Here is a 56660-nt window from a genome sequence, read left to right on the forward strand (position 1 = left end):
CTGGTCAACGGTACCTGGGACGTGAAGTCCAGGCACGGCAAAATCGAGCGGGTTCGCCCCGAAGACATCACCACCACGGCCCACTTCACGGTGGAAGGCGAGCTTGACGACATTTCCGGCTCGGGCCAGACCGAAGCCGCCCACGGTCTTTGCTACAACGTACCCAAGTCACGCCAGAAGCACCTGGAAGTCAAGGGTGCCGGCCACTACGGCATTTTCAGCGGACGCCGCTGGCGCGACATCGTGTATCCGCAGGTCAAGGCTTTCATTCTTGAGCACAACCAGGGGCCTTCCCTTTCTGCCAATGGCAAGGCGGCTCCAAAGAAGACAACAAAGCCCGCTGTGAAACCCGCACTCCAGGCGGTACCCAGGCCCGCCACCCGCAGCGTCGCTAAAAAGAGTGCCGCCAGGAAATAGAGCGCATCAATTGTGGGGGCGGCGTCGTGAACCTGCTTGCCGAGCGGCTCAATGCCGCACTGCCGCAAACGCAGTGCACGCGCTGCGGCTACCCTAACTGCGCAGCCTACGCGCAGGCCCTGGCCGACGACCAGGCAGGGATCAACCAGTGCCCGCCGGGCGGTGCCGAAGGCGTCACGCGACTGGCCCTGATCACCGGCCGCCCCGCCCTTCCCCTCAACCCCGACAACGGCAACGAAGGCCCGCGCCAGATGGCCGTGATCGACGAGGCCTGGTGCATCGGCTGCACGCTGTGCCTCGACGCCTGCCCGGTAGACGCCATCCTGGGCAGCAACAAGCAGATGCACACCGTGATCGAGTCCTGCTGCACCGGCTGCGAACTCTGCCTTCCGGTGTGCCCGGTGGACTGCATCAGCCTGGAAAACGTCACGGGCGAGCGCACCGGCTGGGCCGCCTGGTCGGAAGCCGAAGCCGGGCTGGCCCGAAAGCGCTATGAAATTCATAGCTACCGGCGCTTGCTGGACGAGGGAAAAAACCAGAAAAGACTTGAAGAAAAAGCCGAAGCCGCGCTGGCAGACCTGCCCGGGCATTCCCGACACACGGACCCTGTGGTGCTGGACCAGAAACGGACCATCATTGAAGCAGCGTTGGCACGCTCACGCGCCAGGCGCGACGCAGGCAACAGCTAGGGTCCTTCTCAGCCCAGCGCGTCATTGACCGAGTCGCGGAACTCGGCCAGGCTCACCGCGCTGTCGATCTCCCGTGGCAAGGCATCACGAATCGAGAACACCCCCAGGATTTTTCCGACCGACGAAACAATCGGCAAATGCCGGAAGCCGCGCTCAAGCAGGATCAGCACGGCATCCGACACGGCCAACTCGGGCACCACACACAGGGGGTTCTGCGTCATCACCTGGGACACCGGGGTTTTTTTGGCATTCAGGGCCTTGGCCAGCACACGGGTCATCAGGTCACGCTCGGTCAGGATGCCCTGCATGACGCCGGCTGCGTCGATGACCAGCACACTGCCGCAGTTGGCCCGGGTCATCAGACAGGCGGCCTGCCAGACGCTGGCCTGCGGCGGGCAACTCACCACATGCCGGTGCGGGATGGATTGAAACACGGTACGTTCAGACATGAGGTTCCTCCTGTCCAGCGGGCATCGGTTAACGCAGGGATGAATTGACCTTGTCCAGCGTGCGCGCGCCCGGGCACAGCGCCGCGGCATCGAGCTGGTTCAGCGGTGTAGCGCTGGTGTTGAGCGCCACGTGCAGGTCGGTCGCCAGCGGGTCGACATAAAGCAGACCGGTGACCACTTCGCCCCGCGCCTGGTGCGTATTCATGTAACTCAGGGCCGCATAACGGTCGGTGGGGTCGTAATCGGCCTGCAGCTTGCGAAACCGCAGGCTGGTGCCGTCGTGCTGCACCACCTCGATCACCTCGCCCGGCGCATAGCTGGCGGTGATTTCCTCGCGCGCGCTGATGAAGTCGATCCGGTTGACCGCCTCGTTGTGTTCGCGCACATAGTCGTAACTCTTGGTGCTGCCGGCGTGATTGTTGAAGGCCACGCAGGGACTGATGATGTCGATGAAGGCGGCACCGCCATGGCCAATGGCGCCCTTGATCAGCGGCACCAGCTGCGCCTTGTCGCCCGAAAAGCCGCGCGCCACGTAGGTCGCGCCCAGCTGCAGCGCGAGAGCCACCAGATCGACCGGGCTGTCGCTGTTGACCACGCCCTTCTTGCTTTTGGAGCCCTGGTCAGCGGTGGCCGAAAACTGCCCCTTGGTCAGGCCGTACACGCCGTTGTTCTCGACCAGGTAGACCATGTTGACGCCGCGCCGCATCGCGTGGGCGAACTGGCCCAGGCCAATCGACGCAGAATCACCGTCCCCCGAGACACCGAGGTACAGCAGGTCGCGGTTGGCCAGGTTGGCGCCGGTCAGCACCGAGGGCATGCGGCCATGCACGGTATTGAAACCATGCGAGGCACCGAGAAAATAGTCCGGCGTCTTGGAACTGCAGCCTATGCCCGAGAGTTTGGCGACGCGGTGCGGTGCTATGTCGAGTTCCCAGCAGGCCTGGATGATGGCCGCCGAGATCGAGTCGTGCCCGCACCCGGCGCACAAGGTGGAAATTTTTCCCTCGTAGTCGCGCCGGGTGTAGCCGACCTTGTTGACGGTCAGCGACGGGTGGTGCAAGCGGGGCTTGGCCAGATAAGTCATGTCATGTGCTCCCTGCCCTGTTGTTGAGCCCTGTCCGCCTGCGCCTTCACATGCGCGGTGATGGCCGCGGTGATGAAACGCGCGGTGATCGGCGTGCCGTCGTAATGCAGTACACGCACCAGGCGCGCAGGATCAACATCGAGTTCGTTGACCAGCAGGCAGTGCATCTGGGCATCGCGGTTCTGCTCCACCACAAACACCCTGTCATGCCCGGCAATAAATTGCGCGACCAGCGCGGGAAAAGGAAAAGCCCGCAGCCGGAGCGCATCGATGTGGATGCCGGCTTCGCTCAACACATCGAGCGCCTCGTTCATGGCCGGGCTGGTGGAGCCGAAATAAATCACGCCCAGCCGGGTCGGATGCTCGGCGGACCGCAGCACCGGCTGCGGCACCAGCGTGGCCGCGGTTTCGAACTTCTTCAGCAGGCGCTGCACGTTGTAGATGTAGTCCGGACCGCGTTCGGAATACTGTGCATAGGCATTGCGCGTGGTGCCGCGCGTGAAATAACTGCCCTTGCTCGGATGTGTGCCCGGCAAGGTGCGCCAGGGGATGCCGTCGCCGTCCACGTCCTTGTAGCGACCGAAATCCTTGCCGGCTTCAAGTTCTTCCGCTGTCATGACCTTGCCGCGGTCATAGCTGCGGCTGTCGTCCCAGGCAAAGGGTTTGCACAGGCGCTGGTTCATGCCGATGTCCAGGTCGGTCATCAAGAACACCGGCGTCTGCAGCCGGTCGGCCAGATCCAGCGCTGCCGCGGCGTGTTCAAAACACTCGTGCGGGTCTTCCGGCAGCAGCAGCACATGTTTGGTGTCGCCATGCGAGGCGTAGGCGCAGGAGATCAGGTCGGCCTGCTGGGTGCGGGTCGGCATGCCGGTGGACGGACCGCCGCGCTGCACGTTGATGATGGTGACCGGAATTTCGGCAAAGTAGGCCAAGCCGAGGAACTCGGTCATCAGCGACACCCCTGGCCCCGAGGTCGCGGTGAACGCGCGTGCACCGTTCCAGCCCGCACCCACCACCATGCCGATGGAGGCAATTTCATCTTCAGCCTGCACCACGGCATAGTTGTGCCGGCCGGTTCCGGGGTCCACCCGGTATCTGGCGCAATAGGACTGGAAGGCTTCTGCCACCGAGGACGAGGGAGTGATGGGGTACCAGGCAGCAACAGTGGCACCGCCATAGACGCAGCCCAGCGCCGCGGCACTGTTGCCATCCACAAAAATCCTGTTGCCGACCTGGTTGCTTCGCTTCACGCGAATGCCCAGAGGACCCTTCAGGTGCTCACTGGCAAAGTCACGCCCCAGATGCAGCGCCTGCACATTCGACGCCAGCAGTTTCTCCTTGCCCTTGTACTGCTCACCGAACAGCTTTTCCAGAACCTCCGGCTCAATTTCCAGCAGCACCGACAGCGCCCCCACATACACGATGTTCTTGAAAAGCTGGCGCTGTCGCGGGTCGCTGTAGACGGCGTTGCAGATTTCCGTCAACGGCATGCCAATGACATGAATGTCTTCGCGAAACTTTTCCGGCGGCATGGGCCGGGTACTGTCATAAAACAGATACCCACCAGGCTCCAGCTCGGCCACATCGGCATCCCAGGTCTGCGGATTCATCGCCACCATCATGTCAATGCCGCCACGCCGGCCCTGGTAACCCCTGCCGCTCACGCGTGCCTCGTACCAGGTCGGCAAACCCTGGATGTTGCTGGGGAAAATGTTGCGCGGGCTGACCGGCACCCCCATGCGCAAAATGGCCTTGGCAAACAGCTCGTTGGCCGAGGCCGAGCCGGAGCCGTTGACGTTGGCGAACTTGATCACAAAGTCGTTGACGGCTTCAATCCTTTTTTTCATGCGGGCACCCCTGCTGCGCGTGTGGCAACCGTGTTGGCATCGCGACAGGACGGTCCGGCCTGCGTGGTCTGCAGCAAAAATTTCTGCATGTCCCAGGCACCGGTGGGGCAGCGCTCGGCACACAGGCCGCAGTGCAGGCAGACATCCTCATCCTTGACCATCACCCGCCCGGTCTTGAGTTCGCCGGACACATAGAGGTCCTGCGCCAGGTTCAGCGCCGGCGCCTTGAGCCGCGTGCGCAAATCGGGCTCATCGCCATTGGCGGTGAAGCTGATGCAGTCCATCGGGCAGATATCGACACAGGCGTCGCATTCGATGCAGGCCGGCGCAGCGAACACCGTCTGTACATCGCAGTTCAGGCAGCGCCCGGCTTCCTTGAAGGCCGTTGCGGCGTCGAAACCGAGTTCCACCTCGACACGTATGCTGGCCAGCGCAATTTCCGCCTTGGCCCAGGGCACCTTGAAACGGGCATCGTTGGAGGTGTCGTTGTCGTAACTCCACTCATGGATGCCCATCTTGGTGGACATCAGGTTGGTCATCGGGTCAGGCCGGCGCCGGATGTCCTCGCCGTTGAGAAAGCGGTCAATGGACACCGCAGCCTCATGGCCATGCGCCACTGCGGTGATGATGTTTTTTGGGCCGAAGGCCGAATCGCCGCCAAAAAAAACATGGGGCATAGTGGACTGGAAAGTCTCCTTGCCCAGCAACGGCAGCCCCCACTTGTCGAAGGCGATGCCGCAGTCGCGCTCTATCCAGGGAAAGGCGTTTTCCTGGCCGACGGCAATCAGCACGGCGTCGCATTCCACCCGCACGTCCGGCGCGCCGGTCGGCACCAGGCTGCGCTTGCCGTTGCCGTCGTAGACCGCCTGAACCACCTCGAAAGTCATGCCGGTGAGCTTGCCCTGGTCATGTTCGAAAGACTTGGGCACATGGAAGTTGATGATGGGAATGCCTTCGTGCTGGGCGTCTTCCTTCTCCCAGGGCGACGCTTTCATTTCGTCGAAGCCGCTGCGCACAATCACCTTCACGTCGCTGCCACCCAGGCGCCTTGCCGAGCGACAGCAGTCCATGGCCGTGTTGCCACCTCCGAGCACGATCACGCGCTGGCCGATGGACGTGATGTGGCCGAAGGACACCGAGGCCAGCCAGTCGATGCCGATGTGGATGTTCTCCGTGATCTCGCTGCGCCCCGGCAGGTCCAGGTCGCGCCCGCGCGGCGCGCCGCAGCCGACAAACACCGCGTCGTAGTCCTGCGCCAGCAAGCCCTTCATGGAGGCGATGCGCTGGCTGCTCTTGAAGTTCACGCCAAGGTCCAGGATGTAGCCGGTTTCCTCGTCGATCACCGACTCGGGCAGGCGAAAGCGCGGAATTTGCGTGCGAATGAATCCACCGGCCTTGGCCTCGCCGTCAAACACCGTGACCTCGTAACCGAGCGGCGCCAGGTCGCGCGCCACGGTCAGCGAGGCCGGGCCGGCACCGATGCAGGCAATGCGCTTGCCGTTTCGGGGAGCGACCTGGGGCATGCGCTGGCGGACATCATTTTTCATGTCGGCGGCCACCCGCTTGAGGCGGCATATCGCCACCGGTTCCGGCTGCTCGCCGTTGTTCTCCTCGACGCGGCCCCTGCGGCAGGCCGGCTCGCAGGGCCGGTCGCAGGTGCGGCCCAGAATGCCGGGAAACACGTTGGACACCCAGTTGACCATGTAGGCGTCGGTGTAGCGACCCTGGCCGATCAGGCGGATGTATTCAGGAACGGGGGTGTGGGCGGGACAGGCCCATTGGCAATCGACGACCTTGTGGAAGTAGGACGGCTGGGCTACGTTGGTTGGCTGCAAAACGCTGTCTCCTTCGCCCCGCTGCAACACCACCGGGTCAGGAGGCCAGACCAGTTTACGCCCGTCCCTGCGCACAGCGCTCTCGGGTGAATCCCTCAGTCCCTCCTCAGCTTTCTCCCCGGTTTCTCCCGGTCCCGCCCCTATTCCTCCTCAATCCCGGGGTGCCCGCATCAGCTCGCCGCGAGGTTTTTATAGACACCGCAGCCCACAAACACATCGTCTACCTGCTGGACAAAAGACATCTTGGTCTGGACCTTGCCCGTCATCGGGTGGGTGATGCCGTACTCCACCCAGCCCGGCCCGTCGCTGGCCTGGTCAATGATGGACTGGAGCAATTGCCCGCCGTCGATGCCGGGGATGTCCTGCACCCGCGTGCCGACCTTGGACGGGTTGCCGCCGAAGGCGAGGTAGCGGCCGTGGCTGTCGAGTGCAAAAACATACATGTCGCGGTCGTGAAACCCCCTGGCGGGCAGCGTGAGGTCGCGCAGGAAGGCCTCTTTCGACCTGTGCTGGCGGTGCGCCACGGCACGCGCCACCAGGGCCACTGCTTCTTCGGCCGACCCCTGCTGCAGCTTGAACGAGGCCACCGACTGCACCAGCGTGCCGGCCCGCGCCTCCAGGTTGACGGCCTGGCTGACCGCGCGCTCCACCATCCGGGCATTGCTCTGGGTGATCTCATCGAGCTGGTGCACGGCCGAGGTGATTTCAGTCAGGCCCGTGCTCTGCTCGGCGCTGGAGGCCGATATCTGCGACATGTTGGCCGCCACGTCGCGGATGCCCGAAACGATCTGGTTCATGTTGATACCCGCCGCACGGATTTTTTCCGCACTGGCCGCCACCTGGCCCGACGACACACCGATCAGCTGGCGGATTTCCCGGGCCGAGTTGGCCGAGCGTTGCGCCAGCGAGCGCACCTCGCTGGCCACCACCGCAAAGCCGCGGCCCGACTCGCCGGCACGCGCCGCCTCCACGGCCGCGTTGAGAGCCAGGATGTTGGTCTGGAACGCCAGCCCGTCGATCACCCCGACAATGTCGCCCATGCGTTTGGCGCTGCCCTGCACGGCTTCCACCGACTCGATGGCCTGGGCCATGGCCGTCGCGCCCTGGTCGGCCACATCCCGCGCCTGGGCGGCCCGGGTGCTGGCCTGACTGGCCATGCCGGCATTGGCCTGAACCGTGGCCGACAGCTGTTCCACGCTGGCCGCCGTTTCCTCAAGGTTGGCCGCCTGCCGCCCGGTGCGGTCCGACAGGTCCCGGTTGCCCATGGCCATGCTTTGGCCCGAATGGGCCACAAAAGCGGCGTTGCTGCGTACATTGGCCACCATGCCGGACAGGGTGCGGCCCAACTCGCCCATGGCCTGGGCCAGCTGGCCGGCCTCGTCGGGACCGCGTCTCGCCAGATCCAGGCGCAAATCGCCGGCCACCAGCTGCCGGCTCGCCAGGATCACCTGCTGCAGATCCTGCGCAAGGCTACGGTGAAAAGCCAGCAAAAAATACAGCAACAGCAGCAGCCCCACACTGCCGGTGGCAAGCACGCCGCCCGGGCTGCCGAAGCCGCCGCTGCCCGACAGGCCCTGCAGCGCCAGCAGCAGCAGCGGTAAGGCCGCCACAAACCCAAGCAGGGCCAGCTTGCCGGCCAGACGCAGCCGGCGCAGCAAGCAGGTGGCGGGAGAAAGCAGCTTGCCAAATATCATGAGGATTCTCCGGAGTCGCGGCATGGAAACCGGCCTGGGGTGGCGGTGCGCGGGCCCGGGGACTGGCGCCAGGGACCTGCGTGGCACACACCCGCACGGCCGTGCGTACACAGGGAACCGCCAGCAAGCATTGCCCGACAGCCAGCCAGTACCGGCCCGGTTACAGTGCTGCACCAACGGATCAGGGTGCTCTCACTTAACGGCTGCGGAGCCTGGAAACTGAAGCCGGGTTATCCCGAAGGGCGCGTTTTCTTTTCAGCCGGCCAGCCTGGAGAAGGCCTGCACCACCTCGGGCGGCGCCTGCACCAGCTCGATCAGCACGCCCTCGCCCGCGACCGGAAACTCGTCATTCGCCTTGGGATGCAGAAAGCAGATGTCGAAACCCGCCGCCCCCTGGCGGATGCCGCCCGGGGCGAAGCGCACGCCTTGGGCGGTCAGCCACGCCACAGCCCTGGGCAGGTCGTCAATCCACAGCCCGACATGGTTCAGCGGCGTGGTGTGCACTGCGGGCTTTTTGTCCGGGTCCAGCGGCTGCATCAAGTCGACCTCGACTTTGAACGGCCCGCTGCCGATGGCGCAAATGTCTTCATCGACGTTTTCGCGCTCGCTGCGGAAGGTACCCGTGACTTCCAGGCCCAGCATGTCCACCCAGAGTTTTTGCAGGCGCTGCTTGTCGGTGCCGCCTATCGCGATCTGCTGGATACCCAGCACCTTGAAGGGCCGGCCCCGCGCCTGTTGGAGCGGCCGGTTCATGAGGCTGCGGCCGCTCGGCGGCCGACCCGGTAAATCACGCCATGGGGGCCGGCACATTCCAGGTGGGGCGTTCCTGCCGCCAGCCGGAAAACCTCGCCCGCGGCATAGGTGGTGGAAACACCTGCCACCACGAGCGTGATCTGCCCGTCGGTCACCAGGGCGCAGGCATCAAACGGATGCACGTGTTCACCCAGCTGGTAACCGGCCGGCCTGTCAACGTCGGTGATCTCTCTGAAGTGTTCGGTTTTCAGCAAGGCTTCAAAGGTTTGAGGGTTCATGGCGTGTCCCGGTTCAGCTCAGACAAACTCGACAATTGGCTGGTCCACGCTGAGCGACTCGCCCCTGGCAGCCAGCACCTTGCCGACCACGCCGTCGGCGGTGGCAAACAGCACGTTCTCCATCTTCATGGCCTCGATCACCGCCACGCGTTCGCCGGCCTGAACCTTCTGGCCGGGCTGCACCGCGACCTCCACCAGCAGTCCTGGCATGGGCGAGAGCACAAAGCGGCTCATGTCCGGCGGCGCCTTGTAAGGCATCAATGCGTGAAGCTTCGCCGCGCGAGGCGTGAGAACCATCGCATCGAGCCGCGTGCCGTTGTGCGCTATACGGATCGCCATGGGATTGCGGCCCACGCCACGCTCAACCTGCGCGGCGAACGGTTCGCCATTGACCGTGCCGCGGATGCGGGCCCCGCCCAGATGCCAGTTGCTACATATTTCATAGCTGCCGGCGCCCGTCTCCACTCGGCTGGAGCCCGATTTTGCTTGATAGTCCCGCACCATGGCCGCCTGGGCGGTGTTGTTGCCCCCGGCGCCCAGGTTGACCACCACAAACTCCTCGCCGACCGTCACGCCGTGCCCGGGCATCTGGCCGCTGATACCCGCAGCACGACCCAGCATACGGCGGTTCACATAAGCGGCCAGCGCCACCAGAAAGTCCGGGTCGTCATGCGGCACGTCTTCGGCGCGGAAACCCTGGGCGTAGTTTTCGGCGATGAAGCCGGTGTTGAAGTCGCCGGCGACAAATTTGGGGTGCGCCAGCAGCGCCGCCTGGAAGGGGATGTTGCTGGACACGCCGCGAATCACAAAGCTGTTCAGGGCCTCGCGCATCTTCGCGATCGCGTCCCGGCGGTCGGTGCCGTGAACAATGAGCTTGGCAATCATCGAGTCGTAAAACATCGGGATCTCGCCGCCGTCCTGCACGCCGGTATCCACGCGCACGCCGTAGAAGCCACCCTCACCCCTGCCCTCTCCCAGAGGGAGAGGGGGCGATTCACTCCCTCTCCTCTCGGGAGAGGGCTGGGGTGAGGGCTCCCCCGCCGCAAACATGGTTTCCTTCGGCGGCTGGAAGCGCACCAGCCGGCCGGTGGACGGCAGGAAATTGCGGAACGGGTCTTCAGCATTGATGCGGCATTCGATGGCCCAGCCATTGCGCTGCACGTCCTTCTGCGCCAGCGGCAGCTTCTCGCCGGCTGCCACGCGGATCATCAGCTCGACCAGGTCCAGGCCGGTGATGCATTCCGTCACCGGATGCTCGACCTGCAGCCGGGTGTTCATCTCGAGGAAGTAAAAACTCTGGTCCTTGCCGACCACAAACTCCACGGTGCCGGCACTTTCGTATCTGACGGCTTTCGCCAGCGCGACGGCCTGCTCACCCATGGCCTTGCGTGTGGCCTCGCTGATGAAGGGCGACGGCGCCTCTTCGATCACCTTCTGGTGGCGGCGCTGGATGGAGCATTCACGCTCGTTGAGGTAAATCACGTTGCCCTGGCTGTCGCCGATCAGCTGGATCTCGATGTGGCGCGGCTCCTCGACAAATTTTTCGATGAATACACGGTCGTCGCCAAAACTGTTGCGGGCTTCGTTGCGGCAGGAGGTGAAGCCCTCGAAGGCCTCCTTGTCATTGAAGGCCACGCGCAGGCCCTTGCCGCCACCGCCGGCACTGGCCTTGATCATCACCGGGTAACCAATACCCTGGGCAATCTCGACCGCTTCCTCGGCAGTCTCGATCGCGTCATTGACACCGGGAATGCAGTTGACACCGGCTGCGCCGGCCAGTTTTTTCGACTCGATCTTGTCGCCCATCGCGGCGATCGAATAATGCTTGGGGCCGATGAACACCAGGCCCTCTTCTTCCACGCGTTTGGCAAAGCCGGCGTTTTCGCTGAGGAAGCCGTAGCCCGGGTGAATCGCCTGCGCGCCGGTCTGTTTGGCCGCCGCAATGATCTTGTCGGCCTGCAAATAGCTGTCGCGGCTGGGCGCGGGACCAATGTGAACCGCCTCGTCGGCCAGCTCCACATGGCGCGCGTCCTTGTCGGCGTCGGAGTACACCGCGACGGTTTTGATGCCCATCTTGCGGGCGGTGAGGATGACGCGGCAGGCGATTTCGCCCCGATTTGCTATCAGTATCTTTTCAAACATACGCCTTCTCCATCGGGGTGAAATCGCCTGCATGCACTTCGTGCATCAGGCGATGTAGCTGTGCTGCTGCGCCGCTTCGCGGCTGGTCGCCCCGATTTGCGATCAGTATTTTGTCAAACATAAGCGTTGCTCCATGACAGGTTTTCAAGCGGGGGCCGCGGAACCGGCTTAGCCGGGCCGCAGGCGCCGCCCCGGAGGGGGGATCCGGCTACACGGAGTGAGCCGAGAAGGGGGGAACTCATAAGGGAATATTCCCGTGTTTGCGCCACGGATTCTCAAGCTTCTTGTCTTTCAGCATCACCAGCGAGCGGCAGATGCGCTTGCGGGTTTCATGCGGCAGGATCACGTCGTCGATGAAGCCGCGCGCGCCAGCCACAAAGGGATTGGCAAACCGCGCCTTGTACTCGGCCTCTTTCGCAGCCAGCTTGACCGGGTCCTTGCGGTCTTCGCGGAAGATGATCTCGACCGCCCCCTTGGCGCCCATCACGGCGATCTCGGCGTTGGGCCAGGCAAAATTGACATCGCCGCGCAGGTGTTTGGAGCTCATCACGTCATAGGCGCCGCCGTAGGCCTTGCGCGTGATCACGGTGATTTTCGGCACCGTGCATTCGGCGTACGCATACAGCAGCTTGGCGCCGTGTTTGATGATGCCGCCGTACTCCTGGCTGGTGCCGGGCATGAAGCCGGGCACGTCGACAAAGGTGATGACCGGAATGTTGAAGGCATCGCAGAAACGCACAAAACGCGCCGCCTTGATCGAGCTCTTGATATCCAGGCAGCCCGCCAGCACCAGCGGCTGGTTGGCGACGATGCCGACGCTCTGGCCTTCCATGCGCGCAAAACCGATGATGATGTTTTTTGCGTACTCGGGCTGCAGCTCGAAGAAGTCGCCGTCGTCCACCGTCTTGGTGATCAGCTCCTTCATGTCGTAAGGCTTGTTCGGGTTCTCGGGCACCAGGGTGTCCAGGCTCAGGTCCATGCGGCCGGCCGGGTCGGCGCTGGGGCGGATAGGCGCCTTCTCGCGATTGTTCAACGGCAGGTAGTTGTAGAGCCGGCGCAGCATCAGGAGCGCCTCGACATCGTTTTCAAACGCCAGGTCGGCCACGCCGCTGCGCGTGGTGTGGGTGGTGGCGCCGCCGAGCTCCTCGGCGGTGACTTCCTCGTGCGTCACGGTTTTCACGACCTCGGGGCCGGTGACAAACATGTAGCTGCTGTCCTTGACCATGAAGATGAAGTCCGTCATGGCCGGCGAATACACCGCGCCGCCGGCGCAGGGGCCCATGACCATGCTGATCTGCGGCACCACGCCCGAGGCCATGACGTTGCGCTGGAACACATCGGCATAACCGCCGAGCGACGCCACGCCTTCCTGGATGCGGGCGCCGCCCGAATCATTGAGGCCGATGACCGGGGCGCCGACCTTCATGGCCTGGTCCATCACCTTGCAGATTTTCTCGGCATGGGCCTCGCTGAGGGCGCCGCCAAACACCGTGAAGTCCTGGCTGAAGACAAACACCAGTCGGCCGTTGATCATGCCGTAGCCGGTCACCACGCCGTCGCCAGGGACCTTGTTGTCAGCCATGCCGAAGTCGGTGCAACGGTGCTCTACAAACATGTCCCATTCTTCGAACGTGCCTTCGTCGAGCAGCAGCTCCAGCCGCTCGCGCGCCGTGAGTTTTCCTTTGCCGTGCTGGGCATCGATGCGTTTCTGCCCCCCGCCCAGGCGGGCTGCGGCGCGTTTTGTTTCGAGTTGTTCAAGAATGTCTTGCATGGTTCGCTTTCTGTATGCTCTCTATTTAATAGCTGCTGGCGCACGCCCTGATTGGGCTGCAAGCAGATTTCTTGCTGCGGTGGAGGCCGGGATGCGGCCACTTTCGACATCGGCCACCAGGGTGGGCAACAAGGCGCTGACCGCCGGGTCCTGCCGAAAGGCCTGCTTGAGCCCCGCATCGAGACGCTCCCACATCCAGGCCAGCGACTGGTGCCGGCGGCGTTCGGCCAGCCGGCCGTTGGCGGTCTGAATGTTTTTGAACTGCGTCACCGCTGCCCAGAAGTCATCGACCCCCTGCTTGTGCAGCGCGCTGAGCTGGATCACCTGCGGGTGCCAGAAGGAGTCGTAGGCCGCGGTCTGCGCCTCACCTCCGTGATTCGCCATCGCGTTGTTGACCAGCCCGAACAGGCGCATGGCCGAAGCAATTTGTGCCTGCGCACGCATGGCGGCATCGGCATCGATGTCAGCCTTGTTGATGACGACCAGGTCGGCCAGCTCCATGACGCCCTTCTTGATCGCCTGCAGGTCGTCGCCGGCATTGGGCAGCTGCATCAACACAAACATGTCGGTCATGTTGGCCACGGCGGTTTCGCTTTGGCCCACACCGACGGTTTCGACGATCACCACGTCGTAACCGGCCGCTTCGCAGACCAGCATGGCCTCGCGCGTTTTTTCCGCCACGCCGCCCAGCGTGCCGCTGGACGGACTGGGCCGGATGTAGGCGCGTTCGTGGACCGAAAGATGTTCCATGCGCGTCTTGTCGCCGAGGATGGAGCCGCCCGACACACTCGACGAGGGGTCAATGGTCAGCACCGCCACGCGATGGCCCTGCGCGATCAGGTAAAGGCCCAGCACTTCGATGAAGGTAGATTTGCCGACACCGGGCACGCCGCTGATGCCCAAGCGGAAGGCCTTGCCGGTGTGGGGCAACAAGGCCGTCAGCAACTCGTCGCCCTGGGCGCGGTGGTCAGTGCGTGTGGATTCGAGCAGGGTGATGGCTTTGGCGATGGCACGGCGCTGCGCGGCGGCGTCGCCGCGCAGAACCTCATCCACCAGTTCGCCGGAAGTCACTTCAGCGCAGCCTTGATCTGCTCCAGCACATCCTTGGCGCTGGCCGGGATCGGGGTACCGGGGCCGTAGATGCCTTTGACACCGGCCTCGTAAAGCATTTCGTAGTCCTGGCGCGGAATCACGCCGCCGACAAACACGATGATGTCGTCGGCGCCCTGCTTCTTGAGCTCGGCGATGATGGCGGGCACCAGGGTCTTGTGGCCGGCGGCCAGGGTCGAGACGCCGACCGCATGCACGTCGTTTTCAATCGCCTGGCGCGCGCATTCTTCGGGCGTCTGGAACAGCGGGCCCATGTCCACGTCAAAGCCCAGATCGGCAAAAGCGGTGGCCACGACTTTCGCGCCGCGGTCATGACCGTCCTGGCCGAGCTTGGAGATCATCACGCGCGGACGCCGGCCTTGCGCTTCGGCAAAGGCGTTGATCTCGGACTTGAGATTTTCCCAGCCTTCGGCCGAGTCATAAGCGGCTGCATACACACCGGTCACCTTTTGGGTATCGGCGCGGTGGCGCCCGTAAACTTTTTCCAGCGCATCGCTGACCTCACCAACTGTAGCGCGCAGGCGCACAGCTTTGATGCTCAGGTCCAGCAGGTTGCCCTCGCCTTTGTCGGCAGCGGCCGTCAACGCGTCCAGCGCGGCCTGCACCGCGGCACTGTCGCGGCTGGCGCGGATCGCCTTCAGGCGCGTGATCTGGCCGTCGCGCACCGCGACGTTGTCGATGTCGCGGGTTTCGATCGCATCCTCGGTCTTGAGCTTGTACTTGTTGACACCGACGATGACGTCCTTACCGCTGTCGATGCGCGCCTGTTTTTCAGCGGCCGCCGCCTCGATCTTGAGCTTGGCCCAGCCGCTATCCACCGCTTTGGTCATGCCGCCCATGGCATCGACCTCTTCGATGATGGCCCAGGCGGCGTCAGCCATGTCCTGGGTCAGTTTTTCCATCATGTAGCTGCCGGCCCAGGGGTCGATCACGTGGGGAATGTGGGTTTCTTCCTGGATGATGAGCTGGGTGTTGCGGGCGATGCGCGAGGAGAACTCGGTCGGCAGCGCAATCGCCTCGTCAAAACTGTTGGTGTGCAGGCTTTGTGTGCCGCCGAAGACAGCGGCCATGGCCTCGATGGTGGTGCGCACCACGTTGTTGTAGGGGTCCTGTTCGGTCAGGCTCCAGCCGCTGGTCTGGCAGTGGGTGCGCAACATCAGGCTTTTCGGACTTTTGGCGTTGAACTCCTTCATGATGCGGCACCACAGCAGGCGTGCGGCGCGCATCTTGGCGACTTCAAGGTAGAAGTTCATGCCGATGGCCCAGAAAAAACTCAGGCGGCCGGCAAAACCGTCGACGTCCAGGCCCTTGGTAATCGCCGTCTTCACATACTCCTTGCCATCGGCCAGGGTGAAGGCCAGTTCGAGCGCCTGGTTCGCGCCGGCTTCCTGCATGTGGTAACCGGAGATGGAAATCGAGTTGAACTTCGGCATGTGTTGGGCCGTGTACTCGATGATGTCGCCGATGATGCGGATGCTGGGCGCCGGCGGGTAAATGTAGGTGTTGCGCACCATGAACTCTTTGAGGATGTCGTTCTGGATGGTGCCGCTGAGCTGGTCCTGCGCCACGCCCTGCTCCTCGGCCGCCACCACATAACCGGCCAGCACCGGCAGCACCGCGCCGTTCATGGTCATGGACACCGACACCTTGTCCAGCGGGATCTGGTCAAACAGGATCTTCATGTCCTCGACCGAGTCAATGGCCACGCCGGCCTTGCCGACGTCGCCCGTCACGCGCGGGTGGTCGCTGTCGTAACCGCGGTGCGTGGCCAGGTCGAAGGCGACCGAGACGCCCTGCCCGCCGGCGGCCAGCGCCTTGCGGTAAAACGCGTTGGATTCCTCCGCCGTGGAAAAACCCGCGTACTGGCGGATGGTCCAGGGCCGCACCGCGTACATGGTGGCCTGCGGACCGCGGATGAAAGGCTCAAAACCCGGCAAGGTGTTGGTGTAAGGCAGGTCCTTGGTATCTTCCGCGGTGTACAGCGGCTTGACGCTGATGCCGTCGGGGGTTTGCCAGTTCAGCGCGTTGACGTCGCCGCCGGGCGCCGATTTGGCCGCCGCCTTGGCCCAGGCCTCCAGGGTGGCAGAGGCAAATTCGGGGCTGGAGGGAGGTTTGGGGGTGCTCATGGCGCGTGTTTCGATGGGTTTGCGCAGCTAGGCTGCCGATTTCGCCAGTTTACATTATTTATAATTATTGATGCAGAATTTAGTTTCGGATAAGATCGCGCTGTCCAGCCCTCTGGCTGCAATCGACTCCTTACCACGACCATGGCCGCTGTTTCACTGACCCCCCGCGCACTTTACGAAGAGGTGGCGGAGCTTTTGCGCCAGCGTATTTTCAGCCGCGAACTGGCGCCGGGCAGCTGGATCGACGAGCTCAAGCTGGCCGAAGAATACGGCATCAGCCGCACGCCGCTGCGTGAAGCCCTCAAAGTGCTCGCCACCGAAGGCCTGGTGACCATGAAGGTGCGGCGCGGCGCCTACGTCACCGAGGTGTCCGAACGCGACCTGGCCGATGTCTACCACCTGCTGTCGCTGCTGGAAAGCGACGCCGCGGGCGTGGTGGCGAGCCAGGCCACCGAGGCCCAGCTGCAGGAACTGCAAACCCTGCACCGCGAGCTCGAGAAAGCCGTGACCAACCGCGAGCGCTTCTTCCAGATCAACGAAACCTTCCACATGCGCCTGCTGGAGATCGCCAACAACCGCTGGCGCGACCAGATGGTGGCCGACCTGCGCAAGGTCATGAAGCTGAACCGCCACAACTCATTGCTCAAAAGCGGCCGTATCGAAGAGTCACTGGCCGAACACCGCGCCATCATGGCGGCGCTGACCGCACGCGATGCCGATGCCACCGTGCAGCGCATGCGGGAACACTTCAGGAACGGGCTGGAAGCGGCGGCTTGACAGGCTGTTTGATCGGCCGCGTGACCAGAAACACCCCCGGCAGGATCAGCAGCGCGCCGACCGCATGGTGCCAGCCCGGCGGTTCACCCAGCAACCAGGCCGCCCCCGCTGCGTAAAGCGGGCCCAGGTACAGCGCCACGGCCACCCGGCTGGCCCCGAGGATTTTCTGCGCCCAGCCGTAGATCCAGTAAGCACCCACGCCGGGAATCAGCGCGGCCACCACCATCAGCAACAAGGCCTGTCCACCCAGGATGTCCGCGCCGGGCCGCGTCGCCTCCCACAGCGCCGGCGGCAGCAGGACCAGGGTGCCGCCAATACAGATGGCGGCCAGCCGCGCCGTCGCGCTCAGGGAACTGGGCCACCTTTTCTGCAGCAGCGCATAAGCGGCCCAGGACACCGTGGCCGCCAGGATCCAGGCATCCCCTGCCACAAAAGACACGTCGGCCAGGGCCGTCCAGCGTCCCTTGACGACCACGTGCACCACGCCCGTCAGCGCCAGCAGCACACCGGCGGCCTGCCGCGCGCCGAAACCCTCGCCCAGCCACCACATCGCCCCGAGGGCGATCAGCACCGGCGAGGCTGAATAGATCAGCGCAATGTTCATGGCCCCGGTGGAGCGCGCCCCTTCATACACCCAGGCACCGCAAACCAGCATGCCCAGGAAACCGAGCACCAGATATTGCCGCCAGGCGCGCATGATTGCAGCGCGTTGCACCCAGAGTTCAGCCCGGGTCAGCACAATGAGGATCAGCGCAGCCAGGGCCCAGCGGCCCAGCGCCAGCATGTAGGGGCCGATCACGCCCGGCGCCTTGCGCGCCACGATGTAGTTGACGGCCCAGAGTGCGGGCACCAGCCACAGCAGGAGCAGCGCCCGGCGCGTCTCGCGTTGCGCGGAATCAAACATGGGCCGCCACCGCAACCTGCCATGAAGAGTCAGCGCTTTCCCCCGCAGCGCCCGGCGCATGGGCCAGCGCCATCACCTCGCGCGGGTGCAGGTGCTTGAGCTTGTGGTCGCTCCAGACCTGGCGCCAGCGCCGCGAACCGGGCAGGCCGTGCCGCAGGCCGAGCATGTGGCGGGCGATCGTTGGCCAGGGCGTGCCGTGTTCCGCGAACGCCCCGGCCATGTAGTCGGCCATCTGCGCCTCGACGGACTCACGCGTCGCTTCGCCGGGCGCCGCGCCAAAAAAGCTCTCGTCCCAGGAGGCCAGCCACCAGGGGTTGTGGTAGGCCTCCCGCCCGACCATCACGCCGTCGAGTTCGCGCAATTGCGCCGCCACCTGTTCGCCGGTGGTGATGCCGCCGTTGATGGCGATGGTGAGGTCGGAAAACTCCCGCTTGAGCCGGTGCACCATCTCGTAGCGCAGCGGCGGCACCTCGCGGTTTTCCTTCGGGCTCAGTCCCTTGAGCCAGGCATTGCGCGCATGCACGATGAAGGTGCTGCAGCCCGCCTCGCTGACCGTGCCGACAAAATCGCGCACGAAGTCATAACTTTCACCCTTGTCGATGCCGATGCGGTGCTTGACGGTGACGGGCACCGTCACCACGTCGACCATGGCTTTCACGCAGTCGGCTACCAGTTGCGGCTCGGCCATCAGGCAGGCGCCGAAGGCACCGCGCTGCACACGCTCGCTGGGACAACCGCAATTGAGGTTGATTTCGTCGTAGCCCCATTGCTCACCGAGCCGGGCGCAGTGCGCCAGATCGGCCGGCTCGCTGCCGCCCAGCTGCAGCGCCACCGGGTGTTCTTCCGCGTTGAAGCGCAGGTGCCGCGCCACGTCGCCATGCACCAGCGCGCCGGTGGTCACCATCTCGGTGTAGAGCAAGGCATGGCGTGAGAGCAGGCGGTGGAAGTAGCGGCAATGCCGGTCGGTCCAGTCCATCATCGGGGCCACGCTGAGGCGGTGTGCGGGGAAAAGACCGGAATTCATGAGGGAAAGAGCGGATGCAGGGGGCATGGAGGCCCCTATTTTCTCACGCGAGCCTGCCGGACGCCGCCATGGGGCCGCAAAAATGACGCCGCAGAGGGTAGGCACCGACACCGACACGGGCGCGCAAGCCGGATAATGGCAGCCTGGGCCGCACCTGCGCCGGCCTTCCCAACACCACGCCATGACCAAGACCGACCTGCCCCTGCGGATGACCTGTTCCACCAGCCCCCCGGAACCATCGCCCTCCTCGCCTTTCTTCCTGCGCCAGCGCAGGACCAGCCCGCGCGCCGCCGTTCTGCTGCCGCTGCTGCTGGCGCTGGCGGCCTGTACCTCGGTGCCGCTGCCGCCCTGGCCGTCGCCCACCGGCACGGTCGCGCCCCCGCCGCGGGTGGTGCTGGCACCGGCGCCCGTCCCCCTTCCCGCCGTCGTCGTCCAGCCCGTCCCCGACCGGCCGGCGATGGCCCCCTCACCTGCCAGCGCCGCCCCCTACAGCGCCGCCGTCGCCGCCCGCTTCCCGGCGCCTTCCGTCATCTACAACACGCCCGGCCTGCAGCAAGGGCGCAGCAGCTTCACTTCGAATGCGGAAATCCAGACCTGGCTGCGTGAACTCAGCACAGCGGCATCGCGCTCACCGGGCCTGAAAGCCGCCGTGCTGCCCATCGGCCAGTCACAACGCGGTGAGACCCTGGAAGCCCTGGTGCTGACGCGTGCCGCCGGCACCGACGCGGCCGCCATCGCTGCCTCCGGTCGCCCCACCGTGCTGCTGGTCGGCCAGCAGCATGGCGACGAACCCGCCGGCACCGAAGCCTTGCTGGTCGTGGCCCGCGAACTCACCGAGGGCCTGATGCGGCCAGTGCTCGAGCGTGTCAACGTCATCATCGTGCCGCGCGCCAACCCCGATGGCTCGGCCGCCGGCCAGCGCGTCACCACGGGCGGCCTGGACATGAACCGCGACCACCTGCTGCTCAACACGCCAGAAGCGCAGGCCCTGGCCCGGCTCGCGCGCGACTACCACCCGACGGTGGTGGTCGATGCCCACGAATACACGGTGGTGGGCCGTTTTCTGCAGAAATTCGGTACGGTGCAGAAATACGACGCCCTGCTGCAGTACGCGACCACCGCCAACATTCCCGAGTTCCTGACCAAAGCCTCCGAGGAGTGGTACCGCCGCCCGCTGGTGACGGCCCTCCAGGCGCAGGGACTGAGTACCGAGTGGTACTACACCACGTCGGCGGACCTGGCGGACAAGACCATCTCCATGGGCGGCACGCAACCCGACACCGGCCGCAACGTCAGCGGCCTGAAAAACGCGGTCAGCCTGCTGATCGAAACCCGCGGCGTGGGCATCGACCGGCTGCACATCCAGCGCCGCGTGCACACCCATGTCACGGCGATCTCCAGCGTGCTCGCCAGCACCGCCCAACGGGCCAGCGAACTGGGCCAGTTGCAGCCCTACATCGAGAAAGAGATGAGCACCCTGGCCTGCAAGGATGAGGCCGTGATCGAGGCCGCACCCACCCTCACCCAGAAGGATCTCGTCATGCTGGACCCGGTCACCGGCGCCGACAGGACCGTGAAAGTCGAGTGGAACTCGGCACTCACATTGCGCAAGATCAAGACCCGTGTGCGCCCCTGTGGCTACTGGCTGTCGGCGGGATCGCGAACGGCTGTGGAGCGGCTGCGCCTGCACGGCGTGCAGGTGCTGCGGGTGGCCGAGCCGGCGTCCATGCTGGGCGACCTCTACCGCGAGACGGCCCGTTCGGCCGGGGTCCGGCAGGACGTGCGCGGCAGCATCGCCGATGCCGGGCAGATCGTCCGGGCCGAGGTAGCGCTGGTGCGCGGCGTGATCGACGCACCGTCCGGAAGTTACTACGTGCCCTTGAACCAGCCGCTGGCCAACCTCGTGATCGCGGCGCTGGAACCGGACACGCAAAGCAGCTATTTTGCGAACCGGCTGCTCGACAGCCTGTCCAGCACCGCGCGCGTCCTGTCCGAACCCACCCTCCGGACTGAAGAGCTGCCCTGAGCGATGCCGTACAAAGGCCCGGCGCTGCATGCGATTTGTGCGACCCGGCCTACAGACAAGGCGGCACCGGCGTGCACTAATGATGGATCACCACGAAAGGATTCATCATGAAAACATTTGCGCTCCACCCCAAGATGCTGACCCTGTCGGGCGTGTTCTACCCCACTGGTTATGCCTTCATCATGTTTCCCGAGGGTGCCCAGGCGGAGCAGGCGGCGCGTGAGCTGGAAGAAAGCGGCTTCGACAGCGAAGCCGTCATGCTGCTGGAGCCCGACACCATCCTGCGCGAGATTGGCCGGGTCAACGGCGAGTCTGATGTGATTCTGCCCTCGGTTGGCACCGAAGGCGCCACGGTCCAGAAATATGTCACCCTGGCCCGCGCCGGCCAGCACGCCCTGATGGTGCACGCGCCTTCCGAGAATGAGACAGAACACGTGATGACCGTGGTCAGGAAGCAGCCCTTTTCCTTTGCCCAGAAATACCACATGCTGGCCATGGAAGACCTGGAATAGGACGACCCTCTTGACTGCTATCAAATAAGTAGCTATAGCCGCTTGCAAATAGAGGGCTGGAGCCCTCTTCTATCTAGAAATCTCCGCTGCCGCCGTGCGCCAGGCTCTCGAACTTGGTGATGCGGTTGATAAACGCCAGCTTGACCGTGCCGGTGGGGCCGTTACGCTGCTTGCTGATGATGACCTCGGCCACGCCGGGTTCCTTGCAGGCGTCCTTGGTGTAGTACTCGTCGCGGTAAATGAACATGATGATGTCGGCATCCTGCTCGATCGCGCCGGACTCGCGCAAATCGCTCATCATGGGGCGTTTGTCGGTGCGGGACTCGACACCGCGGCTCAGCTGTGACAGCGCGATCACCGGGCACTGCAGCTCCTTGGCCAGCATCTTCAGGCCGCGCGAAATTTCGCCGACGGCCGTGGCACGGTTTTCCTCGGCCATGCCGCTGGACACACTCATGAGCTGCAGATAGTCGACCACGATCAGGCCGAGCTTGCCGCACTGGCGCGCCAGCCGCCTGGCGTTGGCGCGCAGCTCACTGACCGTCAGGCCGGGGGTTTCGTCGATGTGCAGCGAGATGTTGCGCAGCTTCTCGATGGCTTCGGTCAGGCGCGGCCACTCCTCGTCGGTCAGCGCGCCGGTGCGCAGATGGGTCTGGTCGATGCGGCCGATCGAACCGACGATACGCACCGCCAGCTGCGAGGCGCCCATCTCCATGGAAAACACCGCCACCGGCAGGCCTTCGTTGAGCGCCACATGTTCGGCGATGTTGATGGCCAGCGCGGTTTTGCCCATGGACGGCCGCGCCGCCAGGATCACCAGGTCGCCCGCCTGAAAGCCGGAGGTCATCTTGTCGAGGTCGTAAAACCCGGTGGGCACGCCGGTGACGTCGTTCGGGTTTTCCGACATCTCGGTGACGCGGTCCAGCAGGCTGACCACCAGGGTGTCCATGCTCTGGAAGCCCTGTTTCATGCGCGAGCCCTGCTCGCCGATCTTGAAAATTTTCTGCTCGGCCTCGTCCAGGATCATGGCCACCGCCTTGCCCTGGGGGTTGAAGGCATTGGTGGCGATCTCGTCGCTGGCGGCCACCAGCTTGCGCAGGATGGAGCGCTCGCGCACGATCTCGGCATAACGGCGGATGTTTCCGGCACTGGGCACGTACTGGGCCAGCGAGTTGAGGTAACTCAGGCCACCCACGTCTTCCGCCTTGCCCTGGTTCTGCAGGTGCTCGTACACCGTGATCACATCGGCCGGTTTGGTCGCATTGATCAGGGCGCCCACGGCGGCATAAATCAGCTTGTGTTCGTAGCGGTAGAAGTCCTCGTCGACCAACAGGTCGCCGACCCGGTCCCAGGCGCCGTTGTCCAGCAGCAGGCCGCCCAGCACACTTGATTCGCCCTCGATCGAATGCGGGGGAATGCGCAACTGGGCAATCTGCCGGTCGGCGCTGTAACGGGGGTCGGGAGCGGTTGAAAGTACGGCGGACATGGGTTTCCTGAGAGAGTGCTAAATACTACGCCGCCACAGCGAAAACGCGGTGGATAAAGTTGTGAACAAGCGTGGGAAATGCGGTGTAAATCCCCGCGGGAGATGTGCACAACTGCGCCGGACGGCCGCACCATTGAAAAAGCCGCTCAGGGAGCGGCTTTTCAGGGGCAGCGAGGCCGATCAGGCAGATTCGCCGTACACCGTCACGGTGATGTCCACAGCCACATCGGTGTGCAGCGCAACAGTCACCGGGTGGTCGCCAACAGTCTTCAAGGGACCGTTGGGCATGCGGATCTGCGACTTGGCCACAGGGAAACCCTGTTTGGTCAGTTCGGCAGAAATGTCGTGGTTGGTGACAGAACCAAACAGACGGCCGTCCACGCCGGCTTTTTGCGTGAGCTTGACGGTGGTACCGCTGAGTTTTTCGCCCTGGGCTTGCATGTCGGCCAGCTTGGCAGCGGCGGCTTTTTCAAGTTCGGCGCGTTTGACCTCGAACTCCTTGATCGCCACAGCGGTTGCGCGGCGGGCGCGGCCGGAAGGGATCAGGAAATTGCGGGCGTAACCGTCCTTGACCTTGACGACTTCACCCAGGTTGCCCAGGTTGACGACTTTGTCGAGCAGAATGATTTGCATGGTCGTGTTCCTTACAGGCTGCGGTGCTGGTCGCTGTAAGGCAGCATCGCGAGGAAGCGAGCGCGCTTGACGGCGGTGTTGATCTGGCGCTGGAAAATCGCGCGGGTGCCGGTCAGGCGTGCGGGAATGATTTTTCCGTTTTCGGCTACGAAATCGCGCAGGGTGTCGATGTCCTTGTAGTCGATTTCTTCAACGCCGGCAGCGGTGAAACGGCAAAAACGCTTGCGCTTGAACAGCAGGGATTGGGTATTGCGCTTGGGGCGCTTGTCTTTATTGAAACGTTTTGGTCCGGGCATGATGGACTCCTTAAATGGGGTTCGGTACTGATTCGATGGCTTGGATATGGAAAACAACGCTCTTGCTACCGCGGGCATTGACCAGAAAACCGGTGAACCTGAAGGGTTTGCCTAGGGGCAACTGGCCAGTTTGCTCAGCCAGCGCTCCAAAAGCCACCGCTTTCATCGTCAATTTGACCTGCCGGGTGGAACCTGCTTCTGTCATTTTCGACTCGTGTTCGAGGACGAAATTGGCAGCGGGGATTCCAGCGGGGGTGTAGCGAAGAGGACTGGCCTCGGCGATACAAGCGGTCAATTCAACGCGGTTCACTGCAGAATCATGATCTTGCGCCGATGCGCAGCAATCAGTTGTTCAACAGCATGTGGGGCAACCCGATGAAGGGTCAGGCCGCATACTCCTGCTGCTGTGCCTTGCGGGCTTCTTCCCTCTCGACGTTGCGCATCATGAGGGACGGGCCGGTTTCAGCCTTTTTCTTGACCACGGTCAGGTGGCGCAACACGGCGTCGTTGAACTTGAACGCGTGTTCAATTTCTTCCATCACGGCCTGGCTGGCTTCGATGTTGATGCACAGGTAGTGGGCTTTGGCGAGTTTCTGGATCAGGTACACCAGCTGGCGGCGGCCCCAGTCTTCAACACGATGCACTTTTCCACCGCCGGCGGTAATCATGCCCTTGTAACGTTCCAGCATGGCTGGGACTTGCTCGCTTTGATCCGGGTGGATCAGCAAGACGATCTCGTAATGACGCATAAACTCTCCTTGTGGTTTGGTTGAAGCTGCCCCAGCGTCGTTAAGGGTGCAGCAAGGCGAAGCCCATGATTATATACCACCGCAATATGGCCCCCACGGTTACTCGCTACGCGTAGCGCCCTGCCCTCGAAGGCCGCTGCGCCGGCGGAGCCGGTTCCGCGGCCCCTGCTTGAAAGGGAGAGCCCCAATGTCGCTCGTCGCGCATAGATCCCCTTGCCCCCGAGGGGGGCTGTTCCTGGACGGCCTGCCGCAAACACCCGCCCATGAAAAAAGCCCGGAAACTCGCGTTGCCGGGCTTTTGGGTTGCGGCTGACCGGAAGTCCCGGTCAGTTCAGGGCTCAGCGCACAGGATCAGCACGCAGGGTTGGGTAGCGCACATGCTCGACCAGCTCCTGGATCTTGCGGCTGGGCGCAGGGGTGACCAGGCTGACCAGGATGATCACGGCAAAACCGATAGGCACACCGAAGACACCGGCCGAGATCGGCTGGATTTCCCACCAGAGTTGAACCGGTGAGGTGATGCCGAACAGACCGCGCATCCAGGGCTGGGTGGTGACCATGTAGAAGAACGTGGTTCCCAGTCCGGCGATCATGCCCAGGGAAGCGGCGATGCCGGTGGCACGTTTCCAGAAGATCCCCAGCGTGAGGGCCGGGAAGAACGCAGCCGCTGCGAACGAGAATGCCGCAGACACCAGGAACAGAATGTCGGCCGGTTTCTGGGATGCCACGTAGGCGGCAGCCAGTGCAACCACCAGCAGCAGGACCTTGGAGATGGTCACGCGGCGTGCGGTCGATGCGTTCGGGTCGATCATCTTGTAGTACAGGTCATGGCTGAGCGCGTTGGCAATCGTCAGCAGCAGGCCGTCAGCCGTGGACAGCGCAGCCGCCAGACCGCCAGCGGCCACCAGGCCGGACACCACGTAAGGCAGGCCGCCAATCGCGGGCGCGGCCAGCACGATGATGTCACCACCGATGGATATCTCGTTGAGCTGCAAAATGCCGTCCTTGTTGATGTCCACCACCGACAGCAGCGTCGGATCGACCTTGTTCCAGGCAGAAATCCACTCCGGCAAGGCGTTGAACGGCGTACCGACCACCAGGGTGAAGACCTCATATTTCACCAGCACGGCCAGCGCCGGCGCTGTGAAGTACAGCAGGAAAATGAAGAACAGCGACCAGGTGACGGATTGCCGCGCTTCCTTCACGCTCGGCACCGTGTAGTAACGCATCAGGATGTGCGGCAGTGCGGCGGTACCCACCATCAGGCAGAAAATCAGTGCCAGAAAGTTACGCCGCGAAACGTCGTAAGCATGCTGGGCAGCGGCATCGCCATTGGGGTCGCCAGCAAACTGCTGCGCATGCGGCGGCATACCATTGAGCGGTTTGGCCTTGGTGTCGGCACCGGCTTTTGCAGCTGTCCAGGCCTTCCTGGCCGCAGCTTCATCCTTCGGCAAGGCAGCAAGCGCTTTTTCAGCGGCAGAAATTTCCGACAGCGCGCCATTGGCGGCCTTCAGGTCCGCCACGGTTTTCTCTGCGGCCGCCTTGTCGGCAGCCAGGGCAACGGCCGGGTTCTTGAGCTTTTCAGCCAGGGCTGCAGAGCGCTGCTTGTAGATCTCGCGGACTTCAAGCTCTTTCGGATTGCTGGTCAGCTCTTTTTCCTTGGCCGTCACCTTTTGCAGCTGGAAGCCGTAGATCGCCTGCGGAATCGGGACGCTGGTCTGTTTGACCGACAGCCACACCACCGGAATCATGTAAGCCACGATCAGGATGATGTACTGGGCCACCTGCGTCCAGGTCACGGCACGCATGCCGCCCAGGAAAGAACAAACCAGAATGCCACCCAGACCCAGGAAAATCCCGAGTTCAAAGGCTACACCGGTCAGGCGCGCAGTGATGATGCCGACGCCGTAAATCTGTGCCACCACATAGGTGAAGGAGCACAGAATCGCAGCGACGATCCCAAGAAAGCGCGGCAGGTTGCCGCCATAACGCTCGCCCAGGAAGTCGGGAATCGTGAACTGGCCGAACTTGCGCAGGTAGGGCGCAAGAAACAGCGCCACCAGGCAGTAACCACCGGTCCAGCCCATGATGAAGGCCAGGCCGCTGTAACCGGTCAGGTAAAGCGTTCCGGCCATACCAATGAAGGACGCCGCAGACATCCAGTCGGCGCCGGTCGCCATGCCGTTGTACATGGCCGGGACACGACGCCCTGCCACGTAGTATTCGGCAGCGTCGGTCGTACGGCTCATGATGCCGATGCCGGCATACAGGCCGATGGTGGCGAGCAGGAAGATCAGGCCGATCCACTGTCGGGACAAGCCCATCTGTTCAAGGACGGCCAGCACAATCACAAAGGCCAGAAAGCCTCCGGTGTACCACTTGTAGACCTTGCCCAGGCCTGCCTTGAAGGCAGCATTGGAGGCCGCAGTGTTAGTGCCGGCGTCGTTACCAAACATTCCAGCCATGATTATTCCTCGCTTTCTTCAACACCGTGTTCGATGTCGAGCTTGCCCATGTACCAGGCGTAATAGCCGATGATCGCCACGTAAATCACCAAAGCCCCCTGTGCTCCCATCCAGAAGCTGAAGGGCCAGCCAAAGAAATTGAAGCTCAGCTCGCGGGCGTAGTAGCTCACGACGAACGTCACGACGAACCAGATCACGAGAAGGACTCCCGTGATGTTGAGGTTCTTTCGCCAATAACGGCGATGGTTGTCAGTCAACTGCATAACACTTGCCTCCATCTAACAACACCCTTTCGGGCACATCACGATCGCCACTTGTCCCCAAGCGTGGCCTGCAAGCCGGATCGCGTCTCTTATAAGCCTGGGCCCAGACCCCGGCCGTCAAATAACCACTCAGCTGGTTTGCCGTCAGGAAGACTGCGCTGCTGCGCGCAGTCCCGTCTCGCGTTCCAGCTGGGCGGCCACTTTAGGCTCAAACCGTTTGAGGTGGCGAATGACCTTCACCGCCTCATCAGGGTCTTGCCTGTCGACATGAACCCGCGCCAGCTGATACCAGCCAAACGGGCTCATGGGTTGCAGTTCTGTATTTTTCTTGAGTGCCTGAACCGCTTCGTCAAAGCGGCGGTCACGAATCAGCAGCAGTGCCAGGCCGTACCAGGCCCGATCCATCTTGGGTTCAATGTCCAGCGCGCGGCGAAAGGCGGGCTCCGCATCGGCGTGGCCGCCGATGTCTTCCAGCATGTAGGCCAGGTTGAACCAGGCCGCGGCATTGTCGGGGCAAAGCTGCGCCAGCAAGCGCAATGCGGCGATGGCGCCGTGTTTGTCGCCTTCCTGCGCGAGGACATGAGCGCGGCTGGCCAGGGCATAACGGTCACCCGGCCGCAGCACCAGCATCTGGTCGAATTTCTCGAGGGCCACCAGCTGCTTGCCAAACACCAGCAGCACCAGCGCCTGCAGCTTGAGATACCAATAGGCCAGGATTGTGTTCATTTGCAAAGCTCCACACCAATTTCAAGACAGATCCGGATGCGTGTCAGGGTCGCGGCCACCCAGACAAACAGCAGCAACAAAAACGCCACGAGCGGAACGTGGCGGTCAATGATTTGTTTCGGAGTGATGAAGCGGGCGGCCGCCACAAAGGGTTTGCCGACGATCTGCAGGATCTGGTAGAACAGGTTGCCGTCTTTTTTGGCGCCCGCCAGCAAGCCAAGCACCCACTGCCCGAATAACGCGAGCAATGCGATCTCTGCTATCAATTTAAGAGTAGACGCGGCAAAAAGCATAGGGGCCCTGGCAACAAAAGCTTGATTGTTGCCCCGGTGCTTACCGACTTCTTACAAACTGCCGTACACCGCGGTAAACCCCGTTGAAACCCTGCCTAGGACTTTCCCTTGGTTCTGGCTACCTGCAAAGGCAGCTAGAACCAAGTACCTACAAGAGGGCATTGCGCGCCCGCCCCGCGCCTGACGTGGTCGGCGCAGGTGAGCCAACGCGGCCTAGTTCGCCAACTGCTTCCAGGTGTCGATGACGGTGTCGGGATTGAGCGAGATCGACCCGATGCCCTGCTCCTTGAGCCACAGCGCAAAGTCGGGATGGTCGCTGGGGCCCTGGCCACAGATGCCGACGTATTTGCCCTGGCGCTTGCAGGCCGCAATCGCCTGGCTCAGCAAGGCCTTGACGGCGGGGTCACGCTCGTCGAAGTCCTTGGCCAGGATGTCCAGGCCCGAGTCGCGGTCCAGGCCCAGCGTGAGCTGGGTCAGGTCGTTCGAGCCGATCGAAAAGCCGTCGAAGTACTCGAGGAACTGGTCGGCCAGCACCGCATTGCTCGGCACCTCGCACATCATGATGATGCGCAGGCCATCCTCGCCGCGCTTGAGGCCGTGTTGGGCCAGCAGTTCCGTGACCGCCCTGGCCTGGCCCAGCGTACGCACAAAAGGCACCATCACCTCGACATTGGTCAGACCCATGTCCTTGCGCACGCGCTTGAGCGCTTCGCACTCCATGGCAAAGGCCTCGGCAAAATCAGGGCTGAGGTAACGCGCCGCACCGCGGAAACCGAGCATCGGGTTTTCCTCTTCGGGCTCGTAGCGCGAACCGCCGATCAGCTTGCGGTACTCGTTGGACTTGAAGTCCGACAGGCGAACAATCACCGGCTTGGGCCAGAAGGCCGCGGCAATTGTTGCGATGCCTTCGGCCACCTTGTCGACATAAAAAGCGCGCGGCGAGGCATGGCCACGCGCCACACTTTCCACCGCCTTCTTCAGGTCGGCATCGACCTGCGGGTAGTCGAGGATGGCTTTCGGGTGCACGCCGATGTTGTTGTTGATGACAAACTCCAGCCGCGCCAGGCCCACGCCGTGGTTGGGCACCTGGCAGAAGTCAAAAGCCAGCTGCGGGTTGCCCACATTCATCATGATCTTGATGTCAATCGGCGGCATTTCGCCGCGCTGCACCTCGGTCACTTCGGTCTCCAGCAGGCCGTCGTAGATGTTGCCGGTATCACCCTCGGCGCAGCTCACTGTCACCAGCATGCCGTCCAGAAGCCGCTCGGTGGCGTCACCACAGCCGACCACCGCCGGGATGCCAAGCTCGCGCGCAATGATGGCGGCGTGGCAGGTGCGCCCGCCGCGGTTGGTCACGATGGCGCTGGCGCGTTTCATGACCGGCTCCCAGTTCGGATCGGTCATGTCGGTGACCAGAATGTCTCCGGGCTGGACCTGGTCCATGTCCTTGATGTCGTGCACGATACGCACCGGGCCGGTACCGATTTTCTGGCCGATGGCGCGGCCCTCGGCCAGCACGGTGCCGGTGCCCTTGAGCTTGTAGCGCATCTCCGCCTTGCCCTTGGACTGGCTTTTCACCGTCTCGGGGCGCGCCTGCAGGATGTAGAGCTGGCCGTCGGTGCCGTCCTTGCCCCATTCGATGTCCATGGGACGGCCGTAGTGGTCTTCGATGATGACGGCGTAACGCGCGAGCTGCTCGACATCGGCGTCGGTCAGCGAGTAACGGTTGCGCAGTTCGGCCGGCACGTCGGTGGTCTTGACCAGCTTGCCGCCGGCCTTCTTTTCCTCCGCCGTGGTGAATTCCATCTGCAGCAGCTTGCTGCCCAGGTTGCGGCGGATCACGGCGCGGTTTCCAGCCTTGAGCATGGGCTTGTGTACATAGAACTCGTCGGGGTTCACCGCGCCCTGCACCACCGTCTCGCCCAGCCCGTAGCTGGAGGTGATGAACACCACGTCCTCGAAGCCGCTTTCGGTGTCGATGGTGAACATCACGCCGGCCGCGCCGATGTCACTGCGCACCATGCGCTGCACGCCGGCCGACAGGGCCACGTCGGCATGGGCAAAGCCCTGGTGCACGCGGTAGCTGATGGCGCGGTCGTTGTAGAGCGAGGCAAACACCTCTTTCATCTTGTGCAGCACGTCTTCGATGCCCACCACGTTCAAAAAGGTTTCCTGCTGGCCGGCAAACGAGGCGTCGGGCAGATCTTCAGCGGTGGCCGATGAGCGCACCGCAAAACTGGCCTGGGCGTTGCCCGCGCTCAATGCGGCAAAACTGCTGCGCACGGCTTTTTCGAGGTCTGGCGGGAAAGGCTGGGCTTCGACCAGCGTGCGGATCTGGGCGCCGGCGACCGCCAGGGCACGCACATCGTCGGTGTCCAGCTTGTCGAGGACGGCGTTGATTTTCTTGTCCAGCCCGTCGTGGGCCAGAAACACGCGAAAGGCGTGGGCGGTGGTGGCAAAGCCGGTGGGCACCTGCACGCCCTTGGGGCCGGTCGGCAGCTGCGAGATCATTTCGCCGAGGCTGGCGTTTTTACCGCCGACAGACTCGACGTCCGTCATCCTCAGGTTTTCAAACGGTACGACCAGGGCGGTCGCCTCAAAAAGCTTGGACATGAAAATACTCCGGGAGGTTTAAAAACGGGGGTATCGGCCATGCGCGGCAAGCAACCTTGTGGTTCTTGGAAGGGGTTGTAGCGGGGCATGGTGTCGCAAATCTGGATAATCGACCGATTGTAGAACGTTGCCTGCATGCTTCGTGTAGGCGCTTTGCCACCAAACCAGGCCCGACATGCCCAACCGCACCGTATTTTTCATCTCCGACGGCACCGGCATCACCGCTGAAACCTTTGGTAACGCCATCCTGGCCCAGTTTGAGTTCACGGCGCGTCACGTGCGCCTGCCCTTTATTGACAGCGTGGACAAGGCGCATCAGGCCGTGCGTCAGATCAACCACGCGGCCTTGCTGGAGGGCAACCGGCCGATCGTGTTCACCACGCTGGTCAACATGGAGATCCTGGCCGTCATCAAGGCCCACTGCCACGGCATGATGCTGGACATGTTCGGCACTTTTGTTGCGCCGCTGGAAACCGAGCTGGGCATCAAGTCGAACCACCGCGTCGGCCGTTTTTCGGATGCCTCCAAAAGCAAGGCCTATGACGACCGCATTGAAGCCATCAACTTCTCGCTGGCCCACGATGACGGGCAAAGCAACAGGGACCTGGCCGGTTCCGACGTGATCCTGGTGGGCGTGAGCCGCAGCGGCAAGACGCCGACTTCGCTCTACCTGGCCATGCAGTACGGACTGAAAGCCTCGAACTACCCGCTGATCCCGGAAGACTTCGAGCGCCGCCAGTTGCCGCCGGCGCTGGTGCCGCACCGCAAGAAAATTTTCGGGCTGACGATCGCGCCCGAGCGCCTGGCCCAGATCCGCAACGAACGCCGGCCCAACTCGAAGTACGCGAGTCTGGAAAACTGCCGCGACGAGATTCACGAGGCAGAAGCCATGATGCGGCGCGAAGGCATTCGCTGGCTGTCCACGACCACCAAGTCCATCGAAGAGATCGCCACCACCATCCTGCAGGAAATCCGGCCCGAGCGGCTGGAGTACTGAAGCGCATCGATCGCTCTTTTTTTGATAGCGGCTTGGGTAAGTCCCATAAGGGATACAAGCATTATTTCCATACAAAAGAGGGCCGACGGCCGCAGTCGCCGGCGCAGCACTGGCGCCCATTGCCGTGACGTCTATTCATTCAATAGCAATTACCTATCGGTAGATGCTATTTTTGAGAGTTATACTATCGTTTCGCAAGTACTTTTAACCCGCCTATAGGAAGTTATCCCGATGTCCCTGATCAATACCCAAGTCCAGCCTTTCAAAACCCAAGCCTTCCTCAACGGCAAGTTCATCGACGTTTCAGACGAATCGCTGAAGGGCAAATGGTCGGTCCTGATCTTCATGCCGGCTGCATTCACTTTCAACTGCCCGACGGAAGTCGAGGACGCTGCCGACAATTACGCCGAATTCCAGAAAGCCGGCGCCGAGGTCTACATCGTGACCACCGACACCCATTTCTCGCACAAGGTGTGGCATGAGACCTCTCCCGCCGTCGGCAAGGCCAAGTTCCCGCTGGTGGGCGATCCGACCCACACGCTGACCAAGGCCTTTGACGTGTTCATTCCTGAAGAAGGCCTGGCACTGCGCGGCACCTTTGTGATCAATCCCGATGGCGTCATCAAGACGGCTGAAGTGCACTCCAACGAAATTGCGCGCGACGTCAAGGAAACCCTGCGCAAGCTGAAGGCGGCCCAGTACACCGCCGCCCACCCCGGCCAGGTCTGCCCCGCGAAGTGGAACGAAGGCGCCAAGACGATTGCTCCCTCGATCGACCTCGTCGGCAAGATCTAACCCCCCGCGGTCCAAGCCCGGGCGCTGCACACCTCGGTGTGCCCCGGGCTTTTTTGTTCCCCATTGAAACCGAAAGTGAGTCCGCCATGCTTGACGACGCCACCAAAGCCCAACTGAAAAGTTACCTCGAACGCGCCACCGCGCCCATCGAAATCGTCGCCTCCCTGGACGACAGCGAGGCCTCTGGCGAAGTGCTGTCACTGCTGAAGGATGTCGCAGAGGCGTCGCCACTGGTCACGCTGACCGAAAGCCGCGACGACCCGCACCGCAAGCCTTCGTTTTCCATCAACCGCCCGGGCGAAAACCACGGCCCGCGTTTTGCCGGCCTGCCCATGGGCCATGAATTCACCTCGCTGATCCTGGCGCTGCTGCAGATCGGCGGCTACCCGCCCAAGGTCGAGCAGGAAGTGCTGGACCAGATCCGCGCGCTGGACCGCGACCTCGACTTCGAGGTCTATGTCTCCCTGACCTGCCACAACTGCCCGGACGTGGTGCAGGCGCTGAACCTGATGGCGGTGCAGAACCCGCGCATCAGGACCACCATGATCGAAGGCGGCACCTTCCAGGAAGAAGTCAAGGAGCGCGAGATCATGGGCGTGCCCACGGTCTTTCTCAACGGCACCATGTTCGGCAACGGCCGCATGAGCCTGGAAGAAATCCTCGCCAAGATCGACACCAGCGGCGTGGAACGCGAAGCCAAAAAAATCAGCGAGAAGGACCCCTTCGATGTGCTGATCGTCGGCGGCGGACCGGCCGGCGCGGCGGCGGCCGTGTACGCGGCGCGCAAGGGCATTCGCACCGGCGTGGCGTCGGAGCGTTTCGGCGGCCAGGTGCTGGACACCCTGGGCATCGAGAACTTCATCTCGATCAAGGAAACCGAAGGTCCCAAGTTCGCCCACGCCCTTGAGGAGCACGTGCGCAACTACGACGTGGACATCATGAACCTGCAGCGTGCCAAGGCCTTGATTCCCCACAGCGGACCGGGCAAGGACCTGATCGAGATCCAGTTGGAAAGCGGGGCCTCGCTGAAAAGCAAGTCGGTGATCATCTCCACCGGCGCGCGCTGGCGCAACATCAACGTGCCCGGCGAACAGGAGTTCAAGAACAAGGGCGTGGCCTACTGCCCGCATTGCGACGGCCCGCTGTTCAAGGGCAAGCGCGTGGCCGTCATCGGCGGTGGCAACTCCGGCGTCGAGGCGGCGATTGATCTCGCCGGCATTGTCGGCCATGTGACGCTGATCGAGTTCGACACTGCGCTGCGCGCCGACGCGGTGCTGCAGAACAAGCTCAAGAGCCTGGCCAACGTCGAGGTCTTCACCAACGCGCAGACCACCGAGATCACCGGCGACCAGAAGGTCACCGGCCTGGTCTACAAGGACCGCGCCAGCGGCGAACTCAAGACCGTGGCGCTCGAAGGCGTATTCATCCAGATCGGTCTGGTGCCCAACACCGACTGGCTCAGGGGTGTGGTCGATCTCTCGAAACACGGCGAGATCATTGTCGATGCGCGCGGTCAGACTTCGTTGCCCGGCGTCTTCGCCGCGGGGGACGCCACCACCGTGCCCTTCAAGCAGATCATCATTGCGGCCGGGGACGGTGCCAAGGCGGCGCTGGGCGCTTTTGATTATTTGATCCGCAGCCCGGCGACGGCGCACTGACCCGCCCTACTGGCTGCGCAGCAAAGCCCGCCCCCGGCGGGCTTTGCCTTTTCCGGGTCAACGGTCTCAGGCAATACGAACGCTTATCAACCTCACACGCAGGCAGACGGCACACGTGTGGACATGCTTGAGCAGAAGCGGCCGCCGGGAGACAATGCAGCATCGACCACCGAAACAAAAAGGAAATGCCATGAAAGGCGACGCGCAAGTCATCACCCACCTGCAGGCCCAGCTCAAGAACGAGCTGACCGCCATCAACCAGTACTTCGTGCACTACCGCATGTACAAGCACTGGGGCCTGGACAAGCTCGCGAAGAAGGAATACGAGGAGTCCATCGGCGAGATGAAACACGCCGACAAACTGATGGACCGCATTTTCATGCTCGACGGCCTGCCCAACCTGCAGGACCTCGGCAAGCTGATGATCGGCGAGGACGTGCCGGAAGCGCTCAACTGCGACCTGAAGGCCGAAACTGGCGCCCAGGCAACGATCAAGGACGGCATCGCGCATTGCGAAAGCGTGCGTGATTACGTCTCGCGCGATTTGCTGCAGGGCATCCTCGACGACACCGAAGAACACATCGACTTCCTGGAAACCCAGATCGAACTGGTGGCCAAAGTCGGGCTGCAGAACTACCTGCAAAGCCAGATGGGTGAGCTGAGCTGACGCGGCCCGGAGCCGGAAAATCCAGGCGGGGCAAGTCCCCGCTTTTTTTCGCCCGCCGGCCACCGTACTGCAGTCAGGCCAGCCGGGCGTTCAGCACCCCCACCACCCTTCATTCTCAGGGAAAAATAGCTTGTAGCGCCCGTCGGTAAGGCGGAACCAGCTATTCAATTCATAGCAATTTTCCTGCGCCACGCACTTGCCGCGCAGATCGCCCGGCGCCCTCCGGTCCGGCGCGGGAAGGCATACAATACAAATAGTAATGATTCTCATAAAGAATGGCGTACTTGCCGGATGACCCCGCTCACCCTTCCCCCGCCGCTTTCCGCCTTATGACACCTGTCGCTCCGCTTTCCCCGGCCGCAGCATCCGACCCCGGCACACTGTGCCTGGTGGATCTGCCCGTTCACCGGGTGACCACCATCGCCGGTCTGGCGAGCCAGGGCGGTGAGGCCTTTGCCGGCGTGTTGCAACGGCTGGGCGAGCTCGGCTTCATGGTGGGCGAAACCATCAGCGTGCTGCAGCGCGGCCCGGGCGGGCGCGAGCCGCTGGCGGTCCAGGTCGGCGACACCGTGTTTGCGCTGCGCCGCCATGAGGCGAGCTGCATCCAGGTCAAAGTGCCCGCATGAACGCTGCCACCACCTCTGCCGGCCCGCTGCGCATCGCCCTGGTCGGCAACCCGAACTGCGGCAAGACCGCCCTCTTCAACCTGCTGACCGGCGCGCGCCAGAAAGTCGCCAATTACGCCGGTGTGACGGTTGAGCGCAAGGAAGGCCGCGCCCGCCTGCCGGACGGCCGCGAACTGGCCGTGATGGACCTGCCGGGTGCCTACAGCCTGAGCCCGGCCACCGCCGACGAAGCCGTCACCCACGACGTGGTGATGGGCCTGCGCGAGGGAGAGCAACGGCCGGACGGCATCATCGCGGTGGTCGATGCGACCAATTTGCGCATGAACCTGCGTCTGGTGCTGCAGCTGCGCGCCTTGGGCCGGCCCATGGTGCTGGCGCTCAACATGATGGACGTGGCGCGTGCCCGCGGCCTGCAGATCGACATCGCCCGGCTGTCGGCCGAACTCGGCATGCCGGTGGTGGAAACCGTCGCGGTGCACAACCCCTGGTTTGCCGCCTGGCGCGGCAAGGCCGGCGCGAGCGGGCGTGAGGCCCTGCTGCAGGCCGCCCAGACAGCCTTTGCAGCGCAAAATAGTGAGTCTTTTACGCCTCCAGCCCAATCCCCGCCTTCGCCAGCAGCTATCAAAACAGGAGCGGATGGCGTGCCGGACATGGCCGCCCTGCAGGTGCAGGTCAGGGCCATCCTGGCCGCCGCGGTGCCCAACGCCGGACAGGTCAAGCGTTTCAACCACCGTATTGACGCGGTCGTGATGCACGCGGTGGCCGGTCTGCTGCTGCTGGCCACGGTGCTGTTCCTGATTTTCCAGGCGGTGTTTGCCTGGGCCAACCTGCCGATGGACCTGATCAAGGAAGCCGTCGCAGCGGTCGGCTCTTTTGTGCAGGGTCATGTGCGGCCCGGCCTGCTGCAAAGCCTGCTGGTCGATGGCATCGTCGCCGGTGTCGGCGGCGTGTTGGTGTTCCTGCCGCAGATCATTATTCTGTTTTTCTTCATCCTGCTGCTGGAAGACTCGGGCTATTTGCCGCGCGCCGCTTTCCTGCTCGACAACCTCATGGGCAAGGTCGGGCTGTCGGGTCGCGCCTTCATTCCGCTGCTGTCGAGTTTTGCCTGCGCGATTCCCGGCATCATGGCCACACGCACCATCCCGCACTGGCGCGACCGGCTGGCCACCATCATGATCGCGCCGCTGATGACCTGCTCGGCCCGGCTGCCGCTGTACGCGCTGCTCATAGGCGCCTTCATTCCCGACAGCAAGGTGGGCTTCTTCAACCTGCAGGGCCTGACGCTGTTTGGGCTTTACGTTCTGGGCATTGTGTCGGCCATGGCGGTGGCCTGGGTCTTCAAGCGCACCTGGTCCAAAAGCAGCTACCAGCCGCTGATGCTGGAGTTGCCCCCCTACCGCGTGCCGAACCTGCGCAACCTGCTGCTGGGCCTGTGGCAACGGGTCGAAATTTTCATGCACCGCGTCGGCACCATCATTTTTTCACTGATGGTGGTGTTGTGGTTTCTGTCCACCTTCCCCGGCCCGCCGGAAGGCGCGACCGGCGCGGCCATCCAGTACAGCTTCGCCGGCATGATCGGCAAGGCGCTCGAGGTGGTGTTTGCACCCATCGGTTTCAACTGGCAGATCTCGATCGCGCTGGTGCCGGGCATGGCCGCGCGTGAAGTGGCGGTCGGCGCCCTTGGCACCGTCTATTCGCTGTCGGCCTCGGGTGACGACGCCGCCGCGGCCCTCAGCCCCCTGATCGCCCGGAGCTGGTCCACCGCCACGGCTTACTCGCTGCTGGCCTGGTATGTGTTTGCGCCGCAGTGCATCTCGACCCTGGCCGTGGTCAAGCGTGAAACCAACTCCTGGCGCTACCCCTTGCTGATGGCCGCCTACCTGTTCGCGCTGGCTTACGCCGCCTCGTTTGTCACCTACCGCGTCGCGCTGGCGCTGACGACATGACGGCCGCGCTGCTGCAAACTCTGCTGGTGTATGCCGTGGTCGCGCTGTGCACCGCCTATTCCCTCTGGCGCCTGCTGCCCGCCGCCCTGAAGCGGCACGGGGCCGCAGCGCTGATGTCCCGCTTCCCGCGCCTGCAGGCGTCCGCACGCCTGCGGGCGCTGATGCAGCAGCCGTCCGGTTGCGGCTCGGGCTGCGGCAGTTGCAGCAGCAATGCCTCCAGGGCGGCGCCGGTCGCGCAGGAACACAAGATCCAGCTGGTTCGGCGTCGCTGAAAAAACCCCTGCGCGCCGGAGCTTTCGGCGCCCTCGCCAGGCCCGGCAAAGTCAGGCGACCTCCTTTCCTGTTCCCTGTTCCCTGTTCCCTGTTCGCCACGCCTGCGTGTCGGGGGTAAACAAAACAGGCTTTTTTGCTTGCAAGTTATTACGAATCATTATCATTTGATATACACTCGCTGCGACACCTGACCAGCCAGCCAGCTCGCATCCGCCAGGAACTGCCGAGCCCAGCCAAGCCAACGACTCAACCATTCCACGCCGATCCGGCGGGACCCTGCCTGGAGGCCACTTGGCACATCTTTCCCATCCCAAGACGCGCGCTGCGCGCAGCAAACCATCCCGTGGCCGCGCCCTTGCGGCTTTCGCGCCCGTCGCGCCTGGCTACAGCGCGTTGCCATCGTCCGAAAAAGCGGTACTGCCCCTGGGCGCGCTGATGCTCGCGGTGTCCATGGCCGGCTGGGCCCAGACCCCGCCAGGCGGCGCCACGGATGCCCCGGCGGCCACATCGGCCAGCGACAACACCCTGGCCCCGGTGACCGTGATCGCCCCGCGCGACCGAGCCGCGCAAACCTACCAGAGCGGAATCACCAGCGTCGGCAAGGTGCCGGTGCCCGCCAAGGACATTCCGCAATCACTGACCGTGGTCAACGAAAAACTGATCCACGACCAGGGCAAGGACAGCTTCAAGGGTGCACTGGAGAACGTCGTCGGCATCACCTTCGAGGCCGGTGAAGGCGGGCGCGTCGGCGACAACATCCGCCTGCGCGGCTTCAGCGCGGCCGGCGACATCTACCAGGACGGCATGCGCGACATCGCGCAGTACAACCGCGATCTCTTCAACGTGGACCGCGTGGAAGTGCTGCGCGGCGCGGCGTCCATGCTGTTCGGCCGCGGCTCCACCGGCGGCGTGATCAACCAGGTCAGCAAGCAGGCGCGCATGATCACCGAGCACGAGGTCAATGCCACGGTCGGCACCGATGGCTACCAGCGCTACCAGGGCGACTTCAATTTCAAGCTCGAAGGCGACGCTGCCCTGCGCATCAACGCCATGGCCACCGACGGCGAGGGCCGCGGCGACAACGCCGGCGCCTCCACCCATCGCCGCGGTCTGGCGCTGGACTACCGTTTCGGCATAGGCACGGCCAACGAGTTCGAGATCAGCTACTACCACCTGAACTACAACGACAAGCCCGACTGGGGCTTTGCCTGGCTCGAGAACCGTCCGGCCCCGGCGCCCACCAACCGCTACTGGTACGGCCTGGACAGTGACTTCCAGAAGGACAAGGCCGATGCGCTGACGCTGTCGCACACCCATCGCTGGAGCGACGGCAGCAGCCTGAAGACGACCGTGCGCGACGGCTACTATTCGCGCTCCATGTGGGCCACGCAGTCGAGCTTCGCGGCCGGCACCACGGCGGCCAACATCAATGACGCCACCGTGGTGAACCGTCGTACCAACGCCAAGGCCGGAGAAGAGCACCACACCTTCCTGCAAAGCGACTACCTGACCACCACCTCCTGGTTCGGCCGCAAGAACAGCATCCTGCTCGGTGCGGAATACGCAGTGGAGAATTCCAGCCGCTCGACCTATCCGTCGCTGGTCACGGCCAAACCGCCCACCACCGCCGGCAACCCGGGCAGCACCGGCATCAGCGGCAACCTAAGTGAGCGCGTGGCCACGTCCTTCAAGGCAAGCACGCTGGGCCTGTACGTGCAGGACACGATTGAACTGACACCCCAGTGGAAGCTGGTGGGCGGCCTGCGTGTGGACCAGTTCCAGGGGAACTTCGACCGCTCGGGCAACACGGCTCCCAACAACACCGCGCTGTCCCGCTCGGACAGCCTGCTGAGCAAGCGCCTGGGCCTGATGTACCAGCCCACCGAGGAAGCCAGCTACTACGCCGCGTGGGGCACCTCGTTCAACACCTCGGGCGATCTTTACCAGTACGACCCGCGCTCCGCCAACACGCCGCCCGAAAGCAGCCGCAACATGGAAATCGGTGCGAAATGGGAGCTCTATGGCGGCGACCTGTCGCTGCGCACCGCACTGGCCCGCACAGACAAATACAACGAGCGCAACACCGACATCGACACCGCCAACAACTCCTACCTGCTCTCGGGCCAGCGCCACACGGATGCGCTGGAGTTCGAGATCGCCGGCCGCATCACGCCGCAGTGGGATGTGTTTGCGGGCATCGGTTTTCTGAAGGCCGTGATCGACAAGTCCGGCTCGAACGCCGCGGGCCAGGCTGAAGTGGGCCAGAACCCGGGCCTGAGCCCGAGCCGCCAGGCCAACCTGTTCACCACTTACCGCCTGGACAGCAAGTGGCGCGTGGGCGGGGGCTTTACCGCCGTGAGCCAGAACAAACCCGCCAACAGCGTGACCACCGGCAACCGGGCGCCCGGCTACGTCAAGGCCGACGCCCTGGTCGAGTACCGCGTCAACGCCGGCAACACGATCAAGCTCAACATCGACAACCTGTTTGACAAGGTCTACTACAACACCCTGTACCGAGGTTTCGCGGCACCGGGCGACGCCCGCGCGGTGCGTGTCACGCTGACAAGCAAATTCTGAGCGCCGCACCATTCATGGGCGCTTAAACTTCGGGCGGTTCGCCATCGGTGGGCCGCCCGATGCCTTCTGGAAATCACTGCCATGCTGCTTCGCATTCCTCAAGCCCTCCAGCCGGATGAACTTGCACAGATCCGCCAACTCATTCTTGCCGCCGACTGGACCGATGGCCGCGTCACGGCCGGCAGCCAGAGCGCCAGTGTCAAGAACAACCGCCAGTTGCCCGAAGCCTTGCCCGCCGCGCAGCAGGCGCGGCAGATGGTGTCGGTGGCGCTCGCGCGCAACCCGATGTTTGTGACCGGGGCCCTGCCCAAATCGGTCTACCCTCCGCTGTTCAACCGTTATGGCGGCGAGAGCAACTACTTCGGCGACCACATCGACAACGCCGTGCGTACCCATGCCGCCAGCGCGCGGCATGTGCGCACCGACATCTCCTGCACACTGTTTCTCAGCGACCCGGCCAGCTACGACGGCGGCGAACTGGTGGTGCAGGACACCTATGGCGAGCAGCGCATCAAGTTCGAGGCGGGCGACCTCGTGATGTACCCGGGCAGCTCGGTGCACCGCGTGGAACCGGTCACGCGCGGCGAGCGCCTGGCCTGCTTTTTCTGGATCGAGAGCATGGTCCGGCAGGACGCCCAGCGCCGCCTGCTGTACGACATGGACATGGCCATCACGGCCCTGCGGCAGAAGCAGTTGCAGCAGGCAGCGGACAAGCCCGCGGGGGCGGCCGAAAGCCCGGAGGTCGTGCGCCTGACCGGCTGTTACCACAACCTGTTGAGGATGTGGGCCGAGGTCTGAACGCCTTGCCCTCCCTTTCTCCTTTCTCCTTTTCTCCTTTTCTCTTTTTCCCCTTTTTCCCGCTTCCCGGTTGCCTCTCTATGGATAGCAACTGACGCCCTTCCTACAGGGGTGACCACGCCTTTGGGCTGCTTTTCCTGAAGAATGCCAGCGCACAGTGGGGATAAAAAAGATAATGATTGCAAATGCGATCGATTCGTATTTATAATAACTCCAAATCCTGAAATTTTCCTCCATCAACCAGCAAGCCAATCCCATGATCGTCTGCGTCTGCCGCCGAATCTCCGACCGCGAAATTGCCCGCCACGCCCGCGCGGGCATGGGCTTTGACGAGATCCAGTTCGAACTCGGCGTCGCCACGCAATGCGGTCAGTGTGAAGGGTGTGCGCGGGACGTGGTGGCGCAATGCAGCGCCACCTGTCCCACGGCCAACATCAAGCTCGCCGACTCCTCTCTGGAAGGCAGCTCGTGGAATCCTCTTTCACCCTCTTTGCAAGCCTCGCCGGCAGCCTGATCCTGACGATCAGCCCGCTCTGGTGGATCTTCCGCCGTTAGTGCGCTCCCTTCTGCCCGCCTGGTTCCCGCACACGCGTTCCTCCCTTCGCATCCGCTAGACTTCCGATGAACGCTCCCGCCATTTCGGGCTCCAACACCCCTGCACTTCCGACAAGCCCCGTGCGATTGCCGATCAGCCGCAACATCGTTATTGCCGCCAGCGTGGTCATCTTCCACGTGGCTGCGTTGTGGGCGTTGCAGAACGGCCTGCTGCGCCGGGCGGTGGAACAGGTGGTGCCGGCCGAACTGCTGACGCGCATCATCGAAATCGAGCCACCCAAGGTGGCGCCACCGCCGCCGCCCCCCAGGCCCGCACCCAAAACAGTCAAGCTGCCGCCGCCCCCCATGCCCATGGCCATTCGCGACCCCGCGCCGGCGCCCAATGCGCCCACCGGCGTGATTGAACCGCAGCCGCCTGCACCCGTGGTGTTGGCCCCGGTGGCGCCTGCCCCGGCGCCTCCCGCCCCGCCCGCCCCGGCGCGTCTGGTGGAAATCACGCAGGGCGAAACCGAGTACATCCGGCCGCCGCGTCCGGTCTACCCGACCCTGAGCAAACGCAGCGGCGAAGCCGGCGTGGTGATCATTGCCGTTTACTACAGCACCTCGGGCCACGCCAGACGTGCCGAAGTCTTCAAGTCCAGCGGCTTCGAGCGCCTGGACCGTGCCGCACGCGAAGCCGTGATGGCCTCACAGGTCACCCCTTTCCGGCGGGCGGGTGTCAATGACGACACCCAGTTCCTGCTCAAAGCCCCGATTAATTTTGTTCTGGAGTAACTCATGAATTCACAATTTGGCCTGATGAACGTCTGGACGCAGGGCGACTTCATCACCCGGGCGGTGGCGCTGCTGCTGATCGGCATGTCGCTGGCCTCCTGGATGGTCATCATCATCAAGACGCTGGACGTGCTGAAGTACAAGAAGATTGCCCGCAGCGCCGAAGACTTCTGGCACAGCGAAGACTTCGCCGCCGGCCTGGCCAGGCTGGGCAACGACCCGGCCAACCCATTTCGCCAGCTGGCCATCGAAGGTCGGGAAGCCACCGCCCACCACCGCAACACCCGGGCGCACCTGCACGATGCGCTGGACGTCAGTGACTGGGTCACGCGCAGCCTGCGCAACACCATCGACGAGTTCACCTCGCGCCTGCAATCGGGCCTGGCCGTCCTGGCCTCGGTCGGTTCCACCGCGCCCTTCATCGGCCTGTTCGGCACGGTCTGGGGCATCTACCACGCGCTGCTGGCCATCGGAACGGCCGGCCAGGCAACCATCGACAAGGTGGCCGGTCCGATCGGCGAGTCGCTGATCATGACCGCGCTGGGCCTGGCCGTCGCCATTCCGGCCGTGCTTGGCTACAACGCGCTGGTGCGCGGCAACAAGGGTGTGCTGCACAAGCTCAACCGTTTTGGCCACGACCTGCACGCCTACTTCGTGACCGGCGCGCGCGTCACCAGCAGCGGCCCCGCCAATGTCGTGCCCATGAAAAAAGCCTGACGCACAGGGAGCACGCAACATGGCCTTCGGAACCCAGGACGACACCGACGAGGTGATGAACGAGATCAACATGACGCCGCTGGTCGACGTGATGCTGGTGCTCCTGATCATCTTCATCATCACCGTACCGGTGATGAAACACGCGGTCAACATCGATTTGCCGCGCGCCACCAACGAGGTGCAGAACGTCAAGCCCGAGACGGTGCGGCTCACGGTCGATGCCGACGGCGCCTACTACCTCAACGAGGCCAGGATCGAGGATGCGGCGCTGGCGCCCAGCTTCCAGGCGGCGGCGGCGAAGGAACCGCAACCCGAGTTGCACATCCGCGGCGACAAGGCGGTGCGTTACGAACGGGTGGCCCAGGCCATGGCGGCGGCGCAGCAGGCCGGGCTGCGCAAGATCGGCTTCATCACCGAACCGGTCCAGCCCTGACGGCTGGTGCCTGCGCCCGCCCGCATGACCTGGGGCTTCACCATCCCGGGCATTTTGCTGCCTGCTGCCCGCGTTCTTCAACAAGTCCAACGGCGTATTTTTCCCGAAAAAATCGGGCAGTCGCTTGACTTTTAATTGAGAATAGTTATCATTACGGTAACGACCACCCATCAGACCCACCCGGGTCCACTCCCATGTCCCCTGCACAGCCTGCCTCCGCCACCCCGAGCCTGCCGTCTCACCGCAACGACCACGCGCAAGCCACCCCATCCGCAGCGCCCGTCCACAGCGCAGCCGCTTGCGCCGTGAACAGCAACGAGTTGCTGCGCGGCCAGAAGGCCGTGGACATCGTGCACAACGGCTCGACCTACCGCCTGCAGGCCACCCGTCTGGGCAAGCTGATCCTGACCAAGTAGCCGACAAGTTTCATCGTGGGACGATCCGGGGCCGGCAACGGTCCCACAGGTCGTTTTTGCCAGCCAGCCACCCGCCTTTCGGGCAGTTGCATTAGCCAGGCTTTTTTTCGCCATACACCATGCAAAAAGCCGACCCCGGGGTCGGCTTTTTTGTTGAAAACAGGCTCCAGCCCTTTTCCGACGGGCGCAGCCAGCTACCAATTAGATAGCATTCTCCATTTGACCAACGGTCGTTACAAACCGATGGCGGCCATGCCGGCACGCGCGATCTGCGCGTCTTCACTGGACTTCACGCCGCTGACACCGACCGCGCCCAGGCACTGGCCGTCCTTCAGGATGGGGACGCCGCCTTCGAGCAGGCCCTTGAGATCCGGCGCGCTCAGGAAGGAGAAACGTCCCCCGTTGATCATGTCTTCGTAAATCTTGCTCTCGCGCCGGCCCATGGCCGCCGTGTGGGCCTTGGCGGGCGCAATGTGGGCGGAAATGGGCGCGGCTCCGTCCAGGCGCTGCAGGTGCAGCAGGTGGCCGCCGTCGTCCACAATGGCAATCGTCACCGCCCAGCTGTTTTTTGTTGCTTCTGCGGCGGCGGCAGCGGCGATGGCCTGCACATCGGAAAATTCCAGCACTGTTTTTGATTTCATGGTTTCCAGGTTTCCAGGTTTCCAGGTTTTGTTTGGGTAAAACGTCAAGCATACGCAACTTTGCGGGCAGTTCCGGGTCCCATTGCCAACCTGAAAACTTATAGAACCCTGACAAATAGTAGGCAGTCCACAGGGTTAATCCTTGAAAACTGCCGCCGTCCCCTAAAATGAAATTGCCCGCATATGCAGGCCTCTACTGGAGAAGACCCTATGAATGACAATGTTCAAACCCTGGACCATGGCTACGTTGGCTCTGCCGAGCAACGCAACCGGGTCCTGCGCAACACTTACTGGCTGCTGGCACTGAGCCTGCTCCCCACGGTGCTGGGCGCCTGGGTGGGCGTGGCCACGGGCATCACCGCCTCCCTGAGCGGCGGGCTGGGCCTGGTCGTTTTCCTCGGTGGCGCCTTCGGCTTCATGTACGCCATTGAGAAGACCAAGAACTCTGCCGCCGGCGTGCCGGTTCTGCTGGCCTTCACATTCTTCATGGGCCTGATGCTCTCGCGCATGATCGGCATGATTCTCGGCTTCAAGAACGGCAGCGAGCTGATCATGACCGCCATGGGCGGCACCGCCGGCGTGTTTTTTGTCATGGCCACCCTGGCCAGCGTCATCAAGCGCGACATCTCCGGCATGGGCAAATGGCTGTTTGTCGGCGCCCTGGTCGTGATGGTGGGTGCCATCATCAATGTGTTTGTCGGCTCCACCGCCGGCATGATGGCGATCTCGGTCGCCGTGATCGGCATCTTCAGCGCCTACATGCTGTATGACCTCAAGCAGATCCTCGATGGCGGCGAGACCAACTACATCAGCGCCACACTGGCCCTGTACCTGGACCTGTTCAACGTGTTCCAGGCCCTGCTGGCCCTGCTGGGCATCATGGGTGGCGAGCGCGACTGAGCTTGTTCCCGTTCCGGAAAAAGGGCCTTCGGGCCCTTTTTTCATGGACTGTCTCGTCGCGACGACCCCGCGCCAGCCGGCGCGTCCCGGCGACAAGCCTGCAAACCCATGACTCGGGCGATCCCGGAACGCTATGGATTACATAGCAAACACTCCCATTCCCAAAAGGGGCAACGTCATATTTGACTAAAAACCCCCGGCCAGCTCAGCTTGCGCTGGATCAACAGAGTTCGCGTTAACCCTTATAAAGATGTACATTAAATCCATCTTCTAACTACACTGCATGCAGGCACCCGGACAACAGAGATCCGGATGCCTTCAAAGTAGAAAGAAGGTTGTTTGTATGCGTACCCCTCATTCAAGGAATTTTTCGCTCCTGGCCCTCGCTGCCGCCCTCGCGCTGGCCAGTCTGGGCGCCGCGGCGGCGCCGGCCGCAGCGACCCAGAACGGCGCATCGCCCGCTCCGGCCACTGAGCAGGCCAGAAGCGCCGTCAGGAAGTACACGCTTGAAACCGGCATCGTCAACGGCAAGATGGTGTTCATCGACGACCGCGGCCAAGCCAACCCGCTGCTGCGCGCCAATGTGGGCGACACGGTGGAGATCCACCTCAAAAGTGGCGAAGGAGCACAGCACGACATCGCGATTCCGGAGCTGAAGGTCCAGTCGCAGAAATTCGACGCCGCCAGCGGCCCCACCACCCTGCGTTTCACCGTCACGCAGGCCGGCAAATTTGCCTACTACTGCACCATCGCGGGCCACCGCCAGATCGGCATGGAAGGCGTGTTCGAGGTCGCCGGCACCGGCATCGCCGGGGCGGCACCAAAGGCCGCAGCCAGGACAAGCGGTGGGCCCGGCGCCGAGCTGTACACCGCGCCCGCTGTGCGGCCCGCCGATGCGGCCGCCGTGAGTGTGGCGATGGACCCGGCGGCCGTGCCCACCCCCATAGGCGCACGTGCCCCGCAGCACCTGAAGTACCGCCTGGAAACCGTGGAACTGGCCGGCAAGCTTGACGACGGCACCAGCTTCACCTACTGGACCTTTGACCGCAAGGTGCCCGGTCCCATGCTGCGCGCCCGCATCGGCGACACCATCGAGCTGACCCTGGCCAATGCCCGGGACAGCAAGATGATTCATTCCATCGACCTGCATGCGGTGACCGGCGGTCACGGTGGCGGCGAACACACCCAGGTCGGCCCCGGCCAGGAAAAAACCATCACCTTCAAGGCGCTGAACGCCGGGCTGTTTGTGTACCACTGCGCCACGCCACTGGTGCCGCAGCACATCTCGGCCGGCATGTACGGCATGATTCTGGTCGAGCCCGAAGGCGGCCTGGCCAAGGTGGACCGCGAGTACTACGTGATGCAGGGCGACATGTACACCACCCGCCCGCACGGCGCCAGGACACACCAGGATTTCGACCTGGACAAGATGGCGGCCGAGCTGCCCGACTACTACGTCTTCAACGGCGCGGTGGGCTCGCTGACCAAGGAGCACAAGCTCACCGCCACGGTGGGTGAGACCGTGCGCATCTTCTTTGGTGTGGGTGGCCCGAACAAGATCTCGTCTTTCCACGTGATCGGCGAGATCTTCGACAAGGTCTACAGCGAAGGCTCTGTGAGTTCGGTCAAGCGTGACGTGCAGACCACGCTGGTTGCGCCGGGCGGTGCCACCATTGTCGAGTTCAAGGTGGACTACCCGGGCAGCTACCTGCTGGTGGACCACGCCCTGTCGCGGGCCGGCAAGGGACTGGTCGGCACGCTGGAAGTTGCCGGTGCCGCCGATGCAGGCATCTACAAGGCACACACGCCAGGCAAGGCAGCGGCCACCCACTGAGCGGCCGGCCAACCGCCTGACCCGGGCTGTCCGCTGTCATGGCGGACAGCCTTTTTTATGTCCTCAAGGGACGGCGCCGACCGGGAGCCGCTCGAACACGGCCATCGATTCCACATGCGCGGTGTGCGGAAACATGTTGACCACGCCGGCCGTGGTGCAGCGGTAACCCGCGTCATTGACCAGCACGCCCGCATCACGCGCCAGCGTGGCCGGGTTGCAGCTGACATACACGATGCGCTGCGGCGGTGTCCAGTTGCCGATCTGCAGGTTTTGCTGCCCGCCGGCGTCGTCACAAGGCACACCGGTGACGATCTGCTGGTGCAGCGCAGCCAGGGCCTTGAACAGCTCGAACGCGCCTTCGCGCGGCGGGTCAACCAGCCACTTGTCGGCAGCGCCGTCCTTCACGAGCATGCCGGGTGTCATCTCGAACAGGTTGCGCGCTACAAATTTAGTAGCTGCCAGCGCCCGCCCCTTCTGGGCGGAGGCCTTGTTTGATTCGTAATTCTCGCGCGAACGGGCAACCAGCACCTCGCTGCCCTCGATGCCCAGCACCTCGCGCGCCTGGGTGGCCAGCGGCAAGGTGAAATTGCCGAGGCCGCAAAACCAGTCGATCACGCGCTCGTGCGCCTGCACGCCGAGCAGGCGCAACGCGCGCGACACCAGCACCTGGTTGATGTGCGGGTTGACCTGGGTGAAGTCGGTCGGTTTGAAGGGCATGGTGATGCCGTAGTCGGGCAGGCCATAGCTGAGTTGTGGCCCACCTTCATCCAGCAGATGCACGGTTTCCAGCCCGCCGGGCTGCAGCCACCACTGCAGGCCGGGATGGGCCAGCGCAAAGGCACGCAGCTTCGCCAGGTCGCCCCCCGACAGCGGCTCCATGTGGCGCAGCACCATGGCCGTCACCGTGTCGCCGCAGGCCAGCTCGATCTGCGGCAGGGTTTCCCTGGCATCCATGCCCGCGATCAGCGCGCGCAGCGGCAGCAGCAGGTCGCTGACATGCCGGGGCAACACGTGGCACTCGCGCATGTCGGCCACATAGCCGCTTTTGCGCTCGTGAAACCCGACCAGCACCTCGCCTTTTTTCCGCACATAACGCACCGACAGCCTGGCCCGGTAGCGGTAGTTCCACGCCGGCCCTTCAATCGGCCGGAGGATGTTGCCGGCCTTGAGTTTGCCGATGTGCCAGAGGTTGTCCTCCAGCACCCGCTGCTTGACGGCCACCTGGGCGCCCACATGCAGGTGCTGCATCTTGCAGCCGCCACAGGCGCCGGTGTGCAGGCCGAAATGCGGGCACTGGGGCCGTACACGCTGCGAGGACTCGCGCAGCACCGCCATCAACGTGGCTTTTTCAAAACTCGGTTTCTTGCGGTAGACGCTGGCGCTGACGGTCTCGAAGGGCAAGGCGCCTTCGATGAACACCACCTTGCCGTCGTCCCGGTGCGCAATGCCCTGGGCTTCGATGTCGAGCGACTCGATGGTGAGCAGATCGGGCGGGTAGTCGGTCTGTGCGGGTGCGGGCGGGTGTTGCGGCTGGTGGTGTTTTCTTCTGGACATGCCCCATTGTCTCAGGCCAGTACAGCAGCAAGAAGCCGCCAAACGCAATGAAAGGCTTGGCTTCGGCTCCAGGGCAAGGCGCAGGTGGCGGCGCCCGCATGCCCCGGCCGGGCCCGCCGGTGCTTTCGGCCACGGCATCGGCCGGCGGCAGTTCACGGGCGCAGCGACGACGGGACCACGCAGCGCACCGGGACGCTACCAGATTGATAGCTGCCTGCGCCCTTCCCACAAGGGCAGAGAACCGATTTGATGCATGATCATGATGAGATTCCACCGCCGTGCTTCGGGTTGGCCGTGGACGCCACGGCAAAAAAAAGGGAGCCCTGCACTGCAGGGCTCCCTGGGGATATCGCGGCGGCGCGGTCCGATTATTTGGCGGGCAGGAACCTGGCCGGGTCCACCGGCTTGCCTTGTTTGCGGATTTCAAAATGCAGCTTCACGCGGTCGGTGTCGCTGGCGCCCATCTCGGCAATCTTCTGGCCCTTGCGCACCGACTGGTCTTCCTTGACCAACAGCGTGTGGTTGTGTGCGTAGGCGGTCAGGAAGGTGTTGTTGTGCTTGAGGATGATCAGGTTGCCGTAACCACGCAGGCCGGCGCCGGCGTACACCACGCGGCCGTCGGCAGACGCGATCACCGGGTCGCCGGTCTTGCCAGCAATGTCCACGCCCTTGTTCTTGGCCTCGTCAAAACCTGCAAGGACCTGGCCCTGCGCCGGCCAGATCCAGGCGAGGTCGTCCTCGCCGCCCGGCGTGGAGGCCGACGCCGCAGGTTTGGCGGCGCTGGCGCTCGCAGTCACCGGGGCCGGGGCACTGCCCGCGGGTGTCGGTGGAAGCGGCGTGACCGCGCCGGACGTCACGGGCCGCGACACGGCCACGGAGGTTTCCACCGGCGGTGCCACGCGCAATACCTGGCCGACTTCGATCAGGTTGGGATTTTCAAGATTGCTCCAGCGCCCGATGTCGCGCCAGTTCTGGCCGGTGTCCAACCCGATGCGGATCAGGGTGTCGCCGGGCTTGACGGTGTAGTAGCCGGGCTTGCCGGCATTCTCAAAACCCGGCAGCTGCTTGACGCTTGCGGGATCAACCGCGCCCACAGGCGCACGCCCCATGCCGGCGCCGCGGTCCTCCACCGGCGCGCGACCCAGGCTGCGCGTGCCGCAGGCAGACAGCAGCAGCACCGCGGCGGCCAGAAAACAGCTCGTCAGCAGGCGGCCCGCGCGCTGGCCGCCGCGGCGACCTTCAAGAGCCGTGTAAAAAGACGCTGTCATGGCCGATCCGGCTTGTTCATTCATTGCTTGATTCACCCTGTTCTACAAAGCTGTCTGTTTCTTCTGCGATCCTGGCGCCGGGAGACACCATGAACGCACCCGGGTTCATGCCCGCTCAGCTGGTTCCTGATTTTAGAGGTACAAAGTGCACGGCCTCAAGAACGGTCTGTGTAACACCCTGTGGGGTCCGGTCAAGCACCACCAGCGCCTGGGCACCGCCGGCCACATGCATGGGCGCCACCAGACGGCCGCCGACCGCCAGCTGCTCGACCCAGGCCGGCGGAATCGCCTCGCCGCCGGCGGCCGCAATGATGGCCGCGTAAGGCGCGCCCCTGGCATAACCCACCATGCCGTCGCCAAACAGCAGGTGCACATTGGCCAGGCGAAAGGCCCGCAGGTTCTCGCGCGCCTTGTCGTGCAGGCCGCGCAGGCGCTCGATGCTGTAGACCTCGCTGGCGAGCTGGCCCAGCAGCGCGGCCTGGTAACCACAACCGGTGCCGATTTCCAGCACGCGCCCCAGCTTGCCCGCCGGGCTGCCGGCCCCCTGGCGCAGCAGCTCCAGCATGCGGGCCACCACATTGGGCTTGGAAATCGTCTGGCCCAGCCCGATTGGCAGGCTGGTGTCTTCATAGGCCTGGTTGACCAGCGCCGTGTCGACAAAACGGTGGCGCTCGACATGGCCCATGGCGGCGAGCACCTGGGCGTCCGAGATACCCTGCGCCGCCAACTTGCTGACCATGCGTGCGCGTACCGCCCTGGAGTCCAGGCCGACACCGCTGGTGAGCACGGTCTTGACCTGTTTTTTTGAGTCAAAAATGCCTGAATCCCTTTCCGGATGGGCGCGACCAGCTACCTTTTTGGTAGCAGAAGGCGTCCCGGCATCGGGTTCGAGGCGAACCGGAAAACCCGGCCGACGCGCTGGCGTGGCACCGGCCGCGCTGGCCGCCGGACCGATGGGCTTGAAGGACGGCTTCGGCGTGGGCTTCATGCCGCCGCCGCGGCGGGCCCTGCCCCCGTTTCGCTTCGCGCGGCCTGGCTCAGCTGGGCCGCCGTCTGCGCCCAGTAAGGCAGCCGCTCGTGGTCCGTCAGGTCAACCTGCAGCGGCGTGATCGAGGCAAAGCCGTGCCGGGTGGCGAAAAAGTCCGTGCCCTCGCCCTCTTCCTTGGCCGCGCCGGCACCGCCTATCCAGTACATGGTTTCGCCGCGCGGACTGGTCTGCGTGATGACGCGCTCCGCCGCATGGCGCCGGCCCAGGCGGCAGACCTTGAAGCCCTGGATCTGCGCGTCCGGCAGGTTGGGAATATTCACATTGAGCAGCCAGGGCGCCAGCGTCGGCTGCGCGCCTTCGGCAATTTTCTCGAGCGAGGGCATCAGCTGCAGCACCAGGTCGCGCGCGCGCCGCCCGGCCACGTCGATGTGGGCCCAGCCCTTCTCGGTCTGTGAAAACGCAATCGAGGGAATGCCGAACAGATAACCCTCCATGGCGGCGCCCACGGTGCCCGAATAAATCGTGTCGTCCCCCATGTTGGCGCCATTGTTGATGCCCGAGACCACCAGGTCCGGCCGGTAGCCCAGCAGCCCGGTCAGCGCAATGTGCACACAGTCGGCCGGCGTGCCGTTGATGTAACGAAAACCGTTGGCCGCCGTCTGCACATACATCGGCGAATGCAGGGTCAGCGCGTTCGATTTGGCGCTGTTGTTCTGCTCGGGTGCCACGACTTCCACATCGGCAATGTCCTTCAGGGCCTCGTACAGGGCGATGATGCCGGAGGCCTGGTAGCCGTCGTCGTTGCAGATCAGGATTTTCATGTTTCTGATTTTAGGGCCTCAGGTCTCACGGGTGACAAAGCGCGACGGCCTGTCGCTTGCCGCTGCGGTGAACCTGCCTATGATCTGGAACCCCCACGTTTTTCACTGCGTGTAATGCACTGCCCCCCGAGGGGGCTATTTTTCCTAGGGGCGGCCCGTCGGAAAAAATGCATGGAATTTTCGCCGCAATAACCATTAATGGAGACCCTCATGCATGCCTGGCTTTGTGAAGACCCCACCGGCGTTGACGCCCTGACCTGGAAAGAATTGCCCACCCCCGCGCCCAAGGCCGGCGAGGTGCTGATCGAAATCAAGGCCGCCAGCCTGAATTTCCCCGACCTGCTGATCGTGCAGAACAAGTACCAGATGAAACCCCCACTGCCTTTTGTGCCGGGCTCTGAGTACGCGGGCATCGTGCAGGCGGTCGGCGAAGGCGTCAAACACCTGAAGGTCGGCCAGAACGTCGCCTGCCTGTCGGGCACCGGCGGTTTTGCCACCCACACCATCGCACCGGCGGCCCTGTGCATGCCGCTACCCGACGGCTTTCCGTATGTCGACGCCGCGGCCTTCATCATGATTTACGCCACCTCGCACCACGCGCTGGTGGACCGCGCGCAGCTCAAGGCCGGTGAAACCGTGCTGGTGCTGGGCGCAGCCGGCGGCGTCGGCACCTCGGCCATCCAGATCGCCAAGGCCATGGGTGCCAAAGTGATTGCGGCCGCCTCCACCGACGAAAAATGCGCACTTTGCAAATCCATAGGTGCCGATGCCACCATCAACTACAGCACCGAAAACCTGCGCGAGGCCATCAAGTCCCTCACCGACGGCAAGGGTCCCGACGTGATTTACGACCCCGTGGGTGGTGATTTTGCAGAGCCGGCTTTCCGCTCCATCGCCTGGCGCGGCCGCTACCTGGTAGTGGGCTTTGCGTCCGGCCCCATCCCCTCGCTGCCACTGAACCTGACCCTGCTCAAGGGTGCGTCCATCGTCGGCGTGTTCTGGGGCGGCTTTGCGAAAAACGAGCCCAAGGCCAGCGCCGCCGCCATGGCCGAACTGGCGCAGTGGTACGCGCAAGGCAAGATCAAGCCGGTCATCGACCGCACCATGCCCATGGCCGAGCTCAAGGCCGCGTACGCCCACATGGGATCGCGCGGTGTCAAAGGAAAACTGGTGATGGTCAACTGAGTAGCAGCCCGCCAAATCACCGCGGGTGCCCGGAACTGGGTACTTTTGCGCAGCAATCGTCCCGGAACATCCGGGACAGCGACATACTTTGGGGGTATATTGGTTTTTCCTTGGCAATGGAGGACGACAATGGGCACACCAACCATGCTGGTGGTGGAAGACAATCCAGATCACCTTGAATTGACCCTGACCATCCTCGAGCAAAACGGCGTGCCGCACCAGATCGTGGTGGCCCGTGATGGTCTGGAAGCCCTGGACTATCTGTTCTGCCAGGGCCTCTACAGCGACCGCAACCCTGACGAACAGCCCGAACTCGTCATGCTCGACCTCGGCCTGCCCAAAATGAACGGCCTGCAGGTGCTGCAGCGCATGCGTGATGATCCCCGTACGTTTTTTGTGCCTGTGATCATGCTGACCTCTGCGAGCGAGCAGTCCGACGCGATCCTGGCCCTGAAAGGCGGGCTCAACAGCTATGTCAGCAAGCCGCTCGATATTCGCGACTTCGAAGCCAGGCTGGAGGAAATCCGGGAGTACTGGCGCCTGTCCGGTCTCGCCCCCTTGAGCGCCTGACCCACCTTTGTGTTTCGCCCAAAGAAAAAGCCCCTGCAAAGGGGCTTTTTTCTTGACATACTGGGGTGGCTGATGGGGCTCGAACCCACGACAACAGGAATCACAATCCTGGACTCTACCAACTGAGCTACAGCCACCGAAGCCTCACATTATAGCGGGAACTGTGCGCCTTATACGCCGCACCCGCTGCTTTAAGCGCCGGCCTTCTGCTCGGCGGGCCTGGCCACCTTGATGTCGGCCTTGAAACGCTCTTTCAGGATGTTGTAGTAGGCCAGGCTCTCCGCCGAGGTCCACCACTGGGTGTATTGGGCCTGGTCCTGCTGTGCCATGTCGGCGGCCTGTGCCGGGCGCGGCAGCACCTTGAGCACCCGCACAATGGCATAACCCTGGCCGCCCAGGTCCACGCCCACCAGCGCGGGTCCGGCGCCGGCGTCTGCGCTCAATGCGGCGTTGACAACCGGCGTGGGCAACTGTTGCGTCTGGTCGCGCGAGATGACCACTGCCGCCGGGAAAGCGGCACTTGCAGGATTGGCTTTCCACGCCGCGAGCTTCTCGGCACCGTCCTTGCGGGCCATCTCGGCGCCGCGCTGCTGCTGCAGGCGGGCACGCACACGGTCCTTGACCTCTGCGAGCGGTAGCGTCCGGGCCGGTGTGTACTGGGTGATACGCCCGGCCACCAGCTGGCTGGGGCCCGCCTCGATGGCTTCGGTATTGCGCTTTTTTTCCACCGAATCGGGAGAGAACAGCGCCGCCAGGAATTTCGGATTGGCCAGCACGCCGCTGGCGCCGGCCACGGGGATACGCGTCAGCTTCGCCGCCGTCTTGACCTCGAGCTTGAGCCGCTCGGCAATCGGGCGCAGGGTGTCGGACTGTTCGTACACTGCGTTGCTGAAGGTTTCCGCCGTCTCGGCAAATTTCTTTTGTGCCTGTTGCTGCTTGAGTTCTGCCTCCAGAGCGGGCTTCATCTCGTCAAAGGTCTTCTGCTTGGGCACCTTGATGTCGGTCAGCTTGATGATGTGGTAGCCGAACTCGGTTTCCACCACGTCGCTGATGTCACCCTTTTTCATTGCAAACGCGGCGTCGGCGAAAGGCTTGACCATGGCATTGCGTGCAAAGAAGTCCAGGTCGCCGCCTGCCGGGGCAGAACCGGTGTCCTGCGAGTTCTTGCGGGCCAGCTCGGCAAACGAGTCCGGCGCTTTCCTGGCGGCCGCCAGCAGCTGCTCGGCTTTCGATTTGGCTTTTTCGCGATCGGCTGCGGGTGCGGAGGCCGATGCTTCGATCAGGATGTGGCTGGCACGGCGCTCTTCATTGCCCGCGAGTTGCGGTGCGTTCTGTTCGAAATAGGTCTTCAGGTCCGCTTCGTTGACGGTGATGCCTTTTTTCACCACGTCCAGATCCAGCACCACGTATTCAATGCTGGCTTCTTCGGGCGCCTGGAACAGGGCCTGGTTGTCCTTGTAGAACTGCTCCAGGTCCGCATCGCTGGGGTTGACCCTGGCGGCATAGTCGGCCGTATTGAAACGCGCCACCTGTGCCTCGCGCTTCTCGAAAAAGGCGTTGAGCGAAACGTCCGCCACGGCCTTGGAGGCAAAGCCTGTACCAGAGACACCCAGCAAGACCTGCCTGGAGGCCAGGTCCGCGCGCAGGCCGGCTTCGTACTGCTCCGGTGCCATGCCTGTCTGTGCAATGAAACCCGCGCGGTCAAACCTGCCGTCAGGCAGCCTGAATGCGGCGATGGCCTTGTCCTCGGCATACAGCCGCTGCAATTTCTGGTCCGCAACCACCAGGCCGCTCCTGGCCGCCGCGGCTGCCAGCACACGGTCACGCACCAGGCGCTCCAGCGTGCCATAACGCGCTTGCGGCGTGTCCAGCAACTTGACATCGAGCGTCGGCATCGATGCGCTGAGGCGGCTCACCTCGTTCTGGTGCGCAGCATCCCATTCGGGCTGAGTGATGTCCTTGCCGTCGACCACGGCTACAACCCCGCCGCCACCAGCGGTGGGGCCGTTGTTGTTCATGCCGACCAATATGAAGGACGGAACAATCAGCAAAAACAGCAACGCCATCGTGACCTTGGTGTGCTTGCGAATGAAATCAAACATCTCGAATTTCCTGTGCGGCTGTCAATCGGCCATTTAAAATTTGCGTGAAGCCATCAATAAAAAAGGCGAACATCTGTTCGCCTTTTTGTCCAGTCGGTGGTGGGTGCTGACGGGCTCGAACCGCCGACCTACGCCGTGTAAGGGCGCTGCTCTACCAACTGAGCTAAGCACCCCACCTCAACTTTTACTTCATGCCCATCAATTCAGTGCGTCCTTGAGCGCTTTGCCTGGACGGAACTTGGGCACCTTGGCTGCCTTGATTTTAATCGCATCGCCGGTACGCGGGTTGCGGCCGGTACGGGCAGCACGTTTGCCCACTGCAAAGGTGCCAAAACCCACCAGAGACACGGAGCCTCCTTTTTTCAGGGTGGACTTGACAGCGCCAATGGTTGACTCCAGCGCGCGCGTTGCGGCAGCTTTGGATATGTCAGCGTTCTTGGCAATGTGCTCGATCAGTTCAGTCTTGTTCACAAGGAGCCCCTCGTTGTTGAAAGTTAATCTGGTTGTCTCTTGAATATCTCCCCTGGACACCTGTCACAAAGATGGCAACGGGAGGCGGCATGTGCAGATCGTCTGCTGATTCCAATTAGAGCCATGGACTCC

Annotated in this window: 54 protein-coding genes and 2 tRNA genes (1 of these 56 cut by a window edge); 23 read left to right on the forward strand and 33 right to left on the reverse strand. The window is 63.4% G+C overall.

What is annotated here, in order from left to right; genetic code table 11:
* Positions 1-417, forward strand: the 3' end of a protein-coding gene (gene phaZ, locus PSV26_RS12945) for a polyhydroxyalkanoate depolymerase (protein WP_300519081.1). Its footprint begins 978 nt before the window's first position; 417 of the gene's 1395 nt are visible here — the last part of the coding sequence; the start codon falls outside the window, past its left edge; its stop codon occupies positions 415-417.
* 26 nt (positions 418-443) lie between these two features.
* The gene (rsxB, locus tag PSV26_RS12950; protein WP_300571304.1) at positions 444-1106 is read left to right on the forward strand and encodes an electron transport complex subunit RsxB; all 663 of its coding nucleotides are present in this window, start codon (positions 444-446) and stop codon (positions 1104-1106) included.
* Between the two features lie 8 nt (positions 1107-1114).
* On the opposite strand, the gene PSV26_RS12955 is transcribed toward rsxB, so the two are convergent.
* The 12 genes from PSV26_RS12955 to scpA form a co-directional block, all read right to left on the reverse strand.
* Positions 1115-1555 carry a CBS domain-containing protein gene (locus PSV26_RS12955; protein WP_300519076.1) on the reverse strand — a complete coding sequence of 147 codons (441 nt, stop codon included), beginning with the start codon at positions 1553-1555 and terminating at the stop codon, positions 1115-1117.
* Between the two features lie 28 nt (positions 1556-1583).
* On the reverse strand, positions 1584-2639 hold the full coding sequence (locus PSV26_RS12960) for a 2-oxoacid:ferredoxin oxidoreductase subunit beta (RefSeq protein WP_300571306.1): 1056 nt from the start codon (positions 2637-2639) through the stop codon (positions 1584-1586).
* Complete coding sequence (locus PSV26_RS12965) at positions 2636-4486, reverse strand: 2-oxoacid:acceptor oxidoreductase subunit alpha (protein WP_300571308.1); 1851 nt, start codon at positions 4484-4486, stop codon at positions 2636-2638. Before PSV26_RS12965 ends, PSV26_RS12960 begins: the two co-directional genes overlap by 4 nt.
* On the reverse strand, positions 4483-6321 hold the full coding sequence (locus tag PSV26_RS12970) for an FAD-dependent oxidoreductase (protein ID WP_300571310.1): 1839 nt from the start codon (positions 6319-6321) through the stop codon (positions 4483-4485). Before PSV26_RS12970 ends, PSV26_RS12965 begins: the two co-directional genes overlap by 4 nt.
* Positions 6322-6491: 170 nt before the next feature.
* The gene (locus PSV26_RS12975) at positions 6492-8015 is read right to left on the reverse strand and encodes a methyl-accepting chemotaxis protein (RefSeq protein WP_300571312.1); all 1524 of its coding nucleotides are present in this window, start codon (positions 8013-8015) and stop codon (positions 6492-6494) included.
* Between the two features lie 255 nt (positions 8016-8270).
* Complete coding sequence (locus PSV26_RS12980; RefSeq protein ID WP_300571314.1) at positions 8271-8768, reverse strand: VOC family protein; 498 nt, start codon at positions 8766-8768, stop codon at positions 8271-8273.
* The gene (locus tag PSV26_RS12985) at positions 8765-9046 is read right to left on the reverse strand and encodes a cupin domain-containing protein (RefSeq protein ID WP_300571316.1); all 282 of its coding nucleotides are present in this window, start codon (positions 9044-9046) and stop codon (positions 8765-8767) included. Before PSV26_RS12985 ends, PSV26_RS12980 begins: the two co-directional genes overlap by 4 nt.
* Before the next feature lie 18 nt (positions 9047-9064).
* Positions 9065-11188, reverse strand: coding sequence for an acetyl/propionyl/methylcrotonyl-CoA carboxylase subunit alpha (locus PSV26_RS12990; protein ID WP_300571318.1), 2124 nt, complete (start codon positions 11186-11188; stop codon positions 9065-9067).
* Positions 11181-11309, reverse strand: a complete 129-nt coding sequence (locus PSV26_RS12995) for a hypothetical protein (protein WP_300519057.1) — start codon at positions 11307-11309, stop codon at positions 11181-11183. Before PSV26_RS12995 ends, PSV26_RS12990 begins: the two co-directional genes overlap by 8 nt.
* Positions 11310-11426: 117 nt before the next feature.
* Positions 11427-12959, reverse strand: a complete 1533-nt coding sequence (locus tag PSV26_RS13000; RefSeq protein WP_300519055.1) for an acyl-CoA carboxylase subunit beta — start codon at positions 12957-12959, stop codon at positions 11427-11429.
* A gap of 21 nt (positions 12960-12980) precedes the next feature.
* Positions 12981-14030: a methylmalonyl Co-A mutase-associated GTPase MeaB gene (gene meaB, locus PSV26_RS13005; protein ID WP_300571320.1), complete on the reverse strand. Its 1050-nt coding sequence runs from the start codon at positions 14028-14030 to the stop codon at positions 12981-12983.
* A complete protein-coding gene (gene scpA / locus PSV26_RS13010) occupies positions 14027-16195 on the reverse strand; it encodes a methylmalonyl-CoA mutase (protein WP_300571323.1) in 2169 nt (722 codons plus the stop codon). The genes meaB and scpA overlap by 4 nt, the downstream gene beginning before the upstream one ends.
* A 141-nt stretch (positions 16196-16336) precedes the next feature.
* On the opposite strand from scpA, the gene PSV26_RS13015 reads away from it, so the two are divergent.
* Positions 16337-16972, forward strand: coding sequence for a GntR family transcriptional regulator (locus PSV26_RS13015; RefSeq protein WP_300519048.1), 636 nt, complete (start codon positions 16337-16339; stop codon positions 16970-16972).
* Here the strand turns inward: PSV26_RS13015 and PSV26_RS13020 are convergent.
* The gene (locus PSV26_RS13020) at positions 16944-17876 is read right to left on the reverse strand and encodes a DMT family transporter (RefSeq protein ID WP_300571325.1); all 933 of its coding nucleotides are present in this window, start codon (positions 17874-17876) and stop codon (positions 16944-16946) included. The genes PSV26_RS13015 and PSV26_RS13020 overlap by 29 nt on opposite strands.
* Positions 17869-18900, reverse strand: coding sequence for a tRNA dihydrouridine(20/20a) synthase DusA (gene dusA / locus PSV26_RS13025; protein ID WP_300571327.1), 1032 nt, complete (start codon positions 18898-18900; stop codon positions 17869-17871). The genes PSV26_RS13020 and dusA overlap by 8 nt, the downstream gene beginning before the upstream one ends.
* Positions 18901-19081: 181 nt before the next feature.
* Between dusA and PSV26_RS13030 the strand changes: the two genes are divergently transcribed.
* Together PSV26_RS13030 and PSV26_RS13035 are read left to right on the forward strand one after the other, a co-directional pair.
* A complete protein-coding gene (locus tag PSV26_RS13030; protein ID WP_300571329.1) occupies positions 19082-20926 on the forward strand; it encodes a M14 family metallopeptidase in 1845 nt (614 codons plus the stop codon).
* Between the two features lie 107 nt (positions 20927-21033).
* Positions 21034-21438, forward strand: coding sequence for an RNA-binding protein (locus PSV26_RS13035; protein WP_300519038.1), 405 nt, complete (start codon positions 21034-21036; stop codon positions 21436-21438).
* A 73-nt stretch (positions 21439-21511) separates the two neighbouring features.
* Here PSV26_RS13035 and dnaB read toward each other — a convergent pair whose 3' ends face one another.
* The 10 genes from dnaB to ppsA form a co-directional block, all read right to left on the reverse strand.
* The gene (gene dnaB, locus PSV26_RS13040; RefSeq protein WP_300519035.1) at positions 21512-22924 is read right to left on the reverse strand and encodes a replicative DNA helicase; all 1413 of its coding nucleotides are present in this window, start codon (positions 22922-22924) and stop codon (positions 21512-21514) included.
* Between the two features lie 180 nt (positions 22925-23104).
* Complete coding sequence (rplI, locus tag PSV26_RS13045) at positions 23105-23557, reverse strand: 50S ribosomal protein L9 (RefSeq protein ID WP_300519032.1); 453 nt, start codon at positions 23555-23557, stop codon at positions 23105-23107.
* A gap of 11 nt (positions 23558-23568) precedes the next feature.
* Positions 23569-23853 carry a 30S ribosomal protein S18 gene (gene rpsR / locus PSV26_RS13050; RefSeq protein WP_077592883.1) on the reverse strand — a complete coding sequence of 95 codons (285 nt, stop codon included), beginning with the start codon at positions 23851-23853 and terminating at the stop codon, positions 23569-23571.
* 10 nt (positions 23854-23863) lie between these two features.
* Positions 23864-24163, reverse strand: coding sequence for a primosomal replication protein N (gene priB / locus PSV26_RS13055; protein ID WP_300571331.1), 300 nt, complete (start codon positions 24161-24163; stop codon positions 23864-23866).
* Between the two features lie 73 nt (positions 24164-24236).
* On the reverse strand, positions 24237-24602 hold the full coding sequence (rpsF, locus tag PSV26_RS13060; RefSeq protein WP_007871089.1) for a 30S ribosomal protein S6: 366 nt from the start codon (positions 24600-24602) through the stop codon (positions 24237-24239).
* A 338-nt stretch (positions 24603-24940) separates the two neighbouring features.
* Positions 24941-27067, reverse strand: a complete 2127-nt coding sequence (locus PSV26_RS13065; RefSeq protein WP_300571333.1) for a sodium:solute symporter family protein — start codon at positions 27065-27067, stop codon at positions 24941-24943.
* Between the two features lie 2 nt (positions 27068-27069).
* The gene (locus tag PSV26_RS13070; protein WP_300519014.1) at positions 27070-27330 is read right to left on the reverse strand and encodes a DUF4212 domain-containing protein; all 261 of its coding nucleotides are present in this window, start codon (positions 27328-27330) and stop codon (positions 27070-27072) included.
* A 144-nt stretch (positions 27331-27474) separates the two neighbouring features.
* The gene (locus tag PSV26_RS13075) at positions 27475-28056 is read right to left on the reverse strand and encodes a tetratricopeptide repeat protein (RefSeq protein WP_300571334.1); all 582 of its coding nucleotides are present in this window, start codon (positions 28054-28056) and stop codon (positions 27475-27477) included.
* On the reverse strand, positions 28053-28349 hold the full coding sequence (locus tag PSV26_RS13080) for a hypothetical protein (RefSeq protein ID WP_300519008.1): 297 nt from the start codon (positions 28347-28349) through the stop codon (positions 28053-28055). The genes PSV26_RS13075 and PSV26_RS13080 overlap by 4 nt, the downstream gene beginning before the upstream one ends.
* 213 nt (positions 28350-28562) lie before the next feature.
* Positions 28563-30962, reverse strand: a complete 2400-nt coding sequence (ppsA, locus tag PSV26_RS13085; RefSeq protein WP_300519006.1) for a phosphoenolpyruvate synthase — start codon at positions 30960-30962, stop codon at positions 28563-28565.
* A 175-nt stretch (positions 30963-31137) separates the two neighbouring features.
* Here ppsA and PSV26_RS13090 point away from each other — a divergent pair, with 175 nt between their 5' ends.
* From PSV26_RS13090 to PSV26_RS13155, 14 genes are all read left to right on the forward strand, one after another.
* Positions 31138-31959, forward strand: a complete 822-nt coding sequence (locus PSV26_RS13090) for a pyruvate, water dikinase regulatory protein (protein WP_300519003.1) — start codon at positions 31138-31140, stop codon at positions 31957-31959.
* 231 nt (positions 31960-32190) lie between these two features.
* Entirely contained in the window at positions 32191-32754 is a 564-nt protein-coding gene (gene ahpC, locus PSV26_RS13095) for an alkyl hydroperoxide reductase subunit C (protein WP_096696255.1), read from the forward strand.
* Positions 32755-32840: 86 nt separating this feature from the next.
* Positions 32841-34412 (forward strand): alkyl hydroperoxide reductase subunit F, encoded by a 1572-nt coding sequence (gene ahpF, locus PSV26_RS13100; RefSeq protein ID WP_300571336.1) that lies wholly within the window; start codon positions 32841-32843, stop codon positions 34410-34412.
* Positions 34413-34602: 190 nt separating this feature from the next.
* Positions 34603-35079: a bacterioferritin gene (gene bfr / locus PSV26_RS13105; RefSeq protein ID WP_300571338.1), complete on the forward strand. Its 477-nt coding sequence runs from the start codon at positions 34603-34605 to the stop codon at positions 35077-35079.
* Between the two features lie 329 nt (positions 35080-35408).
* Positions 35409-35705 (forward strand): FeoA family protein, encoded by a 297-nt coding sequence (locus PSV26_RS13110; protein ID WP_300571340.1) that lies wholly within the window; start codon positions 35409-35411, stop codon positions 35703-35705.
* On the forward strand, positions 35702-37651 hold the full coding sequence (feoB, locus tag PSV26_RS13115; protein WP_300571341.1) for a ferrous iron transport protein B: 1950 nt from the start codon (positions 35702-35704) through the stop codon (positions 37649-37651). Before PSV26_RS13110 ends, feoB begins: the two co-directional genes overlap by 4 nt.
* Entirely contained in the window at positions 37648-37923 is a 276-nt protein-coding gene (locus PSV26_RS13120; protein WP_300571343.1) for a DUF6587 family protein, read from the forward strand. The genes feoB and PSV26_RS13120 overlap by 4 nt, the downstream gene beginning before the upstream one ends.
* A 292-nt stretch (positions 37924-38215) precedes the next feature.
* On the forward strand, positions 38216-40501 hold the full coding sequence (locus PSV26_RS13125; protein WP_300571344.1) for a TonB-dependent siderophore receptor: 2286 nt from the start codon (positions 38216-38218) through the stop codon (positions 40499-40501).
* Positions 40502-40582: 81 nt separating this feature from the next.
* Positions 40583-41299 (forward strand): Fe2+-dependent dioxygenase, encoded by a 717-nt coding sequence (locus PSV26_RS13130; RefSeq protein ID WP_300518980.1) that lies wholly within the window; start codon positions 40583-40585, stop codon positions 41297-41299.
* 256 nt (positions 41300-41555) lie between these two features.
* Positions 41556-41813, forward strand: coding sequence for a (2Fe-2S)-binding protein (locus tag PSV26_RS13135; RefSeq protein ID WP_300571346.1), 258 nt, complete (start codon positions 41556-41558; stop codon positions 41811-41813).
* A 161-nt stretch (positions 41814-41974) separates the two neighbouring features.
* Positions 41975-42628 carry an energy transducer TonB gene (locus PSV26_RS13140; protein ID WP_300571348.1) on the forward strand — a complete coding sequence of 218 codons (654 nt, stop codon included), beginning with the start codon at positions 41975-41977 and terminating at the stop codon, positions 42626-42628.
* Positions 42629-42631: 3 nt separating this feature from the next.
* Positions 42632-43345 (forward strand): MotA/TolQ/ExbB proton channel family protein, encoded by a 714-nt coding sequence (locus PSV26_RS13145; RefSeq protein ID WP_300518971.1) that lies wholly within the window; start codon positions 42632-42634, stop codon positions 43343-43345.
* A 19-nt stretch (positions 43346-43364) separates the two neighbouring features.
* Positions 43365-43778 (forward strand): biopolymer transporter ExbD, encoded by a 414-nt coding sequence (locus PSV26_RS13150; protein ID WP_300518968.1) that lies wholly within the window; start codon positions 43365-43367, stop codon positions 43776-43778.
* Between the two features lie 194 nt (positions 43779-43972).
* Positions 43973-44194 (forward strand): hemin uptake protein HemP, encoded by a 222-nt coding sequence (locus PSV26_RS13155; RefSeq protein ID WP_300518965.1) that lies wholly within the window; start codon positions 43973-43975, stop codon positions 44192-44194.
* A gap of 233 nt (positions 44195-44427) precedes the next feature.
* Here the strand turns inward: PSV26_RS13155 and PSV26_RS13160 are convergent, their stop codons facing one another.
* On the reverse strand, positions 44428-44835 hold the full coding sequence (locus PSV26_RS13160) for a heme-binding protein (RefSeq protein WP_293592319.1): 408 nt from the start codon (positions 44833-44835) through the stop codon (positions 44428-44430).
* A gap of 210 nt (positions 44836-45045) precedes the next feature.
* Here PSV26_RS13160 and PSV26_RS13165 point away from each other — a divergent pair, with 210 nt between their 5' ends.
* Both PSV26_RS13165 and nirK read left to right on the forward strand, forming a co-directional pair.
* Entirely contained in the window at positions 45046-45735 is a 690-nt protein-coding gene (locus PSV26_RS13165; RefSeq protein WP_300518959.1) for a Bax inhibitor-1/YccA family protein, read from the forward strand.
* 343 nt (positions 45736-46078) lie between these two features.
* On the forward strand, positions 46079-47569 hold the full coding sequence (gene nirK / locus PSV26_RS13170; protein WP_300571350.1) for a copper-containing nitrite reductase: 1491 nt from the start codon (positions 46079-46081) through the stop codon (positions 47567-47569).
* 63 nt (positions 47570-47632) lie between these two features.
* On the opposite strand, the gene rlmD is transcribed toward nirK, so the two are convergent.
* From rlmD to surE, 4 genes are all read right to left on the reverse strand, one after another.
* Complete coding sequence (gene rlmD / locus PSV26_RS13175) at positions 47633-49123, reverse strand: 23S rRNA (uracil(1939)-C(5))-methyltransferase RlmD (protein ID WP_300571352.1); 1491 nt, start codon at positions 49121-49123, stop codon at positions 47633-47635.
* A 368-nt stretch (positions 49124-49491) separates the two neighbouring features.
* The gene (locus tag PSV26_RS13180) at positions 49492-50391 is read right to left on the reverse strand and encodes a peptidoglycan DD-metalloendopeptidase family protein (RefSeq protein ID WP_300571753.1); all 900 of its coding nucleotides are present in this window, start codon (positions 50389-50391) and stop codon (positions 49492-49494) included.
* Between the two features lie 115 nt (positions 50392-50506).
* Positions 50507-51379 (reverse strand): protein-L-isoaspartate(D-aspartate) O-methyltransferase, encoded by an 873-nt coding sequence (locus tag PSV26_RS13185; RefSeq protein ID WP_300518950.1) that lies wholly within the window; start codon positions 51377-51379, stop codon positions 50507-50509.
* Positions 51376-52200 (reverse strand): 5'/3'-nucleotidase SurE, encoded by an 825-nt coding sequence (gene surE / locus PSV26_RS13190; protein WP_300518947.1) that lies wholly within the window; start codon positions 52198-52200, stop codon positions 51376-51378. Before surE ends, PSV26_RS13185 begins: the two co-directional genes overlap by 4 nt.
* Positions 52201-52410: 210 nt before the next feature.
* On the opposite strand from surE, the gene PSV26_RS13195 reads away from it, so the two are divergent.
* Positions 52411-53385, forward strand: coding sequence for an NADPH:quinone oxidoreductase family protein (locus tag PSV26_RS13195; RefSeq protein WP_300518944.1), 975 nt, complete (start codon positions 52411-52413; stop codon positions 53383-53385).
* 129 nt (positions 53386-53514) lie between these two features.
* Entirely contained in the window at positions 53515-53955 is a 441-nt protein-coding gene (locus PSV26_RS13200) for a response regulator (RefSeq protein WP_300518941.1), read from the forward strand.
* A 61-nt stretch (positions 53956-54016) separates the two neighbouring features.
* Here the strand turns inward: PSV26_RS13200 and PSV26_RS13205 are convergent.
* The 4 genes from PSV26_RS13205 to PSV26_RS13220 all read right to left on the reverse strand — a co-directional run bounded on the left by PSV26_RS13205 (position 54017) and on the right by PSV26_RS13220 (position 56528).
* Positions 54017-54092 (reverse strand) — tRNA-His (locus PSV26_RS13205).
* Positions 54093-54146: 54 nt separating this feature from the next.
* Positions 54147-56057 carry a SurA N-terminal domain-containing protein gene (locus PSV26_RS13210; protein ID WP_300571354.1) on the reverse strand — a complete coding sequence of 637 codons (1911 nt, stop codon included), beginning with the start codon at positions 56055-56057 and terminating at the stop codon, positions 54147-54149.
* 97 nt (positions 56058-56154) lie between these two features.
* Positions 56155-56230, reverse strand: a tRNA-Val gene (locus PSV26_RS13215).
* A 25-nt stretch (positions 56231-56255) separates the two neighbouring features.
* A complete protein-coding gene (locus PSV26_RS13220) occupies positions 56256-56528 on the reverse strand; it encodes an HU family DNA-binding protein (RefSeq protein WP_026779519.1) in 273 nt (90 codons plus the stop codon).
* Between the last annotated feature and the right edge of the window lie 132 nt (positions 56529-56660).

Source organism: Polaromonas sp. (genome assembly GCF_029945685.1).
In the GTDB taxonomy this organism is placed as follows: Bacteria; Pseudomonadota; Gammaproteobacteria; order Burkholderiales; family Burkholderiaceae_C; genus Polaromonas.

Coding starts and splice junctions, on each gene's coding strand:
- PSV26_RS12955 (WP_300519076.1), bottom strand. CDS start 1,555: ATGTCTGAACGTACCGTGTTTCAATCCATCCCGCACCGGCATGTGGTG.
- PSV26_RS12960 (WP_300571306.1), bottom strand. CDS start 2,639: ATGACTTATCTGGCCAAGCCCCGCTTGCACCACCCGTCGCTGACCGTC.
- PSV26_RS12965 (WP_300571308.1), bottom strand. CDS start 4,486: ATGAAAAAAAGGATTGAAGCCGTCAACGACTTTGTGATCAAGTTCGCC.
- PSV26_RS12975 (WP_300571312.1), bottom strand. CDS start 8,015: ATGATATTTGGCAAGCTGCTTTCTCCCGCCACCTGCTTGCTGCGCCGG.
- PSV26_RS12980 (WP_300571314.1), bottom strand. CDS start 8,768: ATGAACCGGCCGCTCCAACAGGCGCGGGGCCGGCCCTTCAAGGTGCTG.
- PSV26_RS12985 (WP_300571316.1), bottom strand. CDS start 9,046: ATGAACCCTCAAACCTTTGAAGCCTTGCTGAAAACCGAACACTTCAGA.
- PSV26_RS12990 (WP_300571318.1), bottom strand. CDS start 11,188: ATGTTTGAAAAGATACTGATAGCAAATCGGGGCGAAATCGCCTGCCGC.
- PSV26_RS12995 (WP_300519057.1), bottom strand. CDS start 11,309: ATGTTTGACAAAATACTGATCGCAAATCGGGGCGACCAGCCGCGAAGC.
- PSV26_RS13000 (WP_300519055.1), bottom strand. CDS start 12,959: ATGCAAGACATTCTTGAACAACTCGAAACAAAACGCGCCGCAGCCCGC.
- scpA (WP_300571323.1), bottom strand. CDS start 16,195: ATGAGCACCCCCAAACCTCCCTCCAGCCCCGAATTTGCCTCTGCCACC.
- PSV26_RS13015 (WP_300519048.1), top strand. CDS start 16,337: ATGGCCGCTGTTTCACTGACCCCCCGCGCACTTTACGAAGAGGTGGCG.
- PSV26_RS13020 (WP_300571325.1), bottom strand. CDS start 17,876: ATGTTTGATTCCGCGCAACGCGAGACGCGCCGGGCGCTGCTCCTGCTG.
- dusA (WP_300571327.1), bottom strand. CDS start 18,900: ATGAATTCCGGTCTTTTCCCCGCACACCGCCTCAGCGTGGCCCCGATG.
- PSV26_RS13030 (WP_300571329.1), top strand. CDS start 19,082: ATGACCAAGACCGACCTGCCCCTGCGGATGACCTGTTCCACCAGCCCC.
- PSV26_RS13035 (WP_300519038.1), top strand. CDS start 21,034: ATGAAAACATTTGCGCTCCACCCCAAGATGCTGACCCTGTCGGGCGTG.
- dnaB (WP_300519035.1), bottom strand. CDS start 22,924: ATGTCCGCCGTACTTTCAACCGCTCCCGACCCCCGTTACAGCGCCGAC.
- rplI (WP_300519032.1), bottom strand. CDS start 23,557: ATGCAAATCATTCTGCTCGACAAAGTCGTCAACCTGGGCAACCTGGGT.
- rpsR (WP_077592883.1), bottom strand. CDS start 23,853: ATGCCCGGACCAAAACGTTTCAATAAAGACAAGCGCCCCAAGCGCAAT.
- rpsF (WP_007871089.1), bottom strand. CDS start 24,602: ATGCGTCATTACGAGATCGTCTTGCTGATCCACCCGGATCAAAGCGAG.
- PSV26_RS13065 (WP_300571333.1), bottom strand. CDS start 27,067: ATGGCTGGAATGTTTGGTAACGACGCCGGCACTAACACTGCGGCCTCC.
- PSV26_RS13070 (WP_300519014.1), bottom strand. CDS start 27,330: ATGCAGTTGACTGACAACCATCGCCGTTATTGGCGAAAGAACCTCAAC.
- PSV26_RS13075 (WP_300571334.1), bottom strand. CDS start 28,056: ATGAACACAATCCTGGCCTATTGGTATCTCAAGCTGCAGGCGCTGGTG.
- PSV26_RS13080 (WP_300519008.1), bottom strand. CDS start 28,349: ATGCTTTTTGCCGCGTCTACTCTTAAATTGATAGCAGAGATCGCATTG.
- ppsA (WP_300519006.1), bottom strand. CDS start 30,962: ATGTCCAAGCTTTTTGAGGCGACCGCCCTGGTCGTACCGTTTGAAAAC.
- PSV26_RS13090 (WP_300519003.1), top strand. CDS start 31,138: ATGCCCAACCGCACCGTATTTTTCATCTCCGACGGCACCGGCATCACC.
- ahpC (WP_096696255.1), top strand. CDS start 32,191: ATGTCCCTGATCAATACCCAAGTCCAGCCTTTCAAAACCCAAGCCTTC.
- ahpF (WP_300571336.1), top strand. CDS start 32,841: ATGCTTGACGACGCCACCAAAGCCCAACTGAAAAGTTACCTCGAACGC.
- bfr (WP_300571338.1), top strand. CDS start 34,603: ATGAAAGGCGACGCGCAAGTCATCACCCACCTGCAGGCCCAGCTCAAG.
- PSV26_RS13110 (WP_300571340.1), top strand. CDS start 35,409: ATGACACCTGTCGCTCCGCTTTCCCCGGCCGCAGCATCCGACCCCGGC.
- feoB (WP_300571341.1), top strand. CDS start 35,702: ATGAACGCTGCCACCACCTCTGCCGGCCCGCTGCGCATCGCCCTGGTC.
- PSV26_RS13120 (WP_300571343.1), top strand. CDS start 37,648: ATGACGGCCGCGCTGCTGCAAACTCTGCTGGTGTATGCCGTGGTCGCG.
- PSV26_RS13130 (WP_300518980.1), top strand. CDS start 40,583: ATGCTGCTTCGCATTCCTCAAGCCCTCCAGCCGGATGAACTTGCACAG.
- PSV26_RS13135 (WP_300571346.1), top strand. CDS start 41,556: ATGATCGTCTGCGTCTGCCGCCGAATCTCCGACCGCGAAATTGCCCGC.
- PSV26_RS13145 (WP_300518971.1), top strand. CDS start 42,632: ATGAATTCACAATTTGGCCTGATGAACGTCTGGACGCAGGGCGACTTC.
- PSV26_RS13150 (WP_300518968.1), top strand. CDS start 43,365: ATGGCCTTCGGAACCCAGGACGACACCGACGAGGTGATGAACGAGATC.
- PSV26_RS13155 (WP_300518965.1), top strand. CDS start 43,973: ATGTCCCCTGCACAGCCTGCCTCCGCCACCCCGAGCCTGCCGTCTCAC.
- PSV26_RS13160 (WP_293592319.1), bottom strand. CDS start 44,835: ATGAAATCAAAAACAGTGCTGGAATTTTCCGATGTGCAGGCCATCGCC.
- PSV26_RS13165 (WP_300518959.1), top strand. CDS start 45,046: ATGAATGACAATGTTCAAACCCTGGACCATGGCTACGTTGGCTCTGCC.
- nirK (WP_300571350.1), top strand. CDS start 46,079: ATGCGTACCCCTCATTCAAGGAATTTTTCGCTCCTGGCCCTCGCTGCC.
- rlmD (WP_300571352.1), bottom strand. CDS start 49,123: ATGTCCAGAAGAAAACACCACCAGCCGCAACACCCGCCCGCACCCGCA.
- PSV26_RS13180 (WP_300571753.1), bottom strand. CDS start 50,391: ATGACAGCGTCTTTTTACACGGCTCTTGAAGGTCGCCGCGGCGGCCAG.
- PSV26_RS13185 (WP_300518950.1), bottom strand. CDS start 51,379: ATGAAGCCCACGCCGAAGCCGTCCTTCAAGCCCATCGGTCCGGCGGCC.
- surE (WP_300518947.1), bottom strand. CDS start 52,200: ATGAAAATCCTGATCTGCAACGACGACGGCTACCAGGCCTCCGGCATC.
- PSV26_RS13195 (WP_300518944.1), top strand. CDS start 52,411: ATGCATGCCTGGCTTTGTGAAGACCCCACCGGCGTTGACGCCCTGACC.
- PSV26_RS13200 (WP_300518941.1), top strand. CDS start 53,515: ATGGGCACACCAACCATGCTGGTGGTGGAAGACAATCCAGATCACCTT.
- PSV26_RS13210 (WP_300571354.1), bottom strand. CDS start 56,057: ATGTTTGATTTCATTCGCAAGCACACCAAGGTCACGATGGCGTTGCTG.